The following is a 57,671-nucleotide window of genomic DNA, read 5'->3' as shown; positions in this document are numbered from 1 at the left end:
ATACATTGACAGACATGGTGACGATAATAACAAAAAGAAATAGCATCCCCTCGCCAAAGTAGATGCTATTTCTTTTCTAGTATTTTACTGAGGGCAAATCGGAATTTTCACTTCCGACCACCTTTCTAAGTAGATTATACACCAAGAGGGATTGAGAAATCAATCCCTCTTACTTTTTTATTTCTCAAATCTCCTCTTTCTCCGCATCCGGCGCAATCACCGCCCCAATAGCGGTAGCATAATCGGAGTACTCCGGAATAGTGACCTTCACATCCCACAGGCTCTTGAAGTCTTCGATGATCTGGCGGCACTCGAAGAATTTGGTCAGGCCACCGATGAGGATATAATCCTTGATGCCGGTGTTCCGGGAGGCCAGGATTCCGGCCTGGCAGATGTTCTCGATGACCATATGGACGATACCAGCCGCGATGTCCTCGGGCTTGGACTGGGCATCCGCTTTGCCGAAGTTGGACGCAGTCACGTCCAGGTTCAGGCCGGGGAGCTTTTCCTTGGCCAGATCGCCGATCCTCAGGTCGATCTTTGCCACATCACCTTTCCGGGACAGAGGGACGATCTCATGGATATCCCCGGTATTCAGTATGATCGAGGACAGTCCGCAGATGGTTCCGCCACCGAGGCCGACACCACCTAAATGCTTCATCTCATTCTCCGTCACCTTGACGAAAAAGCTTCCGGTTCCCATACTGATAACGATAACTTCCTTTTTATCCGTCAGATAATAGCCTCCGGTTCCTGTGGCAACGAATTCATCTACCTTATAGGTCGGACGATCGTATACCGCTTTCTCCACATATTTGCTTCCCACGCCGGTGATATAGACACCTTCCACATCTAAAAGCTGCAGATTATTCTCATACAGATATCTTCCGAAAGCACCGTAGAGGGATGCCACCTGGCTGTCTGCCTTGACTGCCATGGGCGGAAGCATATGTTCTCCTTCAAAAGCTACGATCTTGGTGGTACTGCTGCCGATATCAATTCCTATTCTTACGGCCATATCTTTGTCCTCCTCATAATGAAATGCTAAAAAGCTTCTTTAGAACAATCGGTCCATGGCATCCTGCACGGAGCTGACGCCGATGACACGGATTTTGCTTCCTTTTTTGCACTCTTCCAGTGACACGTAGGGCACCACGCATTCCTCGAAGCCCAGTTTCTCCGCCTCCGCCACACGCTGTTTTGCCATGCTGACCGCGCGGACTTCGCCACTTAATCCCACTTCTCCGAAAGCTACCATTTTCGGATTCAATGCCTTATTCCGGAAGCTGGACAGAATCGCCAGCACGATTCCCAGATCAATGGCCGGCTCCTGGATCTTGATACCTCCCGTAATATTCACGTAGGCATCGCAGGAGGACAGCTGCACTCCCGATCTCTTCTCCAATACCGCCATCAGCAGGTTCACACGGTTGAAATCCGTACCGGTGGTCTGTCTTCTGGGGATGCCGAAATTACTGTGGCACACCAGTGCCTGCAATTCGATCAGAAGCGGTCTGGTGCCCTCCATGGTACACGCCACCACAGAGCCGCTGGCATTCTCCGGCCGTCCGTTCAGCATATATTCCGAAGGATTCTTGACCTCTGCCAGTCCCGTTTCCCGCATCTCGAAAACACCGATCTCGTTCGTAGATCCAAAACGGTTCTTCACCCCCCGCAGAATACGGTAGGACGCATGTCTGTCCCCTTCAAAATAAAGAACAGTATCCACCATATGTTCCAGCACTCTGGGACCTGCCACCGTACCTTCCTTGGTCACATGGCCTACAATGAAGATTGAGATTCCCAGTCCCTTTGCTAGCTGCAGCAAAATACCGGTGGATTCCCGCACCTGAGACACGCTTCCCGGCGCCGCCGACACGTTCTCGTTGTACATGGTCTGTATGGAGTCGATGATCACGACCTCCGGCTTGCTCTTGCGGATCACTTCACTGATGATATCCAGATTCGTCTCACACAGTAGCAGCATATGCTCCGAAAAAGCCCCCAGACGGTCCGCCCGCATCTTGATCTGTACCTTGGATTCCTCACCGGAAATATACAATACTTTATGTCCCGCCGTGGATAAGTTATGGCAGACCTGCAATAACAGTGTGGATTTACCGATACCGGGGTCTCCGCCTACCAGCGTCAGAGATCCCTGCACAATGCCGCCCCCCAGCACCCGGTCCAGTTCCTTAATTCCGGTGAGAGTCTTATTTTCCTCCCGGATAGCGATCTCCGACAGCACACAGGGCTCCGAAGCCTCTCTCCTGTCTCTCTTTGCACCGTTTCCGGTATTTTTCAATTCCGTTTTATCTATCGTCTCTTCCACGAAAGTATTCCACTCTCTGCAGCCGGGACATTGTCCCAGCCATTTCGTGGATTCATAGCCACAGTTCTGACAGAAAAATACAGTGGCCATCTTTCCTTTTGCCATGCTCTCTCCTCAATCATTGTAATACCTATTCAGCCCCCGCAAAACCGCCTCCGGAAACTCTGAATATTTAAAAAAAGCCCAGTCACGAAGTACTACAATATCCTCCGTGCCTGGACTCCTTTGCAGTGCGTCCTTACGCCTCTACGATCTTAACAGATACTTCACCTGCTGCTTCCAGTTCTACGCTCAGGCTCAGTTTGCCGCCAAGTCCGGTTTTCATGGTTCCTACGTTCTTACCGTCGATAAATACTTCGTACTCGGTATCGTCCTTCAGTCCTACAGTGATCTGGGAATCCTCGTCACCTTCTACGATAAACTCCACACTGTTGTCAGCTTCCTTGAACTCCAGTACACTGGTTCCGGGAACAGATTCATATAAAAACATGCCGTTCTTTTCCAGCTTTGTCATCTCATTGTAGGTCTTAACCTTCAGCAGATCTCCTGCATGCTCATAATCTTCCACTTTTGCCTTCTTGGCCAGCTTGTGATTACCAAAACTGATAGATCCGTCTGCTTCACTGCGAAGTATTTCTTCCACTACTGCCATCTGTCTGTCCTCCTGAAAGTAACTGCATCCGCAATACATCTTTCTCTTTCGTTCTTTGCGAATGGGGTTTGAATAGTTACAGTATAATATATCTCACCCTGTTTTTCTACAAAAAGTTTTATTTATTTTGTAACTATTCAGAGTCATGTAAATTGTGTCATAGGTACGTCGAATGCTTGCATTCGTAAGAACCTTTGACGTAATTTATAGGACGAAGTAACCTCAATGAGCAAAAGGAACGCTCTGCAAGAGCGATTTTGCAAATTGAGTGACTGAATAGTTACAAATACTTAATTTTTCACGGTAAATACAACTTTTCCATCCTTGAATCCGGCAGATACCTTATCTCCCGGTACCACCTTTTTCTGCAGGATCTCCTCTGCCAGAGCATCCTCTACCACGGACTGGATCGCACGCTTCAAGGGTCTTGCTCCCATCTTGTTATCCGCATATTTGGATACCAGATGCTCCTTCAGCGCTGCTGTGATGGTCAGATGGATCCCCAGCTGATCCTCACATCTCTTGTACAGATTGGATGCCAGAAGATTCACGATCTCCTTCATGTTCTCATTGTTCAGCTGGTGGAACACGATAATATCATCAATACGGTTGATAAATTCCGGCTTGAAGCTGCGCTTTACTTCTTCCATGACATTGGATTTCATCTTCTCGTAATCCTTTGTCTCGCTCTTCTCTGTGGCAAAGCCCAGATTCTTGGGATCCACGATACGCTGTGCACCCGCATTGGAAGTCATGATCAGCACAGTGTTCTTGAAGCTGACCTTGCGTCCCTTGGAGTCCGTGATATGACCGTCATCCAGTACCTGCAAAAGTACATTAAATACATCCGGATGCGCTTTCTCGATCTCGTCAAACAGAACAACAGAGTAGGGATTACGGCGAACCTTCTCGCTCAGCTGTCCGCCTTCTTCAAAGCCTACATATCCGGGCGGTGATCCGATCATCTTGGAGACCGAATGGCCTTCCATGTATTCGGACATATCAACACGGATCATGGCATCTTCAGAGCCGAACATGGCTTCTGCCAATGCCTTGGACAGTTCCGTCTTACCAACACCGGTAGGACCTAAGAACAGGAAGGAGCCGATGGGACGGTTGGGATCCTTCAGACCCACACGGCCTCTGCGCATGGCCCTGGCCACTGCAGTCACTGCTTCCTCCTGGCCGATGACACGCTTATGCAGCGTCTTCTCCAGTTTTAACAGTCGTTCGCTCTCTTTTTCCGCCAGCTTCTGTACGGGGATCTTGGTCCACTGGGCAACGACCTCGGCGATTTCATTCTCACCGATACTGATAACATTGCCCGCTTCCTGTTTCTCCCGCTTTTTCATCAGGCGGTCATATTTTTTCACCAGCGCATCCTGCTGCTTCTTGATCTCTGCCATCTGGTCAAATGCTTCCATGCGGATAGCTCTCTCCATCTCCTGATCCATCTCGTGGATACGGTCAGCGATCTCCTTCGCTTTATCCGGGGCATCCAATGCACTCAGTCTTGCGCTTGCCGAAGCTTCATCGATCAGATCGATGGCCTTATCCGGCAGATTTCTGTCATTGATATAACGGCTGGACAATCTGACAGCAGCCTCAATGGCCTCCGGGGTGATCTGCACATGGTGATGATCCTCATATTTTCCTTTGATGCCCTCCAGAATACGGACCGCCTCTTCCTCTGTAGGTTCTTCCACAGTCACCGGCTGGAATCTGCGCTCCAGAGCCGCATCCTTCTCAATATACTTGCGGTATTCCGCAATGGTGGTGGCACCAATCAGCTGGATCTCTCCACGGGCCAGGGAAGGCTTCATGATATTGGAAGCGTCAATGGCGCCTTCCGCACCTCCGGCACCAATGATCGTATGAAGTTCATCCAGGAATAAAATAATATTCCCGTCCTCCGTCACTTCCTTCAATACCTTCTTGATACGTTCCTCGAACTCGCCACGGTACTTACTTCCTGCCACCATTCCCGACAAATCTAGTGTCAGTACTCTCTTATTCTGCACGGTAAAAGGTACGTCTCCTGCCACAATGCGGGCTGCCAGACCTTCTACCACGGCGGTCTTACCTACACCGGGTTCTCCGACGAGACAGGGATTGTTCTTCGTGCGGCGACTTAAGATCTGCACTACTCTGCGGATCTCTTCTTCTCTGCCTACCACAGGATCCAATTTTCCTTCTCTGGCCAGAGCCGTCAGGTCTCTGCTGTATTGTTCCAGTGTAGACTGCTTCGCCTTGCGGTCTCCCTTTTTCCCCAGACCTTCCTTGTACAGATTGCCGTCCTGTCCGATGGCGATCAGGGTATCTACATAGATCTTCTGCACATTGGCTCCCAACGTGTTCAGCAGACGCACGGCAACATTCTCGCCCTCTTTGATCAGTGCAAGAAGCAGATGCTCCGTGCCGGTCTGCTTCTGTCCGAAACGGGCAGCCTGGCGGTGTGCCTCTTCCAGAATCCGGGCAGCTCTGGGAGAATATCCCTCTTTGTCCTTCACGGCCACACCGTTTTCAAAGGCGATCAGATCCCGGATCATTTCCATGACCTGATCCACTTCTACTCCGTTATCCGCCAACACTTTTGCGGCTACACCGGTATCTTCCTTTAGGAGTCCCACCAGAATGTGTTCGGTCCCGATATAGCCCTGTTTCAGGCCTCTGGCACATCTGCCGGCCTGGGCAAGCGCATTCTGCGCTTTATCCGTAAACTGTGACTGCATCAATTCAGTCCTCCATATTCTTCATAAATTTCATCAATCAATTCATGTACTTCCTGCCTGGAAATATTTTTGCAGCTGCTCTTAGCAAGTATTACCTGCAGTTCCTTCCGCAATTCATCCACCGCACGCATACGGTCCACATCCAGAGCGATCACGGCTCCCTTTCGCCTGTCGACCTTGACATAGCCCTCCTGCTTCAGAACCGTATAGGCCTTATTTACAGTATGCATATTGATCCCGATGGTATCCGCCAGCTGCCGTACACTCGGCAGGGAATCTCCCTCATGAAACTGTGACGTGGCAATTCCCATGATGATCTGATTGCGCAGTTGCATATAGAGCGCTTCATTACTGTTGAAATCTATCTCTATTATCATCAAAATCACTCCCTTCCCACTGTCACCGATTGTTATACGTCTATTATAACAGTGAGGGCGGTGCTGTCAACTGCAGACCGGGAAAGTTTATCAAAATTTTAAAAAGAAAGCGGCATCCCACTCTCGTAAGATGCCGTTTCCGGTCTTTTTATTCCTATTGTTCTTCGTCGCCGTCCCAGTTCAGGAATTCGAATTCGAACTCGTCATCATCGGACATGAAGTTCTTGGACTTCCAGCCGGGATCCTGCGGATTACCGTTATTCTGTGCCGGTTTTACCGGTCTGTCTACTTGCGGTGCGGATCTTCCGGTCTGGGGTGCTGCAGGTCTGGTTCCCTGCGGTGCGGGTCTTCCGGTCTGGGGTGCTGCAGGTCTGGTTCCCTGCGGTGCGGGTCTTCCGGTCTGGGGTGCTGCAGGTCTGGTTCCCTGCGGTGCCGGTCTTCCGGCCTGGGGTGCCGTAGGTCTGGCTCCCTGTGTTGCGGGTCTTGCCTGCTGGCCTGCCGGTCTCTGTCCCTGCACCGGTCTGCCGCCCTGTCCGGCGGGCTTTCCTGCGGGACGTCTCTCTGCTCCCACTTCATGCATCACTTTCTGGCCACCCTGGGTTCTGCCGCCCTGAGGTGCCGGTCTTCCACCCTGACCTCTGCCGGTCTGGGGTCTGTCCACTCTTCTTCTGCGAAGTGCTGCTTCCTCCGCATCAGAGAAATCAGCCGCATCCGTCATATCCTTGATCTTGAAGATCAGCAGAGTGACTGCTGCCGCCGCTGCCACCAGAAGAATGACAAGAATAATGATCACGACCTTCTGACTGGTGATCTTCTTCTGATTGGTCTCAAACTGCGCATTGATCTCAGTAATCTGGTCAATAGAGCTGAACAGATCATCGATCTTGTATTGTTTCTGTCCTACCATATCTAACAGATACCATGCATCTCCCTGCAACTGGGTATCCCAGTCCTTGGAAGTGGTCTGTGTATCTTCGGCGGGCTGTTCTTCCGAAGGCTGTTCTTCCGCAGGCTGCTCTGTGGAAGGTGCCTGCAGTTCTCCGGATAACGCCACATAATCGGAACGGATAAATCCGGTCACTTCGGTATTGTTGGCGATGAAATTCACCTGATACCAGGTATTGCCGTCCGTACCGGTAGCCTGTCCGGTGACGGTCAGAGCCATTCCGTTCTCTGCTGTGGTTACGATCTGGCTCGTGGTAGATGCATTGCTGCGCACACGCACCGACTGTCCGCCCGTCACGGTAGCACTTACAGGCTCCACCGCTGTGACATCCACCGGTGTTTCATTCACTGCCGGAGCCGGTGTTGCTGCGGTAGTCGTCGTTGTAGTTGTCATGGTGGTCGTAGTTGAAGAAGACGGCGGGGTAGATCCGTCGGTAATGCTTACCAGATCGGAACGAATATATCCCAGCGTATTCGCATCCACATATACCTCATACCAGGTATAGCCATCCGCTCCCTTGGTCTGGCTCTTGATGGAAATGGTCTTATCCTTTGCCGCACTGCCGATGACTTCACTGGAAGAATCCGCGCTCTTACGGATCTTTGCACTGGATGCTGTTACCTTGGCTGCGCTTTCCGCATGGCTGACAAACGCCAGATTCTCGGCAAAAAGTCCTGCTCCCAGCACAAGCACCAATGCAAACATTCCCCAGAAAGCCTTGAATTTACTTGTTCTCTGTACTGTCTTTTTCATCTGCAACTCCTTCTGTATCCTGACATGTCTTACGCTTCATCGATTGCCTTGCCAATGTCATGACGCATGTATTTGTTCTCGAAGGTGATCCATTCCGTTGCCGCATAGGCATTGGCACGGGCCTCCTTCAGGGTAGCTCCCTTGGCTGTCACTCCCAGAACACGTCCGCCGTTTGTCACGATTCCCTTGTCTGTGAGCTTCGTTCCCGCATGGAAACAATAATAGCCGTCTTTTCCGTTGAACTTCTCCAGTCCGTTTATCACATAACCCTTCTCATAGGATACCGGATAGCCATCACTGGCCAGAACCACACAGACTGCAGCATTGTCTTCAAACTGCAGATCGATCTGATCCAGAGTACCGTCCACACAAGCCTCCATGACCTCGATAATATCGTTCTTCATGCGGGGCAGTACCACCTGTGCCTCCGGGTCACCGAATCTTGCATTGTACTCCAGTACTTTGGGGCCGTTCGGTGTCAGCATCAGTCCGAAGAAAATAACGCCTTTGAAAGGTCTGCCTTCCGCTGCCATGGCATCCACCGTAGCCTGGTAAATATATTTCTTGCAGAATGCATCCACTTCTTCGGTATAGAACGGGCTGGGAGAAAAGGTTCCCATACCGCCGGTATTCAGTCCCTGATCGCCGTCCTTCGCTCTCTTGTGATCCTGTGCAGAAGTCATGATCCGGATGGTCTTGCCATCTACAAAGGAAAGTACACTGACTTCTCTTCCGGTCATAAACTCTTCGATGACCATACGATTACCAGCCGCACCGAATTTCTTGTCCAGCATGATCTCATCCACGCCTGCCAGAGCTTCCTCCAACGTATTGCAGATCAGTACGCCTTTTCCCAGTGCCAGGCCATCTGCCTTCAGCACGGTAGGGAAATTTGCCTGCTCCTTCAGATATTTGATGGCATCCTCCGCATTATCGAAATTCTCATAGGCTGCGGTAGGAATATTATATTTTTTCATAAGATCCTTGGAAAAAGCCTTGCTGCCCTCCAGGATTGCTGCATTTTTACGGGGTCCGAAAGCACGCAGGCCCTCTGCCTCCAGTGCATCTACCAGTCCGCCTACCAGAGGATCGTCCATACCTACGATGGTCAGGTCAACGGCCTGTTCCTTCGCAAAAGCAACGATCTTGTCAAATTCCATGGCTCCGATGGGAACACATTCTGCGATCTGACCGATTCCGGCATTGCCCGGAGCACAATAGATCTTCTCTACCTTAGGACTCTTTGCAACACAGGTTGCAATGGCATGCTCTCTGCCACCGCCACCTACGATCAATACTTTCATACCCATATTATGTTTCTCCTTATTCCGTAACTATTCACCCCCCATTCGCAAAACCGCCTCTGCGAGGCTTTCCTGAATAACATGTTTGTATGCTATTTGCTCATGGTGATTACTTCGCCCATTGGCTCTGAATAGTTACTCATTTGTTATGCTTTACTTTGCCGTCTACGACGCAGATCCGTCCGTTGGCAATGTCATCCACCGCCTGAGGCAGAAGCAGCCACTCAGCCTGTTCCATGACACGTCTCTGTAAGCTTTCCGGGGTATCATCATCTTCCACTGCCACTGCTTTCTGTGCAATGATAGGGCCTTCATCCATGCCTTCATTCACAAAATGCACGGTGGCTCCGGTGACCTTCACACCGCGCTCCAGTGCCTTTTCATGCACATGAAGTCCATAGTATCCCACACCACAGAAAGAGGGGATCAGAGACGGATGAATATTGATGATACGATTACTGTATTCATGCACCATAGCCTCCGGGATCTTCACCAGGAAGCCTGCCAGCACGATCAGATCCGGGGTAAATTCCTTCACCTTTGCAAGCAACGCATCGTTAAATACTTCTCTGCTCTCATAATCCTTCGGAGACACACATACCGCAGGAATTCCTGCATTACGTGCTCTCTCCAGGCTCTTCACCGTCTTGTTGTTGCTGATGACACCGACGATCTGTGCATTGGTGACCTTGCCCGCTGCGATAGCATCAATGATCGCCTGCAGATTCGTTCCGCCGCCGGATACCAGTACGACTACTCTTAACATATGGTCACACCCTTTTCACCGGCTTCGCAGGTACCTACCACGTAAGCGGTCTCCCCTGCTGCTTTCAGCGCTTCCAGAGTCTTGTCCACATCTGCGGGATCCAGTGCCAGCACCATGCCAAGACCCATGTTGTAGGTGTTGTACATCATCTCGTCAGCAATGTTGCCCTTTTTCTGCATCAGACGGAAAATAGCGGGTACTTCGTAGCTGTCCTTCTTCACAACTGCGCGGATGCCGTCAGGAAGCATTCTGGGAATATTCTCATAGAAACCGCCGCCGGTAATATGGCTGCAGCCCTTTACCTTAACGCCTGCGTTCTTCACAGACTTCATAGCCTTCACATAGATTCTGGTGGGAGCAAGCAGTGCTTCACCCAGAGTCTTGCCCAGTTCGTCATAATAGGTATCCAGGCTCTCTTTGGTCATATCGAATACCTTTCTCACCAGGGAGAAACCGTTGGAATGTACACCGGAGGAAGCGATTCCCACCAGTACATCACCGGGCTTGATGTTCTCGCCGGTGATCAGATCCTTACGCTCTACCACACCTACTGCAAATCCGGCCAGATCGTACTCATCCTCAGGCATCAGTCCGGGATGCTCTGCGGTCTCACCGCCTACCAGTGCTGCGTCAGACTGCTTACAGCCCTCTGCCACGCCCTTTACGATGGTAGCGATCTTCTCGGGAATATTGCGTCCGCATGCGATATAATCCAGGAAAAATAAAGGTTCACCGCCTGCACATGCCACATCGTTCACACACATGGCTACACAGTCGATTCCGATGGTATCATGCTTGTCCATTAAAAATGCCAGCTTCAGCTTGGTGCCTACACCATCGGTTCCGGACAGGAGCACGGGATCCTCCATATCTTTAATGGCACTTAAGGAAAATGCTCCGGAGAAACCACCGATGCCGCCCATTACTTCGGGACGCATGGTCTCCTTCACGTACTTCTTCATCAGTTCTACAGACTTGTAGCCTGCTTCGATGTCTACTCCAGCTTTCTTGTAATCCATTTTCTCCTCATTTCCGCCGCAGGGGCTCTTTCGTTATATTCCGAATAAATAATACTTTTATAAACCTTACTTCTTCATGCCTTCCAGGTAAGCTTTGTAGCCGATTTCCTGCAATTTTGCATCCTTGGCTTCTACCTGTTCTTTTAATTTGGTGCTGTATGCTTTTAACTTTCCGAGAAGCTCTGCGTCGGAAGTAGCCAGGATCTTGGCTGCCAGAAGTCCTGCATTGGCGCCGCCGTTAATGGCTACTGTGGCAACCGGGATGCCAGAGGGCATCTGAACGATGGAATACAGAGAATCTCTGCCTCCCAGGGAAGTGGTGTGCATCGGGATTCCGATGACGGGCATAGGGAAAATAGCGGCACACATGCCGGGCAGATGCGCTGCCATACCGGCTCCGGCGATGATCACCTTGAAGCCTTTTTCCTCCGCACTTTTTGCATACTCAAAAAACACATCCGGCTCTCTGTGAGCACTGATCACGGTCATCTCATAAGGGATGCCCAGTTCTTCCAGAATGTCTGCGGCTTTCGCCATCACAGGCATATCGGAATCACTACCCATTACAATGCCAACCTTAGGGCAATTCTCTGTATTTGCCATAATGTCCTCCTCATGTATCGGTTGCACCGATTTTATCCATATATATTTTATCTTACTAAAATCTTTTCAATGATGCAATGGTTTTATGAAATCTTATGATAACTATTCAGAGCCATGCAAAATTGCTTTCTGCAAATGCTTGCTGAATAGTCTTAATCCAACTCCCGCAGCGGCTCATTCAGTTCTTCCGTTCCGTGAAGGACAAATCTGCCGTTCGCAATAATGGGGATCCGCCCGCCGTCCTTTTTCACTGCGGTCAGCTCTGCCAGTTCATCGTAAGGAATGGTAATGTCCGTATGGCAGTTAAAATAAGCCTTGGAAGGGTTCACACTGCGAAGGGCAGCCACCTCATTGTCTCTGGCCACGATCTCTTTACCGTCGGGATTGTATACCTTCACCTCTTCCGCATGGGAATAGCAGGTATCGCCCACTGCAAAATGCGGTCCCATCTTCTCCGCGATCAGGATCGGCATCCTGGCTTCCACGCCCAGACGCTTTGCCGCCACATAAGCCGTAGTGTTTGTGCCGATGGCAAATTCTCCCAGCGGCAGTGTCTTATGGCGGAACAGGATATTTTCCTTAATGAATGCCTTGTTCTCTTCCTCCGTGGCAAAATTAGCACAGTTGTAGTTTTTAATCCTGCCGTTTTCGAAGGTGATCTCCAGATTCTTATATTCCAAACCGTTCAGGAACACTTTTGTCACATGCAGCACACCGTTTGTGCCTTCCAGCACTGGAGAGGTAAATACTTCTCCCACGGGAATATTCACGTCTGCCACGCAGTTTTCAAAAATAGTTTCTTTGGCAGGATCTTTGAGCTTCCACAGATTCACTGTGATATCCGTGTGATTACCGTTACAGCCCTTCACCTCACAGTGGTCTGCCTGATCCAGCGCATCGATGATGGTCTGCTGGATCCTCTGATATTTTTTATAATCCAGGGTGTTGATCCGAATAGTCTCCCGGAAAAGTTCTTCAAAGCAGTCCCCTACCTCCGGGATGGGGAACGCAATAATCGTAAAGCTGCGCTCTTCCTCAATAATATACTGTCTCTGCAGCTGTCCCATCTGGGTGCGGTGCTCCACCATAAGAGTGCTCTGCTCATCCGTCATTTTCACCGCTTCCGGCTTGTTCACCGGTGCGAAATCTTTCTCACCGAAGGTCTCCACCACGGCCGGGCCCGCATAGCCTCTGGCCTCTGTCTTATATTTTTCAAAAGCGGTATGCATGACTTCCAGTTTCCGGCTACAATACATTTTATCCAGGAACAGTGCCTTGTCATCCTTGTGATCGAACTCATACTGTCTGTTGGGGCTGACACTGTAGAAGCCGTTTTTATAAATGGAGGGATTATATAAAATACTGGCAGCTGCACGGTAGATCACAGGCTGCAATCCCATTTTGTCAAAATTCTCCAGAGCTCTCCGCATCATGCGTTCGAAGCCCAACTGATAACGGACATCCACCGCAGCTTTTTTCGACAGATCCTTGCCGGTCACTTCAAAACCGATGCGGTACCCCTCGGTATAAGTGTCTGCCATGGTATTTATAGTCTCTTCCGGCAGGGAATTCAGGAATTTCGCCATTGACAGTTCATTTTCCCCCACGTATTCTCCATAGGCATAGAGATAACGCAGATCGGTCAGTTCCGCCCTTCGGATAATGTCTGCCGCAAAATTATTCCCCGGGCATACCAGTTCCCGTACCCGTGCTTCCGCCGCCACATCCGCGTAATCGCTGACGAACCAGTAAAGGATCTCACGGATGGACGCATAAGACGGAAGTCTGTGATTCTCCTGCTCCTCATATACAAATGCCGCATATACCTCAGAAAACAGTTCCATACGGATCACCAGTTCGTCCAGTCTTCCCTCATAGGTAAAACCGATCAGGCTCCGCATTTCCGTATAAAGGAAGGCGGCCAGTGCGCCGAATTCTTCTCCCAGACACTTTACAGCTACCGCAGGATTAGCAAAGCTGTTCTCATAATTTTCCGGTAAAATATCTTCATACAGGGCATGGTTACGCTGTTTCAGCTCTTCCAAAGTGGCAGTGTTCTGTTTTCCCTGCTCCAGGAACTGTCTGGTATCCTCGATCAGCAGTAAAAATTTTGCTACCGCTGTAAAATATTCTTTCCAGTGCTGCAGGCTTTCTTCCTGCCAGTCCTCCCCGGGGATCTCCCGGATCCGGTCTAAGGCCAGTTCCAGACGTTCCAGTAATAATTCTCTTTCTTCCATAGATCTGATTGCTCCTTCTATCTAAATAACTGCTGTGTGATCCAATGCTTCTGTTCCAGAATATCCGTTACAGACGGCTTCCCAGATACAGCAAAAAGCTGACACCTCCAAGGGCAACAACATTTAATATTGTTCCCAGCACGGGAAAGATACGATAGATATCTTTTTCCCGAAGGGTCAGTATTCCCAGGATCAGTCCGATCAGGGAATAGATGGTGGCCAACACACCGGTAACACCGTATCCACCGTGCATCACGCCGCCCTGACTGTAGGACAGATACGTCACGATCCCCAGGGACACCAGACTGATGCCCCCCAGGATGGTCGACATGATCGCCCTGTTGGAATGTTTTTTATTCGTAAAAATGTAGTTCTTTTTCCGCATACTATTTTCAAGCCTTTCAGTAACCTGCAATCCCCCATGGAACCCGAAAAGGGCACTTCCGGTATGGAAATGCCCAATTTTCACGCCCTGACGACGTTTTCCTTCTCATTTGTGATCAGAACAGAATACGTGATTTGCCGGAGACCAGCTTGCCGCCACTGATGATCAGCAACACACCTGCCGCGATTCCGACTACCAGGGAAATGACTCCCAGTACAATATTCAGAGCACCTGCTCCACGCATGATCTTATAGATTTTCTCTTCCATGGAATCCTCCTGTCTTCTATCCAAAACTTTCGAAGCCGTCTGCTTAAGCACCGTATACAGCATAATATTCGTCGATTGCCTTCTTCAGAGTATCATCAATGTATACCTGTCCCTTGTAAGGCTTGTTGTACAGATGATCGATGACATCCTGCATGGTTACGATGGCATGTGCATCAAATCCGTACTTTTCCCTGATCTCTTCCAGTGCGCTGACCTTGCCGCCCAGACCCTTTTCCATACGGTTCAGGGATACCATCAGACCAACGATTTCTACATTGGCTGCTCCTCTTACCTTGGGAACGGTCTCTTCCATAGATTTGCCGGAAGTGGTAACATCCTCGATCATGATGACTCTGTCGCCATCTTTTAAGGAGCTTCCCAGGAAGCTTCCCTTATCTGCGCCGTGATCCTTCTCTTCCTTACGGTCAGAACAGTAACGAACCTCTTTGCCATATAATTTGCTGTAAGCCACTGCGGTTACCACACTGATGGGAATTCCCTTATATGCCGGTCCGAACAATACATCGAAATCATCGCCGTAAGTATCATGAATTGCTTTGGCATAGCTCTCACCCAGCTTCATCAGCTGAGAACCGGTGACATACGCACCCGCATTCATAAAGAAAGGAGACTTTCTACCGCTCTTTAAGGTAAACTCTCCGAATTTCAATGCCTTACAATCCACCATGAACTCAATAAATTCCTGCTTGTACTGTTCCATTGTATCTAAAAACCTCCGTGATTCTCGTATCTTTGTCAGTTCTGTCCTTTATCATACCATACTTTTTTTTAACATTCAATGAGTTTCCTTGAGAAGAAAAAAGGCAGTCCATCGACTGCCTAATAGGTATCTCCCTGTAAAGGTCGGATATTCACTTCCTCCAGTACTGCCTGTGGGGACAGACGGAAGGTCAGGGTGATGACTTTTCCGAGGTCGGAGGTCTCTAAAAGTGACCTGTCCTCTTCGGAGGATTTCTTTCTGGTCTCGGTAAAGGTGCCGCCGGGATTGATGAGGGATACACCGATCCCCATAGGCTTGCATTCCTCCCGGAGGGCATAGGCATAGGAACGGAGCGCCCATTTGGAAATGCCGTAGATGCCGCCCCTGTCTCTGCGGATTCCCGAAGTGGAACCGATGAGTACGATGCGGCTGCCCGGTGCCAGCAGCGGAAGAAATTCCTTCACCAGACGGTAATATGCCGTCACGTTGCTGTCAAGCATTGCCTGCAGTTCCTCCGGCTCCGGCTGTACTACGGATGTCTTCGTGGCCGGATTGGGAAATACCGCCGCACACAGGATCAGTCCATCCACATTATCTCCGAATCCCGCTATTTTACCGTTCTTCACTGCATCCACCAGTCCAGTGGTTTCCTCTGCCTTCCCGGCATCACAGGAATACGTTGCCGCTCCGGCCAGTTCTTTCCCTGTCTCTTCCAGTGTCTTCGGATTTCTGCCGACGATCAGCACGTTATTTCCATCCTGTAACAATTCTCTGGCGGCCGCCTTGCCGATGCCGCGGCTGCCGCCGATGATCACAATATTCATGCGCCGTTCTCCTTCTTCCTAGTATCTTCCGAGAATCGTATCCTTTACGTCCCATCTCTGAGGAGGGTAAGGGGTCTGGTCACCGTATCCTACATCCACATAGGTCACCAGGCGGATATAATCCGGCAGATTGAAGCGTTTCCGCAGTCTGTCACAAAATTCTTCTCCGGGGAAAGTCAGCCAGACACCTTCCAGTCCTACGGCGTGGGCTGCCAGAACGATATTCTGTCCGGCGGCTCCGGCATCCAGCAGCTGGTTTCTCACCGGGGTAAAGGAGTTGGCTCTGTAGCATCTCATATCCTGTAAGATCACCAGATGCACCGGACCTCCCGGCACGTCACTGCCGCGGAACAGTCCCGGCTCGTTTTTCTCCCGTACCACCACATAGCGGATGGACTGTACATTACAGCCGTGAGCAGCCCAAAGCCCCGCTTCCAGGATCTTATCGATCAGTTCATCCGGTACTTCCTTGTCCTTGAATTCCCGGACGCTTCTGCGTTCCTTTACAATCGTGAAAAAGTCTTTCTCCATCTGTTCCGTCACCGGCGTAGGTTTGTAAGGTGTCAGATCCACGTCTTCCCCCTTTACCAGTTTCTCCGCCGCATCGATCAGGAAAGAGGCATACCGATATTCCGGCAGATCTTTTCCCAATCCTCTTTTCTCCCACAGTTCCAGCAGATGCTTCGTATAATCTGCCTGGTTGGGTTTTAATTTCTGGTGGCGATATGCGGTGGCATATACCTGGATCTCCAGGGTATGATGGGAACGTTCTCTCACTCTTGCCCGGAATTCTGTCTCATCCATGGCTAAAAGCTGCTCGTCTGTCAGACGCATATTGTTATTCCAGATCTCAAGTACTTCATCTCTGGAAAGGTAATCCATACTGGTGTCACGAAACATACTGCTGCCTCCTTATTCTCTGTATTCTCCGCCTATAAGTTGCCCCAATAGTTGTTGGGAATATCCTGTCCACCGCTGTTGATGTCTTTTGCGATTTCTGCTGCAATTTTTAAAAGCAGAGGATCATTACGCCCCCTCTTCTGCTCCAGAGGAATCTCGTAGATTTTCTGAATGGTACTGGGTCTTGGACTTAACAATACCACTCTGTCTGCCAGGAACACCGCCTCATTTATATCGTGTGTGACGAATAATACGGTCTTGTTCTCTGCCTGTCTGATATTGATCAGTTCCTCCTGCAGAGTGCATTTGGTCAGATGATCCACGGCACTGAAGGGCTCATCCATGAGGATGACCTTGGGATTCATGGCAAGGGTTCTGGCGATGCCGGCTCTCTGCCGCATACCTCCGGACAGCTGTGCCGGATATTTGTTCTCAAAACCGTTCAGGCTGACCATGGAGATATAACGCCTTAACCGTTCTTCTCTCTCTTCCCTGGGTACTCCGGCGATCTCCAGTCCGAATGCCACATTTTTCCGTACGGTTCTCCAGGGAAACAGGGAGGCATCCTGGAATACCACGCCAATATCTCTGCTGGTACCGTGTACCGGCTGTCCATCCAGCAATACTTCGCCGCTTGTAGCATCCAGCAGGCCCGCCACGATCTCTAACAGGGTACTCTTACCGCATCCGCTGGGACCTACGATGCAGACGAATTCACCTTCTGCCACATCAAGATTGATGTCATGCAGTGCCTGTACTTCGTTTCCATCCTGATCGATATAGGTTTTGTTGATATTTTTAATGGATATTGCGGGCATTTCCATTACCTCCGTTTCCTGTGTCTCTTATTTTCAGAGCATTCTCAATTATTTTGCTTCCGGGTCGGTCATTCCCAGGGTATCTGCAGCTACCTGCGCGAATTCGTTGGTGTAGGTTCCTTCGTAGCTGACATTTTCATCTACCCAGCCGTACTCCTTCAGATATTCAAAGGTGGTAGCCAGACGATCTTCGGGGATTACCGGATAATCCAGCCATACATCGATTTCCGACTCGATGGCCTTTCTCATAACCTCTTCGGATGTATTCATCTCTTTTGCTGCCCATGCAACAAATTCGTCGAAATAGTCATTCTTAACTTCTTCATGTACCTGATAATAAGCGGTCAGGAAGCGCTGCAGCTTCTCCGGCTCATTTTCAATAAAGCTGTTGCTTGCGATGATCGTTCCGGTATAGTAGTCGGGGATGTAGTCCCAGGCTCTTCCCAGGATATGTCCGGTGCCGTCTGCCTCAGCCAGTGCCGCATACGGGTTGTGAATGATCGTAGCGTCCACTTCGCCGGAAGTCAGGGATGCATAAGCGGTCTGGTATACGCCGTTGGCGATCAGATCCACGTTATCCGTGCTGACACCGTTCTTCTCCAACATCTTCAATACGGAAAGTCTCATTCCGCCGGAAGCTCCTGCGGTACCGACTTTTTTGCCTTCCAGATCGGAGAAGTCCTGTATATCATTGTTTGCCACCAGCCAGTAGCATCCGGAATATCTCCACATATTTCCTACCAGCTTGGCAGGCACACCGTTGTAGATACCGGGGATATAAGAACTGGGATCTCCGTCTGCCACATCGATCTCTCCTCTGGTGATCAGGGACATTACTGTGGAGTTGGTATCGGCGCTGGCCTCTACGTTTTCGAACTCAATACCAAGTTCTTTATACAGACCCTTTTCAATGGCAAAACGGTTCACCGCACCGGTCATTCCGGTAGCGAAGCAGGAACGGATCACGATGGTGTCTCCGGATTCCTCTCCTGCGGTAGTTGCACTTGCTGTCTGGCTTCCCTCATTCTGTGCGGCTCCGGTTGCTGCATTGTTGCCGGTTGCTGCACTGCTGCCGCAGCCTGCCAGTACTCCGGTTGCCAGTGCCACAGTCAGTAATACGCTGAATACTTTCTTTTTCATAACATTTTCCTCCTCGTCTATTGAAAAAATTTATTTGCTTATACATGTCTCCATCGATAGCTGATGGCATATTCGATGGCATCGATCAGTTTTACCGCACCTACGGATAATAAGGTGATCAGGATGATCAGGAAGAACATCCTCGGGGTGTTCAACAGGTTCTGGGACTCTGTCAACAGATAGCCAAGTCCTGCTCTTGCCGACTGCATTTCCGAGAACAGGACACCGGTCAGTGCCGTTGCCGCTGCCAGCTTCAATCCATTAAAGATGGAAGGGAGTGCCGCCGGAATGATGACCAGAAATACGGTCTGGGAACGATTGGCTTTGAATACTTTTGCGACCTTCAGATACTCCTTTTTACACTCCTTGGCTCCGGTCACGGTATTGTACAGGATCGTAAATACCGAGAACAGAAATACCAGAAATGCCTTGGACTGGAAGCCGATGCCGAACCACAGGATCAACAGCGGCAGGATTGCTACTTTCGGAACTGCCATGATTGCCGAACAGAATACATTCATGTACTTCTCCGATACCGGAAACAAGGTCCAGATCAGTCCCACTGCAATACCTACCACCACAGCAGACAGATAACCTGCCAGTGCCTCTTGGATCGTCAGCAATAAGTGGGGCCATAAGGTTCCGTCTGTAATGATCTTAATGCCCTCTTCCACGATGGAAGTCGGGGACGCCACGAAGATCGTAAGCACTCTGCCGGAATCTACTGCCCATTGCATCCACAGAAGCAGTGCCGCCATGGTGAGCAGCTGTGCCAGATTCACCCAGGTAAAACGTTTCTTATTCTTAGTTTTCTTCTTTTTTTCCATAAGTGTATTCTCCTCGCTTCACCTTATCGCTTTCAAAGTACTCTCTCTTACAACAGGTACCTTCCAGGATGACATTCTGTGTGATCCTGTGGGAGAGACATTTGGAAAAGTTCTCAATGGTAGTAGTGTCGATCACGTCACAGTAAAACGGTGCGATCTCTCGGAACCAGGGATATTTGTCAAAATAAGTTCTCCACACTTCCGCATAGGGACAGTGATCTTCTCCCCATTCCGGGATCCATCCGGTGAAGGGAAGGTCGATAACACTCATAAAGTCTTCTACGGAATCTGCCTTCAGGCCTTGCGCCAGTGCCTTTTCCCGCAGCTGATCCGACCGGTCCACTGCCAGTTCGAATACGGTCTGTCTCACGATATCTTTGGTCTTCTCCAGTCCGAACTGGTCATATAATACTTTACTGAAATGGAAGAACTGCATGGCGAACTGTCTTGCGGCCTTTCTCACTTCACTTACCAACAGTTCTCTGGGAACCGTTCCTTCTATTTTATAATCTGCTTTACTCAATGTCCGCTTCCTCCACCTTATTAAAGCTGTCCATAAAAGCTATGTATTCCTGTTTATCAGCGAATCTCGGATGATATTCCTGTTTGGTCCGCTTCGTCACTTCCGCGCCGTCCTTCAACATTCGGTAAGCACTCAGGGCAAATATCTTGGCTGTCAGCACATAGGCTTCTTCCTCATCCACGACATCGAAATCCACCTGGTGCAGACCACCTACAGTACCGCCGGTATTGAAGGTGATCACAGGAAGCAGATGCTGTACATCTCCCACATCTGTGGATCCTCCGCTGTGTTCCTCCGGTCTGACCTCGTATACCGTTTTTTCTCCTGCCAGTGCTTTCACCGCATCGGCCATCTCTTCTGGTGCCGGCTGCCAGAGAGAAGGAAGATAGCCCGGCATAGTCTCGATACGATACCCTGCTCCCACGGCAAGTGCTCCTGCCTTGAAGGAACGATCTGTCTTGACGGATGCATCTGCGAAAGCTTCCAGGGTCTTGCCTCTTACCAGTGTCTCCAGCACCGCTTCGTTGGGAACTACATTGACCAGATCTCCGCCCTTGGTCAGGATCGGATGAACCCTCACGCAATCCTCATCCCTGAAGGTCTCACGGTTCAGTGCCAGTGCCTGTAACCCCAGGCTTGCTGCCGATAAGGCGTTGACACCTTTTTCCGGACATCCCGCCGCATGGGCTGCTTTTCCTTTGATACGGATCACCTTGGATACAAAACCATTGCCGCTGTTGCTTCCCAGCCGGATTCCCTCTAAGGAAATATGATGCGCCAGTGCCACATCCACATCATCGAAAGCACCGATGCGGATCAGTTCACATTTTCCACCACCGTAAGCGATCTTGCCATCAGCGATCAGCTGATTCTTGAATTCGATCTCACCGTACTCTTCCGCCGGTGTGGCGAAGAAGATCACCTGTCCATCCAGCTTCTGTGCCACCTCTGCATCCGTAAGTGCCAGCGCCGCTCCGATGACTCCTGCCAGCTGTGCGTGATGTCCACAGCAGTGAGCTGCCTGTGTCTCCTGATTTGCATGTGCATGCTGCGGAATCCTCAGGGCATCCAGTTCTCCGATCAATGCCAGGGATGCATTTCCGGCCTTTTCTTTATTTAAATAGGCTTTTGCTCCGGTGATGGCCAGATCTGTCTGTACCGGCAGCTGTAAGCTCTTCATAAAATCCACGAACTTTTTCGAAGTGCGGAATTCCTTGTAGCCCAGCTCTGCATGGTCGTAAATATCTCTTGCGAACTCTACGATGGTCTCCCGGTTGTCATCTATGATCTTAAGGATTCTCTGTTCTGTCGTATCAAAGGTTGCTGCCACGGTGTCATCCTCCTCGTCTTTTATATCCTAGTAAATCTATATGTTTTCTATGTTTTAGATGATATTACCTTATATTTCCTAGTTTGTCAATAGGGTTAGTATGTATTTATATAAAAAAGTTAGGTAACAGTTCAGCCATGAACATATTTGCCCGCAAAATCATGCAAGCATGATCTCTGTGCCCAGATATGTTCATGGCTGAACTGTTACCTATATTTACTTACTTATTTACTCTCTATTCTTCAATACTTCCGCAGGCACCAGCTTGTTCAGTCTGCCCACCAGCAGAAAGTTGATCACCAGATAGCAGATCAGGATGCCTCCGTAGATCATGCCGTACAACTGCGGCGGGAACTGTAAATCCATTCCGATGGCCACATTGGAAATAAAATACGGGAAGATCAGATCCATGGACCATTTTGCCAACGGTACTCCCAACAATGCTCCCAACATTATAATATAGAAGTTCCCGTCCAGATACAGTCTGCGGATCTCTCCCTTTCGGTAGCCGAATACTTTCATCAGGGAAATGGAGAATGCAGAACGGTCGATCATGACCTTCATCATCAGATACATGACGATCATGAAGATCAGTGCGGAGATGGCCGCCAGCATGCTGACCATAGGTCCCATCATATCCGTAAATATCTGAGAGCTTTCCTCCACGTTTTCTCTGGATACCGTAGAATACAGTCTGCCGTTGTCGATGTCCAGTGCATGATCGGCGAATACTACATTATAATAGTCGTCTTCCTGATCGAACAGTTCCTGCATGGCATCCCGGTCTAAAAATACATAAACACCGGAGGCAAAATGAACGATATCTTTGACAGTAAACGCATAATCTCTCTCGTTCACTTCATCGGAAAGCACCAGTTTGTCACCGACCTTCACGCCAAATTTCTGTGCTGCGGCGCTGGAGATCACGATCTCATTTTTCTTATTGCTGGTCTCCACCGGAAAATATGGATTATCCTTATCGATTCCCAGTACCGTCACATCCAGATTATAACCGTAAGCCTCTTTTTTCAGACTCTCCACATAAGCCGGAGTACCATCCTCCGGCACATCCTCCGTGGGATATTTGTAAGTATACATATAAGCATAGGTCGTCTCATCCAGGCAGGCGTCTCCAAAGTTCTTACACAGAACATAGCAGTCTGCAGAGATCAAAAGTACCAGCAGGCAGATAAACATACCGATCACCACCGCCACGGCAGAACGCATCTCCCGAAGGAGCTGACGGAACTGGAATCTGTGAAGGAACTTCATATTTCCCAGATTTACATCTTGTATCTTCCCGGCCCTGCCTGCGGTCTGTTCATTTCGAAGCAGAGACAGTGCCGTGCGCTTCAACTTCTTGCTGATCACCAGACAATTTACCAATGCGGCCGTCACCGGCGGCATGACCAGGCTGTAGACCAGCAGATAGGCCGGAGTCACGATTTCCATGGGTGGCAGGGAAAAATACACGATACTGTCCTGCATCTGCCAGCCGGTACCATACTTCGAAAAGCCCAGGACACAGCCGACCGCACCTCCTAAGAAGGAGATCATCATGGGATTGAGCAGATAATGGAACAAAAGCTGCCCTCGCGTCACACCCAAAGCGTACAGCGCACCGATGACGCTGCTCTCTTTTTCAATATTATGTACCACAAATACGGAGATCACGTAAGTGAACATGACCATCAGGATAATACCGGATACCATACCGGCATATTTATTGATGATCACATCCCCGCTGGCGGCATCGATTCTGGGATTATCCCCTGCCACCAGAAACTGTGTCAGATTGTCGATATCGAAAGTAAAATACTCATCGATCATATCATTGGCTTCATCCTGCAGTTCCTGCACACCGTCCCGCAGTTCCCTGCTGCCATCCGCAATCTCATCCACGGCATCCGTATAATCGATGATTCCTTCCCGGAAATCCTCCAGATCCGCCAAAGTATCCTTCGCGTCCTTCAAGGAATCCCGCAGCCTGGCATCCACACTGCTGCCCTCTGCCATCAGCTGGTCCAGCTCTTCCTTATAATTGTCGGCAGTCAGTTCTACCTGAATATCACTTTCTTCCAGCTGTGCCTCCACCATATCCATCAGTGCATCCACCACGGCATCTGTGCCGTCTACCAGAGGCTCACTGGCGGTATAAAGCACGCTCAGTCCCTGGAACAGCTCCTGGGATCCTCCGGCTGCTTCTCCGACACCGGCGGTATAGGCTTTCACCCCATCCCGAAACTGTGCCACGGTGTCCAGCTGACTTTTCACTGCAGACAGCTGCCCCGCTGCCTGGGATGCCCCCATCTGTGTAAAGACAGTTGCCAGCTGATCCAGCTGCTCTCCGTAACCGCCAGCCGTCAGTCCCGGAAAGCTGATCCCGTATGCCGCATAAGATTCCAACTCTGCCTGGAGCTGTTCATTCACCATGCCCAAAATGGCATTAAAAATAGCATCAGCTCCCTGATTCAACGCAGCACTGTTTTCCGTGATCTGACTCATACCGCCCACCAGTGCTCCGCTACCGGCAGAAGCTGCATTAACTCCGTCCGTGTAGGATTTCACACCATCCCGGAACTCCTGCAGATCTTCCAGAGACTTTTTCGCGTCCTGCAGGTTCTGCCGCAGGGATGCGGTGTAGGCATGAGGATTAGCGATCATGGCATTCAGCTGTTGTTCATAATTTCCTGAAGTCAGTGTCACTTCCACTCCGGCATCCTTCAGGCTGTCATTCACCTGTTCCAGCATGGCATCAAACAACTCATCCGCCGCATCCGTCAGTTCTGTATTATGATCCGCCAGTTCATCCACACCGTCCACCAGCTCATCCACGCCATCCAGAAGTTCCTGGATACCATCCTGAATATCGTTCTTCGTCTCTTCCGCATCTGCCAGCATTTCCAGGAAATAAGTATCTGTCACCTTACTGCGGTCCAGTTCGAAGGATTGTAACAGTTCCTTCAGTTCCTGATCCGTCATGGTATCATTCAGCAGATAGGTGTAAGTATAATCCTCCGTCCGGAAATTCTGTCCGCCTGCTTTCAGAGCTTCATAATCCTCTGCCGTGACAAATCCGAAGCCAAACAGATTGCTGTCTACAGTGGTATCTGACGTTTTCTCAAAAGCAGCATCGTAATCCGGCGTGCTGCCGATTCCGGCAACGGTGAACTCTTTTCCCCCAACGATAAAGATATCTCCTAATTGCAGCTCATGTTTTTCCGCATAATGCTGTTCCAACAGGATCTCTCCCTGTGCCGGAATTTCCTCCCCTTCTGCTGGAACGAACAGATCTACCGATTCTCTTGCCTGATAGACACGAAACGTGGACTGTCCCAGATGAAAATCCAGGGAAAAATCCATCTACAGTGTCACATCTTTTTCCGTGATCTGTGCGGTCTCTTTTTCGGTCAGCGGAACAAAAACGCCAAACTGTCCGTCCTCTCTGTGATGGACACGTCCGCTCTCCTTCGTCCCCTGCATAATAGTCTCGGCAGCTCCCACAATAGCCACCACCATATACATGACCAGTGCCACCAGGAAAAACAGTGCCAGATACCGAAGCAGGTTTTCCCGGATATCCCGAAGTACTCGTTTGCTTAATATCCTCTGCATCCTACAAATCCTCCAGTTCTGCCGCAGGAACACGTTTCTCGTTCCGGTAGTTCTTGCTGATCTGTCCGTCCTTGATCATAATGACCTGATGTACCATGTTTTTAATGGAATTATTATGCGTAACAATAAGCATCGTAGTGCCATACTGTCTGTTGATATCCTCCAGCAGTATCAGGATGTCCCGGGAAGTCCTGGAATCCAGCGCACCCGTAGGCTCATCGCATAACAGAAGGCTCGGATTCTTGATCAAGGCTCTTGCGATGGCACAGCGTTGCTGTTGTCCGCCGGAAAGTTGTGCAGGGAACTTGTTCTGATGTTCCGTCAGTCCCAGTACCTGCAGCAGTTCCTCCATATTCAAAGGATTCTTCGTCAGATACTGGCAGACCTGGATATTTTCCTTCACCGTCAGATTCGGCACCAGATTATAAAACTGGAAAATAAAACCCAGCTTCTCCCGACGGTAATTGGAAAGTGCTTTACTGTTAAGCCCCGCCACCTCCTGTCCATCCACTACGATGGAACCGGAATCCACGGTATCCAGTCCTCCGATGCAGTTGAGCAGCGTGGATTTGCCGGAACCGCTGGTGCCCTGGATGACACACATTTCACCTTGTTCCACTCCTGCGGTGATTCCCTTTAATACCTGTACATAACCGCCGCCTTCTCCATAGCTCTTCTTCAGATCCTTCACTTCCAGATACATATCCTGCCTCCTCATCACTAATGATAATGATTTTCATTAACATAACACTGTTATGTTAATGCTCTGAAACAGCACCCCTGCAAAGTCCAACCTTCCTTGGGGTGCATTGTATTTTAGCTTTCTGTCATTATGCCCATCCATCCGCGCACCAGATACATCGTCAAGGCATCCACATGCTTCAATGCCACTCTCTCTTCTGTCTCATGCAGAAACAGGTGTACAAAAGTATCTACCATAATGTGGGCCATCCAGTGTGTCATGTAATCATCGACCCGCGGTCTTCCGGTGGCATTCGTCACCATATCGCATAATCTGCGGTACTGCTGCTCCGAGATATCCACGACCTCATCCAGACAATTTTCAAATCGGGACCCCTGAGATTTCGTTAGGAGCAGCAGAAAGGCCTCCCGGTTCGCATACATCTGCCGGATGATCTGTCTGGATGCTTCCAGATCCCCGTCATCCGCAATATCCAGCTGTGCCACCTGATCCTCGTTGTGCATCTCTGTGGCATAATGTTCTTCCATTATTGCATACAGCTGCCGCAACGGCTCTTCCACCAGTGCTGCCAACAGATCTTCCTTATCCTTGAAGAAAAAATACAGCGCCCCTGTGGTCACTCCGGCCTCTTTACAGATATTCCGCAGGGAAGCTTTCATATATCCTTTTTCCAGGAACTCCCTTTTGGCACATTCCAGAAGGTGCTGCCTGGTTTCTTTATTCTCATTTTGCGTTTCCTGTTTTAAGGGCATTGCGATCTCCTTCGGGAATAATACTCCTCTCATAGAAAGCATCCCCTGCCTGCAAGCAGTCAGGTATGTTTTCTATGGAAGAGTTTATTCTATCATGTGTTCACTCGTTCACATAACATTGTTATGTCTGCATTATAAATAAAAACAGGATTGCTGTCAACCCTGTTTTTATTTTCGTCATTTCGTTTTATTTTGTTTTCAGCTGTTCGATCTTTTCCTGTAAATCTGCAATGGCTCTCTGGCTGTTCTTAATGGTCTCGCACTGCTTCTCAAAAGGAGGCTCCGGCATATCGCTGTACTGTTCAAAATAGATCTTGCCGATCTCCAGATAGTTCTTCTTCATGACTTCCTCGCAGGTAGAGATCTGGCTCTTCAGATTAGCAATGGCTGCCAGTTCTTTTGCTTTGTCTGCCGCTACTTTTCCCTTTTCGGTGATGGTATCACCGATCTTCTCTATAATATCCATCGTATGATCTCCTTTCTCTTCCTACCGCCCGCACTTTGGATCTGTCTGTCCTTCCCGTCCGGGCTGTTTCGGTTTCCATATTCCGTGTGTATTATTGTACCTTCTTCCGGATACCGCGTCAAGTATAAGCGCTACTTGCGCATTTCAAAGAATCTGTGCTATAATCGTCTTGTAATACTATTGGAGGTGACATCATGCAGCCGCTATATACCACTCTGAAAGTTAATAATGAGATTGAATTGTGCGAAGTATCCGATCCCGATTGCAAGCAGCTCATCGAGAGAGCATTGCTGAAAAACCGGATTTCTTATTATATCCGCTGGCCGAAGGCTTCCTTCTTCAGCCGCAAAAAAGATGCCTGCATCATCTGCATCAACGACAATGTCAAGGATGCTGCGGAAGAGATCGTCCGCGGGATCTGTGACGAATCCGGATACAATGTGCGCTTTATTTTAAAACGTTCCTCTAATAACTATTTATAGACCCTTAAAGCACATAATTTTATGTTTTTTTCGTTTATTGATTGATTTTTTCTCACTAACGGATCATAATGATGATATCATTTAATACAAAGGAGGGGCTTTCTAATGGAAAATCGTGTTAACAAGCATGTATTTGCCTGGGTTTTCTGCTTTTTACTTGGTGAGTTGGGTGTTGATAGATTCGTCAGAGGTCAGGTTGGTCTCGGAATTTTGAAGCTTCTCACTGCCGGTGGCTGCGGAGTATGGAGCCTGGTCGACTGGATCATTGCTCTTACCAAGGCATACGGTGCTGCTTATGCCGGTTCCGAAGAAGTTGTATTCGTAGACGGTAAATATACAGCATAATCACAGGATAAAAAAAGCTTTTGCCGGAGACGACAAAAGCTTTTTTCTTTTTATAGGTTGCTGATCATGAATAAAAACATAAAACAAACTATATTTCTTATTTCTATTATTGCACTACTCCTGCTTTTCCTGTGGTTCTCAGGATATCAATGCCCTTTACTATTTTTTTTTGGCATTCCATGCCCTTTCTGTGGAATGACCAGAGCATTTTTATGCCTATTAAGCGGTGATCTTACAACAGCCTTTTATTATCATCCTCTCTGGCCTGTAGTATTGGGAATTTTTATTATTTTTCCTCTTTGGAAATTCCGGCTTCTTCACTTATCGGACAAATGGATCGATCATGGGGCGTTTGCGATTGGAATTCTGTTCTTGCTCTGCTTTATCATAAGGCATGTAACACATTCTCCCATTGTACAGATTGATTTTACAAAAGGTATTTTTCATTTCTTTTCATATATGAATACATGAAAAAGGAGCTGTAATACAGCCCCTTTTTTCAATGCTCTTATGCAATCGCTTTATCCGTTTTCTCAATCAAAATCGAATTTGGTGTAACGCTCATACATAGCGCCATAACGGAATCTTGCCATTTCATTTTTCTTGAGGACATCTTCCTCGGATCCCCTGTACTGACAACGCAGGCAGTAGTATTCCTTCTTATCCTTATCGTAGAACATATCCATATCGATATCTCTCATGAAGCAAGAGGGACATCTGTAGTTTAATTTGCCTTTTCCAGCTTGAGCCATGTTGCAACGACCTCCTTATCCTTGATTTTGGAATTGTAACCCAGTGTAAACATCGGGGAGAATGCATATCCTTCCTTCACATATCCGACAGCGCCTTCTGCATTGGTGCTCATGGATACTGCGGTCTCGATCTGAGGAATGACAGCTCTTACTTCGTCAGCCTCTGCCTTCTCCATCTCACGGCACTTGTACTCGTAATCCAGAGTCTCTACCTCGTCACCCTTTTTGGTGCTCAGGGTGATACCCAGCATGTCCTCAGAGTACTCAGTGGTACCATAGCATGCTACGATGTACTCGTTCAGTTCTACTTCTGCGTTCGGATCGCTCATCTCCAGGATCTTACGCTCGATCTTGATTGCTGAGCTGCCTTCCTCGAAGGAAACGATGGTCTGTAATTTTACGGTCAGATCATAGAACTCGATATCTACGGGATCCAATGTCAGGATTCTGGTGCTGCCTTCCTGAGAGAAATGAGCCTTGGTACGGCACAGGCACAGATCCACTTCTTCACCTTTGTGTTTTAACTTGGCACTTCTAACGGTACCTTCTCCTGCATAATGTGTGAAGTAACCTGCACGGTACTTCTCCTGGATCAGGAAAGGATAGGAAGCATCGGTCACATGCTTGGTGCCGATACCTACCGGCCACTCCAGCTTTGCAGCGTAAGGGCGCAGGTCTACGATAGCACCGCCCTGATCCATATTTACGCAGGCACGCATGAAGGGATCACAGTACCAGAACAACTGCTTGTCGGAACCGTACAAAATATCTCTCCACAGAGCACACTCAGGCTCGGTGTAGGTCTTCTTCTGACGATAGTAATCAGCGAACTCCGCCATGGTCATATCGGTAAGCTTGCCTTCCTTCTTCAGGTCGCCGTAATACTTCATACCGTCTTCATAACTCTTCTTCAACAGTTCGTAAGGCTGCTCCCAACGGCCCATTTTGTTCAGCCAGCCGGGTCCTACGAACATCATGTTGTATGCGTATCCGTTGTTGTACTTCTCCAGGGAACGATACTGATCGATCAGGTTGTACAGATAAGGATACTCCCAGGTCTTGGTGTCATAGATCATACCACGCAATACGTTCTGAGGATGGGTTCCGAAGTTGGAGCCATTGCCGTCATAGCATGCCAGCAGGTCTCTGGACAGGTGAGGGATTGCTACTACACCGCTGTCCTCAGCTTCGTTGGCTGCAGGTGCATGGGTATTCTGCTTGGAAGGGATCCAAGGTGCCCAGGGGCCGCCATCCATGAAGGTATACCAGGAGTTGTTGCAGGTATGATATGCCTTGGGGCCTTCCTCCCAACAGGTTGCTACCGCACATTTTACGGTAGGATAGGTTGCTTTGATATAATTGGTCAGATCTGCATCCATGTAGTAAGATCCGGTGGATTCGGGATAGAATCCGAACTTCTCATGGAACTTGCAGAACACATCATCCACGATAGACTTTTTGTCTTCCATGGAGAACATCCAGATACAGAAATCCTTGGTCTTGTACTTCTCACGGAACTCTGTGCAGGGCAGACCTAACAGAGACAGTGCGATCTCATCACCGTACTTCTCGTGATCTGCCTTAGCCAGTGCTACCGCTTCGTCATTGAACAGGGAAGCATAGGTCATCTGAATGGTAGTCTTCAAACCATTCTTATGCGCAGTTTCCTGCTGAAACTTGAAAATATCCAGAGACTCTGTTAACAGTGCTTTTCTGCCCAGATCCTCTTCTTTGCCGTGTCCGGTTACTTTTTCCGCATACTCGGGAACCATCTCCGGACGGTGAATGATATTCACGATAAACTTATCCATCTTTTCCTCCATCTCGCCATTTGGCATCTTATATCGTGAGCATAGCTCACTCAATACATTTCGCAAAATCACACTTGCAAGCAAGTGATTTTGCTTCAGTATATCATGATTCGCACCTACGGTGCTTACCGTTGCTTCGCAACGATCATGATCAAATTCGCCGTTCGCCAATTATGCAAGCATATTGGCTCACTTGCACTCATTATATCATCCTCCCCGCATTGCGGGAACGAATATCACATTACTTCTGAAAGTCTCTGATCACTTTCAACGCGGGCAGTGCATTTCCATCATAATCGAACAGTGCCTGATTGGCCCACTCGTTTCCGCCCGGACCGGGATCCTGAATATAGTTCAGGGATTCCTCGTTGGCCCAGCCACAACCGGGCATTGGGATCCATGCCGGCTCCCAATAGTAGAAGCCCTTTCCTCTGCCCTCCGGAACCTGTGTGATCCTCTCCATGACCTTCTGCATAAATGCAGACTGTCCTTCCGGTGTCATAGGATACTCCACCGCCTCTGCAAGGTGGGGCTTGGTCGCCATGCCCTTGCGCTGTTCCGGTGACAGTTTTTCCCTGTCTGCATAGTCCTCCATGGTGAAGCCCATGGATACCTCTGCCACAATGACATCCTTCTGATATCTCTGAGAGAGATCGTTCATATTATTTGTCAGATCCTCAATGGTTCCATGCCAGAAAGGATAATAGGACAATCCGATGACATCGAAGTCCTCTCCTCTCTGTACATAGGCATCAAACCATTCTCTGCAGCGGGCATTGTTGCCGCCACAGTCCAGATGAAGCATCACGCGGCTATCCGGGGATACTTCTCTCACCGCACGGATGCCCGCACTGATAAACCGGGCGATATTGTCAACATTGTCCCATTTTCCATGAGGCCACATCAGGCCATTGGTGATCTCATTACCTACCTGTACCATCTCCGGAAGCAGATCCAGACGCTTTAATTTCAGCAGCACATCCTTCGTGTAATCATACACATACTTCTCCAGTGCATTGGCATCTGCATATGCCCACTCCTTGGGAGGGAACTGTTTGCCGGGATCTGCCCAGAAATCACTGTAATGCAGATCCAGCAGATAGCTGTAACCCAGCTTTTTGCCTGCGGAAGCCAGTGCCACCAGTTTTGTAAAGTCACTGGTACCGGCTCCGTAAGGCTTGCCGTCCTCACTGTAAGGATCGTTCCAGAGACGGATGCGCAGAGAGTTGGCACCGTATTTTTTCAAGATCTCCAGTGCGTCCCCCTCTTTGCCTTCGTCATAATACTTTGCACCGAGAGCTGTCTCTTCCGGCAAAGTCGATACATCCATACCTTTGATAAATTTATCCATAAATTAACTCTTTATCTCCATGTCATACATTTATCCGGAGAATCCATTCCATGGATTCTCCTAGGTTAAACTGCCTAAGCAGTTTAACCTTTCACTGCGCCACCGGTGATACCTTCCACATAGAACTTCTGCATGATCACAAATAATACAGAGATAGGAATAGATACCAGTACACCGCCTGCACAGAACTGACCAAAGTAAGTGTTGATCAGGCTCTTATCCAGCATATTGTACAGACCGATAGCAACAGTCCACTGGGAAGATATGCCGGCATTTAACATCAGCTTTGCATATACGAAATCCATCCAGGGGGACAGGAAGGAGCTGATAACGGTATATACAATGATGGGACGGCTCATGGGGATAACAACCTTCCAGAAGATCGTAGCCTCACTGGCTCCATCCAGATAAGCAGCCTCGCGCAGGGAATTCGGAATCGTATCGAAGAAGCCCTTTGCGATCAGGTAACCCAGTCCGGCGCCGGCAGAATATACCAGGATCAGTCCGAGGTGAGTGTTGGTCAGGTTCAATGTCTTCAGGATAAAATATACTGCGATCATGGACAATACACCGGGAAACAGATTCACGATAACTGCGGCGTTCATCAGCGGCTTACGTGCCGGGAAACGCATGCAGGAGGTCGCATAGGCCACCATCAGTACAAAAGCGGTGGAGATCACACATACCACACATGCAATGATGAAGGTGTTCTTGAACCAGTTCGGGAACTGTGCCACACTGTCCGCAGAGAAAAGCAGATTCTTATACTGCGCCAGACTCCATTCCTTCGGGAAAAAGGTGCTGGTATTCATGCCGGTGTATGCGCTGAAGGAGGTGACCACCAGCCATACGATAGGCACCAGCCAGACAAATGCCAAAAACGCCAGTAACAGGTTATGTAATAAAGTCTTAATAAATCTCTTCATTAACGGAACGCCTCCTCTCTGTCACCCTTCAGGAATCTGCTGAAGGCAATGAGGGTAAATACCGCACATAGGATAAACACAATAATACCGATGGTGGATGCCATCTTGTAGTTGTAATAGCTCTGTGTCAGATTGAACAGCCAGGTGATCAGCAGATCCACTTCCTTCGCCTGGGAGTTCGCCATTGCCTGATTTGTGGTGGTATATACACCCTGGGTCAACAGATAGATTACGTTAAAGTTATTAATATTCTTCACAAAATCCGTTACCAGAGAAGGGCCGGTGACGAACAGCATATACGGCATAGTGATATGAATAAAGCTCTGCATCGGAGTAGCGCCGTCGATCTTCGCACTCTCCAGCTGGTCAGAAGGAATATTCATCAGCACACCGGTAGCGATCAGCATCTGGTAAGGAACACCGATCCAGATATTGATCAGGATGATCATGACATGTGCCCATCCGGGAGCGGACAAAAACGGAATATAACTGGTACTGATCGCGCCGATATCTCTCAGCCACTGGGTAATTCCCGCATTGGCACAGATTGTGTTCATGATGCCGTTGTTCGCGAAAAAGTTACGTACCAGAAGTAAGGAGACGAACTGGGGAACTGCGATCGTTACAATGAACAGCGTTCTCCACAGCTTGGGCAATTTGGTTCTCTTATTATTGATCAGCAGGGACAACAGAATACCGCCGATGTAAGTGGTAGCGGTTGCAAACAATGCCCATACCAGCGTCCAGATCAAGATCCTACGGAAGGCATAACCGAAGGTAATGGTCATTCCACCGCTGGAGAACAGATTCTTGAAGTTGGTAAATCCCACCCATGTAAACAATGCGGAGGGAGGCATATGTCCCTGATCATAGTTCGTAAACGCAACAGCGATCAGGATCAGCAGAGGAACGATCGTGAAAATAACAACACCCATGACAGGAAGTGCCAGCAGTGTGATATAGAATTTGTCATTCTTGAACTGCTGCAAGTCTTCTACAAACGTATTGATATGTTCTCCTGCCTGTGCTTTTTTCTGAAGCCGGTAAACGGTCACTTCATTCTTAAGCCAAATCACCAGGAATGTGAACCAGACCACAAATGAGATTACGGAGAACAATAGGATCATAAATGAGTTGTCATAATCATTGAACTCATTCTGCATGGTTACAATATTGAAAACCGTCTCCTGCTGAACCGTTCCCAAAGTTCCAAAATCACGTACATACTCTGTGGCAAAGCCAAAGGTGAATACAATGACTGCCACTTCGAGCAGAGTCATTAAAATACCTTTGATAATTTGTTTTCTGCGGATATATCCTGCTCCCATCCAGACCAGGGATAATTTTACGAACAGATCTCCTTTTACGACTGCTTCACCGAACTCCTTGAAGAATCCGCCGATTCCGCTCTTTTTCTTCTTCATTCTCTGCCCTCTCCTTTCTTCATATTAATATAAATTTTTAGTAACTGTTCCGAACATCTTCCCACGTTCATCTGACCAGTTACATAACCCGGCAGGCAGGAGTCGAACCCGCTTACCGGAAACGTTTCCTGTAAAAAAGGCATCCCTCCACTACGTATTATTGTTCATAGCTTCAGGACGCCTTTCTATTCTCTGTATTCGTTCTGCACCAGAACGTTTTCATCATTCATTTGTCACAGAACCGGAACAGATCATCTTCCCAAACTTATTCAGCGGGTACGGAAACACCTTCTACCAGCTCATCCAGGGCTGCCTGGATACCTGCTTCATCATCAGCCTTCAGCTGACCCTGAGCTACCTTCTCACCAAAAGTCTTGGAAGGATCCCAGTACTTGCCGCCAACGATCTGAACTACACCATAAGCGGACTGCTCAGACAGAGCTGCAATAGCGGTATTGGAAGAAACCTCCTCGGAACCAGCTACATTGATATTGGAAGGTCCGATCTCTCTCTCTGCGAAACGGATTGCCTGGTTGTCTTCGTTGGTAATCCAGTCAGCCAGCAGAGTTGCCCAGCCTGCATTTGCAGAATACTTGTTAACACCTACCAACTTGAAGCCTGCTACGGAACCCTGCTGGATCTGCTTGTCACCACAGGTATAGGTAGGAAGCTTGGTAGCTGCGTAGCCTTCACCGAAAGCGGTCTGAGCTGCAGCTGCATCCCAGGTACCGGAAACTACTGCACACAGTTCGCCGGAAGCGATCTGGTTAGAAACATCACCATCAGCGATCGGAAGGAATGCGCTGTTGCCGGCGATACCCAGCATAGCCTGTACAACCTGTACACCGGTAACACCATCAGCGCTGGTGCCGTTCCAATCCATAGCAGTACTGCCGTCATCGTTCAGTGCAGTAGTAAATCCTGCGCCATAGAAGAAGGAAGCATTGTACCAACCGGAAGCAAAAGTCATACCAACCTTCTTGCCAGCCTTCTCAGCTGCTGCAAGTAAGGTATCCCAGCTCTGTGCATCTTCGGGAGTTACTAACTCGGAATTGTAATATAAGAAGTAACCGTTATCAGCACTCATAGGGAATGCATACAGTGTGCCGTCCTTGGTTGCTGCGTCTACAGAACCGGGAGCGTTTGCACTCTTGACATCAGCTACGCTCTTGCCAGCGTAAGCTTCCAGAGCTGCGTCCATATCATCAACAGACTGCAGAGCACCTGCATTTACCAGATCGATCAGCTGATCAGATGCGAAAGAATACACATCAGCAGCAGCCTCAATATCGGTTAAAACAGTATCCTTAGCTGTGGACTCGGATTCGGTACCAAGCTGGATATCGAAGTTTGCATAATCTGCGTAATGCTCCTTGAAGGAATCGATCATGCCCTGTAACATGGGCTGATCTTCCTCAGCACCCCACATTCTCAAGGTAACGTCCTGCTTCTCAGCGGGAGCGGTCTGCTGTGCAGCCTCGGTGGTGGTTGCTGCTGCAGAAGTTGCTGTGGTATCTGTTCCGGCATTTGCAGAAGCATCAGAGTTTCCACAAGCTACCAGAGAGAATGCCATAGTCAGTGACATTGCTAAAGCGACTAACTTTTTCATTTTGTTATCCTCCTGTTTTGTTTTGCAAGTTTGTGCGTATTGCGCAACCGCTTGTCTACGATAATAGTTTAGCAACATTTCCTTATGTTGTCAATTTATAATAATGACTGATATTGAGATTTAAAATTGTGCATTTTGCACAATCATGCTTTGAAAGTCTTGATTTTACTTGGTTTTCAGCACATCCTTTTTTTGAAAAAAAATGCTTTTTTTATAATTTTTTTGAGCAAAATTAAGGAAAACGTTTTTCCTGATCATGATTTTCACACTCTTGTCAGCCTTTTGTAGACTCCTTCAGGATGATCTCATAGTCCAAAAGTGTTTTGTCAGGTACTGTTTTGCCATGGATCATATCCAACAGCACCTGACAGGATCTCCGTCCCAGCTCTGTGATATTGAACTTCAGCGAGGTTATGGTAACCGGATAATTTTCCAGAATGCGGCTGTAATGACAGGATGCCACCTTCATCTGGTCCGGGATGCGTACACCCATGCGGGCAAGCTTTCTGACTACCTCATCGCAGATGTAGTCATCCTGACACAGAATGCACTCCACACCGCTCTTTTTCAGCTCTTCCACTGCCTTTTCCACCATGGCTTTATTGCTTAAATCCGTGTACACCAGATCCTGGTTCAGCTTGCGCTTTCCCTTGCGGTAGGCTTCCTCATATCCCTGATACCTGCAGCGGTTTACCATCTGATCCATATTGCTTCCCAGGTAGGCAATATTCTGGATCCCTTTGGCGAACAGAACCGTCACCAGTTCCTTACAGGCTCCCACATTATCATGGTCTACCTGTACAACATCATCATCCGGGAATTTCCCCACAGCCACAAAGGGAATCTGCTTCTGTTTCAGGAATTTAACGTATTTGTCGTTCTCATAAGTTCTGGTAAGAATCATTCCGTCCACTTTCCGGTTCTGGATCAGCCGCTCCAATGGTTTGGTATCGTTTCCGTTCGTCGTGACCACGATAATATCATAATCATTGGCCTGTGCCACTTCTTCCACGCCATACATACAGGTATGGAAAAAAGGCATATCCACAAGGGTATTGACCTCCGGCAGGATAATGGCGATATTATTGGTCTTGGATTGTGCCAGGCTCTGTGCTGCCGCATTGGGATAAAAGCCATGTTCTTCTATGTAGTCGAGAATCCGGTCTCTGGTAGCGGCTCCAATACGGCCTTTTCCGGAGATCGCCCTGGAAACTGTGCTGGCAGACACCCCCAGTTCCCTCGCCACATCATGGATCGTCATTGTCTTATCATTCCCAGAATTATTGTTCATACCTTCATCACGCCTTTCCGTGACCTGCAACCTACAGATTGCAGGCACACTTTCCTCCCCATCCTTGCGCAATCCGTTATTTTCATACCTCTTTATTGTCACAATATGCGCAAACGATTGTTCTTGTTTATAGTATCATCTTGTGATGTAGCTTTCAATGCATCTTTTTACACAAATTGCCTCCTCATTTCTATACAATAGTTACAAAACAATCAAGTTTCTTGAAGTTATTTAACCTGTTTTGCCGCATTTTGTTCCGGAACTGTTTCCAATCTCATTCTTTATGATACTAATTTTCCAGGAGACTCTCCGCCACGCACAGTTTCCCATACCCCACCCGGTCATTGGGATATTCAGTCTCCCCCCTCAGTGGTCTGGCTCCTTTCCTGAAATATGCTTTTACTTTTTCGCCGTAGAGGAAGGGATCATTCCCCCGTACAATGCCCCATTCCATCAAAAGGGCTGCTGCCCCGCTGACAATGGGTGTCGCAAAAGAGGTCCCGGTCACGGGAGTAAAGCTTCCGTACACATCCGGAGCCTGGATATTCACACCCGGGGCCACAAGATCCGGCTTGGTCAGTCCCGCAGCTGCCACGCCGATGGTACGGGTACTGTCTGCATAGCCTCTGCCGGAAAAATCTGCATAGGTATCATAGACCTGGTCATAGGCTCCCACGGTGATCACCTTGGCTGCGGTAGACGGAATGGTCAGTGTCACCTGGGGTGTGGCACGGTAGAATCCGGTACTCTCCCCGATTCCGCTTCCCGCTGGGAGATACAGATAATATTGTCCTGTCACGGTCACTACCGGTTCCAGCCGGATTGTCCAGATCCCTGCATTGATGTAGCTTCCCTCTGCCGGGATCATGTCCAGATAGATTTCCTGTGCCACCGCATAGGGCAGAGGCTCTCCCAGATAAACCAGTATTCTAGTCTGTTCCAATTCCAGCGTGTATTTTCCTCCCTGGATATTTGTGGACAATTCTGCTTCCTCACCTCCCGGGGCCTGCAGTCTTATCCGGAACACATCGCTGTAATTTTTCCATAGCTGTATGTTCAGGTTTCTCTCATAATTGCCCACAGCCAGTTCCACGCGGCCGTCCCTTGTTATATTGCCGGCAAAATGTCCTCTGGCGGCTCCTTCGTTGCCGCTGCCCACGCATATCACCGTCCTGCCGATCTCCGAAGCATTGTCCAGGAACCTCTCCAGCAGAGAACTTCCATCGTGGGAACCGTAGCTGTTGCCGAAGCTCAAATTGATGACAAGAGGCATATTTAACTGTCTGGCTTTCCGCAGCGCATAAGTAACGCCTCTCATAATCTCCGTGGTCCGGGGAAAACCTTCCTCCCTGGGAAGTCCCAGTTTCACGATGATCAGTTCCGCCTCCGGGGCTGCCCCGGTATAGAGACCGTCCGCACTTCTCCCGGCGGCAATCCCTGCCACTGCCGTTCCGTGGCCGGTCAGATCCCTGCTGGGGATCAGGCCGTACCGTTCCAGTACACTGCTGTTCAGTGCCCGGTTGATTTCCTCCTCCGTATATTCAGTCCCGATGGGAAATCCATCCGGTGTCCTCCCATATCCCGTATCGCCCGTTTCCTCCGGCATTATCTGATTCTGTGGCAATGTCGGATTCCGCAGCGTCTCCTGCTCCCGTGATGCGGCCTGCTTTCCCGGAATCGTCTGATCCCATGGTATCGTCTGATCCCATAGATACCGTATCCTCGTACTGCCATCTGCCTTGCGGAACACCTCCAGATCCCAGGTGATTCCGGAATCCAATACAGCCAAAAGAACGCCCCTTCCATTCAGAAAAGGCGTTCTTCTTGTCACCGGTGGAAAGCAGGATGCGCCGTCCGGATCTGTCTGCTGATAGTAAAACCGCTTAGGCTTCTCCACATACTCGATCTCCGGAGTCTCCGATACGATATCTACCAGTGTCTCCGGTACCGTAAGGATCGCATATCCGGCAATCAGCTCTTCCACCACAATATTCTGTTCCCGCAGTCCGTCCAGACTGCCATGATATTTTACGATCAGCTCCCAGCTGCGGCTCTCCGCACTGTAACCGACATTCAGACTTTCCGTCTGTTCCCGTTCTTCCTCCGGGGTCTCCAATGCAAGATTCAGGATGTTTTCCAGTTTCTGGTCCATGGGCACTCCCCATTACTTCCGCTTCTTACATCTTATGTCCCATGTGGGAAATCATTCCGGAAAAGTCAGGTCTTACGCCTCCTTCGGAATCTGTCCATCCACATGAAGGATATGGTTGATCAGCCAGTCTGTCAGGTAATTCAGAATATCCATGATCTGCTCATCCTGATTTTCTTCATCTTTCTCATGCTGATCAATAAATTCATCCAGTTTGTTGATAAATTCCTGATGCTGAATCTTCTGGGTAAAAATCTTTTTGTACTGGATGGATTCCATATACGCTTCTTCATCTGAAAAATGTTTTACGGTATAATCACGCAGTTTTTCCAGAATTGCATCAATCTTGTCATACTTGTCCGGTGTAAACTCTTCCTGCAGCAGTTCGTATGCTTCACTGGCATAGTCAAACAACTGTTTATGCTCCTGATCGATCATGTCAATTCCAATATAGTATTCCGGTTTCATTTCAAACATAACTTCAGCCTTCTTTCGTATCTTTTTTGTATCTTTTCCTGTATCCTAAATATGCACTTTTCGTGCAGAACTTTCAAGTGCTTCCACGCTTTTTATACTTTTTTAAGAATTCCCGCTGCCAAAATCATTCGCCCCAGAATTCCTTCAGCGCCCGGACCGCATATTCCGTATCCTTCATGCCTGCTGTCTCCACAGCGGAATGCATGGCCAGCTGAGGCAGTCCGATATCCACGCTGGACACTGATACATGTGCGGTGGAAATATTGCCGAGAGTGGAACCTCCCGCAATGTCGGAACGGTTGGCATAGGTCTGGTAAGGTACCTTCGCCCGTTCGCAGTAATCCTTCATCCTTGCCGCGGAAATACCATCGGTGGTGTATTTCTGGCTGCCATGATATTTGATGACGATTCCGCCGTTTAGATACGGGCGGTTGGCAGGGTCTGCTTTTTCCGGATGGTTGGGATGTACCGCATGGGCATTGTCCGCAGAGATCAGGAAGCTGTCTGCCACCCAGCGCAGATAGGTGCTGTGCCCCTCCTGCAGTCCCTCTGTGATCCGCTGTAAAGTATCTTCCAGAAAAGTGGAATCGGCGCCCTGTCTGGTACCGCTTCCTACTTCTTCATTATCAAATACTGCGCAGAGATTGATATATTCTGCAGGCGTACTCTCCGTAAAAGCTTTTGTCAGGGCAAAAGCGCTCTGCAGATCATCCAGTCTGGGAGACAACACGAATTCTCCCTTTGCTCCTATCATTTTTCCTTCCTGTCTGGTGTACAAGAACAGGTCTTCTCCGAGAATCGTCTCAGCGTCCACGCCTGCCGTTTCTGCTGCCAGCGCTGCCAGCGTTGGCTTCTCTACTGTTTCCGGCTGTTCTTCAGCATTCTCCGATGCAGTCTGTGCATCGTGTGCGTCAAATGTTACATCCGCCAGCAAAGGAAGCAGATCCACCTGGGGATTGTACTCCACACCCTTGTTCATTTCCCGGTTCATATGAATGGCCACATTGGGGATCACGCAGAGATCTCTGTCGATATTCACCAGTCTGCCCTCTATACCGTTCCCGTTCTTCACAGCCAGTCTGCCAGCGACGGAGAGTGGTCTGTCCAACCAGGTGGACAAGATCATGCCGCCGTATTTTTCGGTGTTCAGACGCAGATAATGCTCCTCCACGGTCAATTCCGGCTTCTCTTTGATCTTAAAGCAGGGGGAATCACTGTGGGCTGCTGCCATATGAAAGCCCCTGATGCCGACCTCCTTTTCCGGAATCACAAACGCAATAACGGAAGAATCATTGCGCTCCGTATAATACCGTCCGCCCTTTTCCAGTTTCCATTCTTCCTTTTCCTGTAACTGCTGAAAGCCTGCTGCCTCCAGCATCCTTCCGATATTGGCCACTGCATGAAAACAGGTAGGACTTATTCTTATAAATTCCAGCATCTCCTGTGCTGTCTTCCGAAAATCATTCATTCTGTTCACTTCATCCTTTCCCGGGCCGTCTGTCTGCCTGCGCTGTTCGTGCCCGGAACCATTAGCGTTCCGCACGCATGGGATTATTGAGGAAATCCTCATAAGTCAGACGGATACCTTCTTCCAGCTCCGTCGTATAATGGTAGCCCAGGCTTTCCAGTTTGCTGACATCCAGAAGCTTTCTGGGAGTTCCATCCGGCTTGCTGGGATCCCATTTGATCTCCCCAGTATAACCTACTACCTTCGCTACCAGTTCCGTCAGTTCCCGGATGGTCAGTTCCTTGCCGGTTCCCAGATTCACTGTCTCATCGCCGCTGTAGGTATTCATCAGATACACGCAGGCATCTGCCAGATCATCCACATAGAGAAATTCCCGCAGTGGGGTTCCTGTTCCCCAGCAGACTACTTCCTTCGCGCCGGATACTTTTGCCTCATGGAAGCGGCGGATCAGCGCCGGAAGCACATGGCTGTGGGTGGGATGATAATTGTCGTTGGGCCCGTACAGATTCGTGGGCATGACACTGATATAATCGGTTCCGTACTGTCTGTTCAGGAACTCGCAGTATTTCAGTCCGGAGATCTTCGCCAGTGCATACGCCTCATTGGTTTTCTCCAGCTCAGAAGTCAACAGGCAGCTCTCCTTCATAGGCTGCGGTGCCATACGGGGATAGATACAGCTGCTGCCCAAAAACATCAGCTTCTTGCAGTTGTTCTGCCATGCCGCATGGATCACATTCATCTCCAGGATCATATTTTCATACATGAAATCCGCCAGTGCCTCACTGTTGGCCATGATGCCGCCCACCTTGGCTGCGGCCAGGAACACATAGTCCGGCTTCTCCCTGGAAAAGAATTCCTCCACGGCATCCTGTCTGCACAGATCCAGTTCCTTATGGCTGCGGGTGATGATATTGGTATATCCGTTTCTCTGGAGTGCTCTACAAATAGCACTTCCTACCATACCCTTGTGGCCGGCTACATATATTTTTGCGTCTTTTTCCATGATATTACAGTACTTCCTCTCTTTATTTCTCCTGTTATTCCGCGGTTTCCTTCAACACTACCGCTTCAGCCTTTGCCAGCTTCAGATCGTGCTCTGCCATCAGACGGCACAGTTCCTCGTAGCTGGTTCTCTGGGGATTCCATCCCAGCACCGTGCGGGCCTTCGTCGGATCTCCCCACAGATTGACCACATCCGTGGGACGGTAAAAGGCCTCGCTGACCTCCACCACCACCTTGCCGTTGGCCTTGTTGATTCCTTTTTCATGGATACCGCTGCCCTGCCATTCCAGTTCGATTCCCACATAATGGAATGCCAGTGTGGTAAATTCTCTTACGGTATGCTGTACACCGGTGGCAATAACGAAGTCCTCCGGCTTGTCATACTGCAGCATCAGCCACATGCATTCCACATAGTCCTTCGCATAGCCCCAGTCTCTCTTGGAATCCAGATTGCCCAGATAGAGTTTATCCTGGATACCGCAGGCGATTCTGCCGGCTGCCAGTGTGATCTTACGGGTAACGAAAGTCTCTCCCCGGCGCTCGGATTCATGGTTGAACAGAATGCCGTTGACTGCGAACATATTATACGCTTCTCTGTATTCCTTCACGATCCAGAAGCCGTACTGTTTTGCCACCGCATAGGGGCTGTAGGGATGGAACGGGGTGTTCTCATTCTGAGGCACTTCTTCCACTCGGCCATAGAGTTCGGATGTGGATGCCTGATAAATACGGCAGGTCTCGGCCAGTCCCACCATACGCACAGCCTCCAGAATCCGCAGCACGCCCAGTGCATCTACATCTCCGGCATATTCCGGTGCCTCAAAGCTTACCTGTACATGGCTCTGGGCGCCCAGATTGTAGATTTCATCCGGTCTGACTTCTCCGATGATGCGCACCAGGCTGGTGGAATCTGTCATGTCTCCGCCATGGAGAACGATCTTGTCCTCCCGGATCAGATGGTCGATACGACCGGTATTGCTGATGGAAGATCTGCGGATCAGTCCATGCACTTCATATCCTTTTTCCAGCAGGAACTCTGCCAGATAAGAGCCGTCCTGTCCGGTAATTCCTGTAATTAATGCTTTTTTCATTCTTTGTCCTCGTCTTTCTCTTCAGCTGCTTACGGCTGAAATACAATAGCGTGGGCACAGGCATCTGCCTTATCCTGTCCACAGAATACACCGGCGATCGCCAGACCAAAGGGAATGGACGTTCCCATTCCACGGGAAGTGATCACGTTACCGTCCACTTCCACGGGGCCTGCAGTCACAGCCGCACCTTCCAGATGATCCTCGAAGCAGGGATAGGCGCATGCTCTCTTCCCCTTCAAAATTCCTCTGTGTCCGAAAATACTGGGTGCCGCACAGATGGCCGCAATGTATTTTCCTGCTGCATAAAAAGCATCGATCTGCTGCATCAGGGGCTCACAGGCCTCCAGATTCTTCGTTCCCTGTCCGCCACCGGGCAATACCAGACAATCATATTCCTCAAAATTCACCTGGGACAATGTCATATCCGCAGTCACCGGAATCTTATGTGATCCCATCACCTGTTTTTCTTCCGTAATGGACACCATATCAATGGTCAGTCCACATCTGCGGCAGATATCCACTACCGTCAGACCTTCTATTTCCTCAAACCCATTTGCCAGAAAAATCGCTATCTTACTCATGGTTTTCCCTCGCTTTCCGTTTTGTTTTCTGTCTCATTTGCAAGTCATATACTCTGACTTTGCACAGTTATGATTAGTATACACAATTTGGAAGCGTAATTCAATTCCCATGGGCAGATATTTGCAGATTTCACTGTATTTTCAAGGAAAATCATGTTATACTAAAGAAGTGTTTTTAAGTCTTAATTACAGAAGCGAGGCATTAATACTATGGAAATCGAGCGAAAGTTTACCCTGAAATCCTTACCCGACAATCTGGAAAGCTATCCTTCTCATCATATCGAGCAGGTATATCTGAATTATAATCCTGTGGTCAGAGCCAGAAAACAGGATGATGAATATTATCTCACTTACAAAGGCAGCGGCATGATGGCCAGAGATGAGAGCAATCTTCCGCTGAACGAGGCATCTTATTATCATTTACGGGAAAAAGCCGATGGCAGCGTAATCTCCAAAAGACGCTATCTGATCCCTCTGGAGCATCCCGGATTCAAAGAAGGCTTTCCTACTCCTCCGGCAGATTATTCCCTGACCATCGAGCTGGATGTTTTTGATGCCCCCTTCGCCCCTCTGATCATGGCAGAAGTGGAGTTTGGAAGTAAAGAAGCAGCAGAGGCTTTCGTCCCTCCCGCATGGTTTGACAAAGATGTCACCTACTGCAAGGAATACCACAATTCCTATCTGGCTCTGGAGCTGCATCACGCTCCGGAAAATTCCTAAAATGTAACTGCAGTCATTCAAAATGCACGGTAATTCCCCATCGGGAATCCCGTGCATTTTATTTTTTCTGTCTATACCACTGTAAAACAGCGGATACTTTCTTTCAACTGTCCCACTGCACCGGTCAGATCATCCACCGCATAGGAAATATCCTTCATCTCCTGCTGTAATCCCCGGTTGTTGTTCTTTACCACCGCCAGCTTTTCCGTACTGTCCTCCACGGTTGCTTCCATCTGTGAGTTAGCACTATTGACATTCTGCAGTACCGACAACAGTTCATCGATCTTCTGTCGGAATTCATTCATCATCTCATCCACATGATCCGCAGCCTCATGATAATTTGTGCCCGTATCCTCCAGAGCATCGTAATCTCTCATGACTCTGGTATTCACAAAATCCAAAAGTTTTGTAGCATTTTCGGAAAGTTCTTCCACGCTTTCCACTACCCGGTTACTTATCTCCTGGATATTATTGGCTGACTCTCTGGAGCTGTCTGCGAGCTTGCGGATCTCCTCCGCCACGACTGCGAATCCCCGGCCTGCTTCTCCTGCTCTGGCAGCCTCGATAGACGCATTCAGTGCCAGCAGATTCGTTGTTCCAGCAATTCCCAGGATTTCTTCCGTCAGTTCCGTGATCTTGTGGATCTGCCTGCTGTTGGCGATGGACTCCGTCATTGCCGTGTCGATCTCCTTCATCACCTGGGTTGCCTCCTGCTTACTCGCCACCGCCGTTGCCTTCATTTTTCCGGCCCTATCCTTGATATCCGCCGCATAATTGCGTCCATCCTGTGCCACCTCCAGCATGTTCTCCACCGTGGTATCCAGCACCCCGGTATCCTGTTGCACCCCTCCGATAGCCTCCGTGACAGACTGCATGCCACCAGCCATCACTCCCAGCTTCTGGGTGGTGTCCTCCGCAGTGGCATTTACCTTTTCCACATTGGAGATAATACCGGTCTGTTTTTCCTCCATATGTCCGCAGCTCTCGGTAATCGCCCTTATGATGGTCTGCATCTGCGCTACCAGATCATTGATGGCCATGGATAATCTGCCGACTTCATCCCCCGATTTCACCCGGATCCGTCTGGTGATGTCACCTCTGTTATTGCGAATGCCTTCCACCAGTTCATCCACCTGCCTCGTAGCATATTTCACCGGACCGATGACCCAGATCCGCAATCCCAGCATGATCACCACGACTACTGCAAGCAGTACCAGACTTGCCACCGCCACGATCATGGGCACTCTGGCCGCACTCTGCTCCATCTGTCCCTGTGCCTGTGCCATCTGCTCTCCGGTGATCTCCAGCATCTGATTCATATAGCTTTCAATATGTTCATTGAACATCGGCAGATTCGATGTGGCAGACACATAAGCCTGCGTCTTATTCTCTGCACTGGTGACCAGCAGACTCTCCACGGTCTTTTTGTATTTTGCCAGTTCCGCAGAAGCACTGTCAAACGCCTCTCTCCGGGCATCCCCCTCAGACAGCAGTCCTTCGAACTCCGTCATCTGTTGTTCCATATCAGTGATCTCCTGCAGGATCTTATCCGACAAATTTTCCATTGTCACACTGTTGGTGGTCATGACATGGGTCAACACCTGCCCGTTAATGTAAGTAAACTGTCTGGAAAGCTCCGAGATTTTCTCCTGTTCAGCCACCTGACCGGCCACGATTTCATCGTTGGTTACAATGACCGATTGCAGCGTCTGCACCAGCACTCCCATACAGCTGAGTGCAGTAACTGCCAGCAGCAGCAAAAGTGCCACGATCTTGACTCCGATCCCGACTCCTTTTTTCTGCTTTCCTTCCCGCTTCTTCCGTTCTTTTCCCTTATTCATGCTCTTCTCCTCCCAATACCATCAAAAGGGCCTGCAGCGCATATGCACCGGGCCCTTTTGATTAGATATGTAGAAATTAATTCTTGGCAATTAATTTTCCACCACGTTTGGATACAACATCGAAGATAACTGCTGCCAGAAGTACCAGACCCTTGACTACCTTCTGCATATTCTGATCGACGCCCATCAGAGACATACCCAGGTTAATAACACCCATCAGTACAGCACCTACGATAACTCCGGGTACAGTTCCGGTTCCGCCGTATGCGGAAGCACCGCCGATGAAGCAGGAACCGATGGCATCCATTTCATAGTTCTGTCCGTATGTCGGCTGTGCGGAAGTCATACGTGCAATGGTTACCATACCAGCTAACGCTGCCAGGAATCCCATGTTCATATAAGCCAGGAAATAAACCTTGTTGGTATTGATACCGGATAATTTGGTGGCCTTCTCATTACCGCCCACTGCGTAGAAATAACGTCCTACAGTAGTGTTGGAAGTGATGTAACCGTATACCATGATAACAATCAGTACCCAGATCAATACACTGGGAATACCTTTGTGCTGTGCCAGACGATAGCTGAATGCCAGAATCACTGCAGCGATCACTACGATTTTGCCGATCGTGGAACCCATGCTGGGAGCTTCGTATCCTTTTTTCACCTTGTCGGCTCTATTCTTCAGCTGTAACACTGCAAAGATCACTGCAGCGATCACACCGGCAAATACACAGGTCAGATTGATGGGACCATTACCGAAGAAATCGGGAATATAACAGTCAGCACCGCCACCGAACAGATTTACGAATGTAGTGCAGTCCTTAATGGATACGGTCATACCCTGCAGGACTACGTTGCTTAATCCTCGAAAAGCCAGCATGCCGGCCAATGTCACGATGAAAGGCGGGATTCTCACATAAGCGATCCAGAAACCCTGGAAAGCACCGATCAGTGTACCGATAACAAACATGATCAGAATAGCCAGCCACATGTTCATTTTCATGTTGACCATGAGTACCGCTCCGATGGCACCGACGAAACATACAACAGATCCAACGGACAGATCGATGTTACCGCCGGTCAGGATACATAACAGCATACCGGTTGCCAGAATAAACACATATGCGTTCTGCGAGATCAGACTGCTGACATTCATGGGAAGCAGGATTGCTCCTCCGGTTCTCCATGCAAAAAATGCCGTAACCACGATCAGTACGAGGATCATGGTATATCTTTTTATAAAATCGAGGCCCTTTGTTTTATTCATGCCAATGCTCCTTTCTTACCGGCTGATAATATCTTGGACATGATAAGCTCCTGTGTTGCCTCACTGCCCGCCAGTTCTCCTACTATTTTTCCTTCGTTCATTACATAGATCCGGTCGCACATGCCAAGAATCTCAGGCAGCTCCGAGGAGATCATGATAACCGATTTTCCTTCTGCCACCAGTTGGTTAATGATGCAGTAGATTTCGTATTTTGCACCAACATCAATACCTCTCGTCGGCTCATCCAGGATCAGGATATCCGGATCTGTGAACATCCATTTTGCCAAAAGTACCTTCTGTTGATTACCGCCGCTTAAGTTTCCTACATTCTGCTCCACAGTTGGACATTTCGTATTCAGTTTGTTCTTATAGTCTACCGCCACATTGTACTCTTTGTCTTTATCAATAACAGTATGTCTGCTGATGGCATCCAGATTTGCCAGAGTTGTATTAATCTTGATCGGGTTGCTCAGAATCAGTCCGTTGCCCTTTCGATCCTCCGTCACATATGCCAGATGATTTTTGATGGCTTCCTGTACAGTATTCAGCTGTACTTTTTTGCCGTTGATATACAGTTCGCCGCTGATGTTGGAACCATAACTTTTGCCGAACAGGCTCATGGCCAGTTCCGTTCGTCCCGCACCCATCAGGCCGGAAATTCCCACTACTTCACCTTTTTTCACATTAAGATTGACATTATCCACCACCTTACGGTCAGAATACAGTGGATGATGCACGGTCCAGTTTTTGACCTCCATCAGGACCTCTCCGATCTTCGGCTCTCTCTTCGGGAATCGGTCGGCGATCTCTCTTCCTACCATTCCTTTGATGATCCGGCTCTCGGTAATATCATCTTTTCCCTTCACAAGTGTTTCGATGGTAGATCCGTCACGAATGACGGTGATCTTATCTGCCACATAAGAAATCTCATTCAGCTTATGAGAGATGATGATGGATGTCATTCCCTTTTTCTTGAGTTCCAGCATCAGATCCAACAGTGCCTTGGAATCCGTCTCATTCAGAGAGGCAGTAGGCTCATCCAGGATCAGAAGTTTTGCGTTCTTGGCCAGTGCCTTCGCAATCTCTACCAGCTGCTGTTTTCCTACGCCAATATCCTTTATCAATGTCTGGGGGCCTTCCTTCAGGCCTACGGTCTTCAAAAGTTCTGCCGCCCTGGCATTGGTTTCATTCCAGTTGATTTTGTACTTATGTCCCCGTTCATTGCCCAGAAACATATTTTCCCCGATCGTCATATAGGGAATCAGTGCAAGCTCCTGATGAATGATTACGATACCCTTTTCCTCACTGTCCTTGATCTTATCAAATTTGCAGACCTCACCGTCATAGATGATGTCCCCTTCGTAAGACCCATACGGATATATACCGCTCAATACATTCATCAATGTGGACTTTCCTGCGCCGTTTTCGCCTACAAGTGCGTGGATCTCTCCCTCTTCCACCTGCAGGTTTACATTGTCAAGTGCTTTTACACCGGGGAATGTTTTGGTTATATTTTTCATTTCCAATAAGATTTTTGCCAATGGTATTCCTCCCAAGTCTTATTTCCACATTATCTAATCAAACCGTTCTATTTTGCTTTCCCATGAATACGGCAGGCGGGAAACGCCCGCCTGCCGTAAGGATCCCGCAGGATCCATATTATTTTATAAAATTACTGTAAATCTGCTTCTGTGTAGTAACCGGAATCGATGAGCAGCTCTTTGTAGTTGCTTGCATCAGCGAATACGGGCTCGCACAGGTAAGAAGGAATGACACCGGTACCATTGTCATAGGTTGTGGTATCGTTGACAGGTGCTTCGCCGCCCTTCATGACTGCGTCTACCATCTCTACTACCTTGGATGCCAGAGTACGGGTATCCTTGAAGATGGACATGGACTGTTTGCCGGAGATCATATTCTTAACGTTGGGCTTATCGCAGTCCTGACCGGTAATGATAGGCCACTCGCCGGTGTAGTTAGCTTCCAGAGAGTTAGTTACACCCAGTGCAGTGGAGTCGTTGGAGCACAGAACGGCATCCAGCTTGGTTCCGTCTGCATAGTTAGCGGAAATGATAGCGTCCATTCTGGACTGTGCGGTCTCAGTAGACCAGTTAGCGGTTGCAACGGTTTCGAAATCGGTCTGTCCGGATTTTACTACCAGCTTACCTGCGTCAATGTAGGGCTGCAGCACATCCATGGCACCGCCGAAGAAGAATCTTGCGTTGTTGTCACCGGGATCACCGGTTACCAGCTCGATATTGAAAGGTCCTGCTGCATTGTCCAGATCCAACTGATCTCTGATGTATTCACCCTGTTTCGTACCTACCATGTAGTTATCGAAGGTTGCGTAATAAGTAACTGCATCGGAGTTCATGATCAAACGGTCATATGCGATAACCGGAATGTCTTTTTCCTTTGCCTGCTCCAGAACGGTTCCAAGAGAGTCACCGTCGATGGATGCGATGACCAGAAGTTCGCAGCCGGAATTGATCATATTCTCGATCTGGGATACCTGTGTGGGAATATCGTTAGATGCGTACTGCAGATCTACATCATAGCCTGCTGCCTCCAGCTGAGCCTGCATGTTGCTACCATCCTGATTCCATCTCTGCAGATCCTTGGTGGGCATTGCTACACCGACCTTACCGCCGCCTGTTGCACCAGAAGTCTCTGTCTTTGCTTCTGCGGAAGTCTCCGTCTTATTGTCCGTTGCCGGTGTGGTTGCCTGCTGTCCCCCATTGGATCCACATCCTGCAAGCATTGTAACAGCCATGGCTGTTGCCAGAAGTGTGCTTAATAATTTCTTCCTCATAAAAAGTAACCTCCCTTGTTTGGTTTGTTTTTGTTGACAAGTAGAGAATACCATAGATCAAATAGCATGATTTTATGACCTTCTGCACTTTTCTGTGCTGTCCGGAAGGCAAAAATAAGCTGTGCTAGCAATATTTTGTCTGCAAGCACAGCTATCTTACCAATTTTTTCCTGTTCCTAGTTTTCTGCATTCACGATCCCGTCAGGGCATTTCGGCAGGGACATTCAGATAGACATCTTCCTTCAGATGGAATCCACTGCCTATGATCACATCATTGATATTGGTCTTATCCACGCTGATGGGTTCCAGTCCGATATAGGGCACCTGATAGTTTCCGCTTTCTATCGTCACAGTCTCTTCTGGAAGCTCCTTTCCTTCTGCCAGAAGCACGGCACATTCCGCAGCCTTCTGGGCCAGCTTCTCCACTGGCTTATAAACCGTCATGACCTGTGTTCCTTCTACGATCCGCTGACAGGCTTCCAGATCGGCATCCTGCCCAACGACCATGATGTCTCCCGCCATCCTCTTTTCCTTCAGGGCATGCACCACCTTACTGGCCAGATCATCGTTGCCACACATGATGGCATCCGCTTCCGAGACAACATCCATATGGTCATAGACATAGGCCGCTGCGAGCTCCGCTTTCCATCCGTCCGCATGCATGGAATCCAGGATTGTCACCTGATGATCCTCCATCACCTTCCGGAATCCTTTCTCTACCATAGCCACGTTGCTGTCCACCGCAGAACCTCCCAGCATCAGCACTTTTCCACCAGACAGCCCGTTATCCACCAGTGCTTCTCCCATCATGGTGCCGACGCGCTCGTTGTCGAAAGTGATATACAGATCAATATCCGAATCCATGATCATTCGGTCGTAGGCGATGACTTTAATCCCTGCTTCCTTCGCCTTTTGCACCTGCTCTGCCAGCCCCTCGGAATCAATGCAGATGATGACAATAACGTCCATTCCCTTATCAATGAAATAATTGATCTGTTTCTTCTGCTGTTCCAGATCCCCGTTGGCATTCTGTACATTGACCTCCGCCCCCAGTTCCTTGGCTGTAGATACGAAGATATCCCGGTCTGTCTGCCACCTCTCGATGACAAAAGAATCGAAGCTCATGCCGATCTGGATCTTCCGGTCCTGTGCGGCATCCCCGGACGTTTTACTGCTGTCCAGATTACCGCAGGCGCCGAGTGTCAGCACACAGACAAGCACAACCGCTGCATATTTCCACATTTTTTTCATTTTACACACTGCCCTGTTCATATATTTTTCCCCGATTCTCCTTATAGACCGTCGGAGTGACCCCCACGTTCTTTTTAAAGCTGCGGCTGAAATAATTCGGATCTGAATATCCCGTTCTGACGCAGATCTCCTTCATGGAGCACTCCGTGGTCTCCAACAGTTCCTTTGCCTTATCCATTCGCAGATTCGTCAGATATTCGATGAAATTCTCTCCCGTGGTTTCCTTGAAAAGCTTGCTGAAATAATACGGGCTGATATTGACCTCTCTGGATACATCATCCAGGGAAATGTCTTTGTGGTAATTATTCTTAATGTAATTTTTGGCCATTTCAATGATACTGCCGGACTTCTCTTCTCTCTTGTTCAAAACATTGCGGCAAGACTCTTTTACCTTTTCCAGGAACCAGGTCTTCATGGCCGATGGCTCTGCCATCTCCATGACCTGCGGCAGATAATCCGCCCGGGAGTTCAATTGATAAGTCATACCGCCTTTCTCATAGGCAATGTGTTCCGACCACAGCACAAATTCCAGGATCTTCAGGCGCATGTTCATCAAATCCGATCCGATGTCCGTCATCCAGTCAAAAAATGCCGCTGCCGTTGCCGAAGCATTATCGATGTCTCCGTCCTCAATCTCCGCAAACAGCTTCTTCTCCAGTTTCACCGGATAGTTTCCGGCAAATTCGCAGCGGATCGGCAGATCATCCACATGAGCCACACTGCCCGTGGATGCCACCAGTGCATTCAGCGCCTCGGTATAGGACTCTGATGCCATGAGAAAATCCTTCGGTCCTCCGATGCCGATACGGAAGCTGATATCCGTACGCTTGCGCATGTAGCGCACCAGTTCCCTAGCTTTCTCGATCAGTTCAATACGTTCGTTGTAATCCATTATTTCTTTTTCGTAAGGAACCAGCACCGCCAGCTTATTGGCCATCACCGTTCCCACGATACAGTCAAAGTGTTCCTTCAGACAATCCCTTACCTCCTGATAATGCTTCTGCATCCGGACACTGCTGCCCACTGCGTTCGTCATATGATTGCCCTGCTGCTCGTCACCGCTGACCACCGCGATCATATAAGCATACTGCCGCGTAATCCCCAGAATGGAACGGTAATTCTCGATATCCTCCCTGAAATGCTCCTGCAAGAGAATATTGTGGATCAGTCCACTTTCAATAATGGGAACCACTGTCTCCAGCTTTTCCTTGATCAACAGCTCATTTTTCCGCTTCAGACGCTCGGCATCGATATTTTCCATGGCCTTGCGAAGAGCGTTCACGATCCTGGTCTTCTCCATGGGTTTGGTGATATACTCCATAACTCCCAGCTTGATTGCTTCCTTGGCATAGTCGAATTTATCATAGGCCGACATCACAATAAACACCGTGTGATTATTGGTCCTGCGGATCTCTTTCATGGCATCGATGCCGTTGATCCCCGGCATCTGGATATCCATGACTGCAATGTCCGGTCGAAAGCTCTCCGCCAGTTCGATGACACTCCTTCCGGTTTTGGCATACTGCACTTCACAGATATCCTTAAATTCTTTCTCAATAATGAACTTCAGGGAATCGATCACGATTCCTTCATCATCTGCCAACATGATCTTATACATCTGCTTTTTCTCTCTCCTTTACCGGAAGATACAGGATCACTTCCGTGCCCTGGTTCCTGCCATCACTGCGGATCGTCATGACATCTTCGTTCTGGGTGAACAGCTTCAGTCTTGCTATGACATTTCCCATGGCGATACCGTTGGAACCGGAGCTCTGCCGCTTTTCATGGTAGGTTCCGTTCTTCAGCTTCTCTATGATCTCCGCATCCATACCGATGCCGTTGTCCCGGATACTGATGACCAGCGTATCTTCTTCCCCGTGATACACCTTCAGCCAGATCCGTCCTTCTCCACTCATCTCCCGGATACCGTGATTTACACAATTTTCCACAATGGGCTGCAGGATCATGCTGGGCACGGCACAATCCAACAGATCCTCCGAAATCTCCTTTTCATAATGAATATCTCCGGAAAAGCGGACATTCAGGATATAAATATAATGATCGATCAACTCCAGTTCCTCCCGGAGCGTGACGATATCATTGCCCTTTTTCACATTATAGCGGAAGAAATCCGCCACATTCTGTATATAATCATAGGTTCGGTCCGCCCCCTCCATCATCGCCAGCTGAGCTCCGGCATTGAGGGTGTTGAACAGAAAATGGGGATTGATCTGCGCCTGCAGATATTTCAGCTGCGCATCCTTCAGATGGGATTCCATCAGAAGTTCCTTCTCCATCAGTGAACGCTGGATCTCCATACTCTGCCGCAGTCTCTCCAGATATTGTCTGATACTGATAACCATCTGGTTGAACGCTCCGGTTACCACGCCGATCTCATCCTCCGACTGCACCGGCAGAAGTTCCGTATCAAAATTTTCACCCGCCACTTCATTGGCCATTACCGTGAGCCTCTTCAACGGACTGATGATTTCTCCCGTCAGTTTTACCACAATGGCCACGCTGATCACTGCCACGATCGTCAGGGTAATGACACTGAACAGTTCAAAGCTGCGGAATGCCACTGACAGGCGGCTGTAGTTCTCGGAATTACTGCGGAACTGTTCGTTATTCAGACTATATATATAAGTATTTATGTACTCATACATCTGGGTGGCATTTTCATAGCGCACCCTGTATTTTTCCACGTTTCGTCCTCTCTTGGCTTCGATGGTCTGCCCCACCAGATCCAGATACTCCTCAGACATATGCCGGATGCTACGCTCCATCCGTCGAAAGGTGGCTTCCGTCACGTCATCACTCAACCCCTGTACCATCTGGGCATAAATCTGTTCACTGCGATAGAATTCCTCCAGGGAATCACTGGTCTTGGAATCCAGATACTCTGTCATGCTGTCCTGTACTGCCGTCAGGGCATCCGACAGTTCATTCAGCCGCAGATTCCCCTGATAGACCATATCGATTTCAGAGGACATGCTGTTGATGCCAAGGATCAGAATTACCGTCACCGCAAACACCACCAGATTTACCAGAATAAAAATGCTGCTCATCTTCGCCTGAAGAGACAGCTGCCGAAATTTCTTTGTCATACCCCGCCTCACTCTGCCTCTTCCTGTTTGCCTAAATACTCTTCCACGTTGCTCTGATCGATCACGGTAACATCTGCCGTAAAATACTGGCTCGTATAACCGTAATTGTAATATTCCTGCAACGCATCCACACAAAATGCCCCCATCTGTTCCGTGTCAATGGAGATCGTTGCTGTGATGACATTGCGTTCGATGGCCTTTAATATAGTATCCGTGTCATAATATCCGAGAATGGCGATCTCTCCCACACAGTTGTAATCCACCACAGCCTGGTAGACACAGGTCGTACTCAGTTCGTTCAGACAGATGATAATATCCGGAAGAGTCTGATCCATAAAAATATCCCGGATGGACTCCTCAACGGAGAAGGTATTGGTGTCATCCACCGTGATCAGAGACATCTGGATCTCCGATCCCTGAAGCTTCTCCTGTTCCAGAGCATCCTGAATTCCGGAACACACGATATTCTGGGTAGAATTCAGTGCGTGAGCATTCATCAGTACCGCTACCTTTAACGGATCTTCTGTATCCTCTGCCGCTGCCAGTTTCAGCACCTGTCTTCCATACTCTCTTCCCAGATTATAACTTCCCACACCCACAAAGCTGCATCTGGCACTGTGGGTATTGTCTCCATACAGGGTAACTACCGGAATTCCACGGTCTACCGCCTCATCAATCAGCTCCGACATCTCGTCACTTTCATCGGATTCCACCAGAATACCGTCCACACCGGATGTCATGGCGATCCGCATAAGGTCGGATCTGGAATATTCCTGAGACAAGTGCTCCCCCAGCAGGTCCACATATACATTTTCCGCCTGCCCCCGCTCATAGGCTCCGCGGTATACCGACTGCCAGAAGTCCGGCTTCCGATCCTCCGTGATCATCACATAATACTGGTCATATTTTTCCTTTTCTGTTACTTTATGAAACTCCCGCACATAGGAACGAAAAATAATTGTGCATATCGAAATGACTGCAATGACAAACACCAGAAACCCTATAATGATCCCCTGGCCTCTGTTTCTGCCCATTTTTTCAGCCTTATGACGCATATGTATCTCTCCCAAACCGGAATCCCTGACAGAATTCCGCCCAATCTACTGTTAAAGATACCATATAAAAATGCTATTTTCCACATTCATGCAAAAAAGTCCAAAAATATACAGATAGTCCACTAAAAAATGCTAGTCCCCGGAACTAAAATACGGAAGGCTTATCGCCTTCCGTATTTTTATACTCTTGCATATAATTTTGCCATTTTATAAATCTTCTTCGCCAGCTTTGGATCCAGTGCATTCTTATCCATACGCCATTTCCAGTTGCATCCCAGAGTGGAGGGAGTGTTGATCCTGGCGCTGCTGTCCAGCTCCAGATAATCCTGCATGGGAATGATTGCGGTATCCGCACAGCTGGACAATGCTGCCCGGATGATCTCAAAGCAAAGCTTCTTGTCATTCTTATGTCCCAGATATTTCTTTGCAAATTTCTTGTCCTTCTCCGGCATATTCTGTAAGAACCCCACCGTAGTATCGTTATCGTGGGTTCCGGTATAGACCACACAGTTCTTGTCATAATTGTGCGGCAGATATTCACTGTCATTTCCGGCATCAAAAGCAAACTGAAGAATCTTCATTCCGGGATACCCGGTCTTCTTCACCAACCGGATCACGCTGGGAGTCAGAAATCCCAGATCTTCCGCGATCACTTTCTTCCTGCCCAGTTTCTTCTTCATGACATCGAATAATTCGTAACCGGGGCCTTTTTCCCAATGGCCGTTCTCCGCCGTCGGATCTCCGTAAGGAACGAACCAGTATTCATCAAAGCCGCGGAAATGATCAATACGAAGCACATCATACAGCTGATAGCAATAGGCGATCCGCTGCATCCACCACGCATAACCGGTCTTCTTATGATAACTCCAGTCGTAGAGCGGATTACCCCATAACTGTCCGGTCTCGGAGAAACAATCGGGTGGACATCCCGCCACTCCGATGGGCCGGCCTTCCTTATCCAGCTGGAACAGCTTCGGGTTTGCCCAGGTATCGGCACTGTCAAATGCCACATAGATGGGAATATCCCCTACGATCCCAATGCCTTTCTTATTGGCATAGGCTTTCAGTTCTTTCCACTGTTTTGCAAACAGGTACTGTTGGAAGCAATAAAATGCGATTTCTTCCGCCAGCTTCTTACGGTATTTGCGAAGTGCCGCTGCTTTTCTTAGACGGATGTCCTCGTCCCATTCCATAAAGCAGACACCGCCAAAAGCATTTTTCACCGCCATATACAGAGCGTAGTCATCCAGCCAGTACGCATTTTCCGTAAGGAATTTCTGATAGTCTCCGGTCTCTGTAAGGCCCTGTTCCCTGGCATTGTCAAACGCAATTTTCAGGACTTTAAAACGGGACAGATAAATCTTCTCATAGTCCACATAATGCTCATTGTCTCCGAAATCATAGCTGTCACAGATCTCTTTTGTCAGATAGCCGTCTTCGATCAGAAGCTCCAGGTCAATATAGTAGGGGTTCCCCGCAAAGGTGGAAAAGGACTGGTACGGAGAATCGCCGTAGCCGGTAGGGCCTAACGGCAGGATCTGCCAGAGATGGTTGCCTGATTTTTCCAGGAAGTCCACAAAACGGTAACTTTCCTTACCGAAAGTTCCGATACCATATGCCGAGGGAATACTGGATATCGGCAGCAGAATTCCCTGTTTTCTTACATTTTTCTTCATAGCTTTTGTATTCCTTTATATTTCTGTGCTTTCGTACATTACTTATCCGATGCTCTCTGATTAAAAAAATAACTATTCAGTCCTTGTCATGAGCTCTGAATAGTTATTTCGAGTGGAAGCAAGGGGGCTCGAACCCCTGACCTTTCGCGTGTGAGGCGAACGCTCATCCCGGCTGAGCTATGCTTCCATA

52 protein-coding genes and 1 tRNA gene are annotated in these 57,671 nt (G+C 48.8%); 4 read left to right on the top strand and 49 right to left on the bottom strand.

Annotation, left to right across the window (positions count from 1 at the left end):
• Window positions 1-184: 184 nt before the first annotated feature.
• The 26 genes from coaW to ACLTOH_RS11340 form a co-directional block, all read right to left on the bottom strand.
• Window positions 185-1,018 (bottom strand): type II pantothenate kinase, encoded by an 834-nt coding sequence (gene coaW / locus ACLTOH_RS11465; RefSeq protein WP_022313427.1) that lies wholly within the window; start codon window positions 1,016-1,018, stop codon window positions 185-187.
• A gap of 39 nt (window positions 1,019-1,057) precedes the next feature.
• On the bottom strand, window positions 1,058-2,437 hold the full coding sequence (gene radA, locus ACLTOH_RS11460) for a DNA repair protein RadA (protein ID WP_412224139.1): 1,380 nt from the start codon (window positions 2,435-2,437) through the stop codon (window positions 1,058-1,060).
• 133 nt (window positions 2,438-2,570) lie between these two features.
• Window positions 2,571-2,984, bottom strand: a complete 414-nt coding sequence (locus ACLTOH_RS11455) for an endosialidase (RefSeq protein WP_227062253.1) — start codon at window positions 2,982-2,984, stop codon at window positions 2,571-2,573.
• Window positions 2,985-3,274: 290 nt separating this feature from the next.
• Window positions 3,275-5,716 (bottom strand): ATP-dependent Clp protease ATP-binding subunit, encoded by a 2,442-nt coding sequence (locus ACLTOH_RS11450; RefSeq protein WP_412224137.1) that lies wholly within the window; start codon window positions 5,714-5,716, stop codon window positions 3,275-3,277.
• Window positions 5,716-6,093 (bottom strand): GntR family transcriptional regulator, encoded by a 378-nt coding sequence (locus tag ACLTOH_RS11445; protein WP_022312745.1) that lies wholly within the window; start codon window positions 6,091-6,093, stop codon window positions 5,716-5,718. The genes ACLTOH_RS11450 and ACLTOH_RS11445 overlap by 1 nt, the downstream gene beginning before the upstream one ends.
• A 154-nt stretch (window positions 6,094-6,247) precedes the next feature.
• Window positions 6,248-7,792: an SH3 domain-containing protein gene (locus ACLTOH_RS11440; RefSeq protein WP_412224136.1), complete on the bottom strand. Its 1,545-nt coding sequence runs from the start codon at window positions 7,790-7,792 to the stop codon at window positions 6,248-6,250.
• Window positions 7,793-7,821: 29 nt separating this feature from the next.
• Window positions 7,822-9,096: a phosphoribosylamine--glycine ligase gene (gene purD / locus ACLTOH_RS11435; protein WP_337536996.1), complete on the bottom strand. Its 1,275-nt coding sequence runs from the start codon at window positions 9,094-9,096 to the stop codon at window positions 7,822-7,824.
• Window positions 9,097-9,235: 139 nt separating this feature from the next.
• Complete coding sequence (gene purN, locus ACLTOH_RS11430; RefSeq protein WP_337536992.1) at window positions 9,236-9,862, bottom strand: phosphoribosylglycinamide formyltransferase; 627 nt, start codon at window positions 9,860-9,862, stop codon at window positions 9,236-9,238.
• Window positions 9,856-10,881 (bottom strand): phosphoribosylformylglycinamidine cyclo-ligase, encoded by a 1,026-nt coding sequence (gene purM / locus ACLTOH_RS11425; RefSeq protein ID WP_117465890.1) that lies wholly within the window; start codon window positions 10,879-10,881, stop codon window positions 9,856-9,858. The genes purN and purM overlap by 7 nt, the downstream gene beginning before the upstream one ends.
• Before the next feature lie 66 nt (window positions 10,882-10,947).
• Window positions 10,948-11,484, bottom strand: a complete 537-nt coding sequence (purE, locus tag ACLTOH_RS11420; RefSeq protein WP_022153778.1) for a 5-(carboxyamino)imidazole ribonucleotide mutase — start codon at window positions 11,482-11,484, stop codon at window positions 10,948-10,950.
• A gap of 152 nt (window positions 11,485-11,636) precedes the next feature.
• The gene (locus tag ACLTOH_RS11415; protein ID WP_412222208.1) at window positions 11,637-13,721 is read right to left on the bottom strand and encodes an aminopeptidase; all 2,085 of its coding nucleotides are present in this window, start codon (window positions 13,719-13,721) and stop codon (window positions 11,637-11,639) included.
• A gap of 67 nt (window positions 13,722-13,788) precedes the next feature.
• The gene (locus ACLTOH_RS11410) at window positions 13,789-14,106 is read right to left on the bottom strand and encodes a DUF6142 family protein (RefSeq protein WP_117465892.1); all 318 of its coding nucleotides are present in this window, start codon (window positions 14,104-14,106) and stop codon (window positions 13,789-13,791) included.
• Window positions 14,107-14,221: 115 nt separating this feature from the next.
• Entirely contained in the window at window positions 14,222-14,374 is a 153-nt protein-coding gene (locus ACLTOH_RS11405) for a hypothetical protein (protein WP_172594711.1), read from the bottom strand.
• A gap of 43 nt (window positions 14,375-14,417) precedes the next feature.
• Window positions 14,418-15,095 carry an orotate phosphoribosyltransferase gene (gene pyrE, locus ACLTOH_RS11400; RefSeq protein WP_412123945.1) on the bottom strand — a complete coding sequence of 226 codons (678 nt, stop codon included), beginning with the start codon at window positions 15,093-15,095 and terminating at the stop codon, window positions 14,418-14,420.
• Between the two features lie 119 nt (window positions 15,096-15,214).
• Window positions 15,215-15,919, bottom strand: a complete 705-nt coding sequence (locus tag ACLTOH_RS11395; protein WP_262594701.1) for an SDR family oxidoreductase — start codon at window positions 15,917-15,919, stop codon at window positions 15,215-15,217.
• Window positions 15,920-15,937: 18 nt separating this feature from the next.
• Complete coding sequence (locus ACLTOH_RS11390) at window positions 15,938-16,819, bottom strand: nitroreductase family protein (RefSeq protein WP_022312058.1); 882 nt, start codon at window positions 16,817-16,819, stop codon at window positions 15,938-15,940.
• Between the two features lie 32 nt (window positions 16,820-16,851).
• Window positions 16,852-17,637 (bottom strand): ABC transporter ATP-binding protein, encoded by a 786-nt coding sequence (locus tag ACLTOH_RS11385; protein WP_118537984.1) that lies wholly within the window; start codon window positions 17,635-17,637, stop codon window positions 16,852-16,854.
• A 48-nt stretch (window positions 17,638-17,685) separates the two neighbouring features.
• Entirely contained in the window at window positions 17,686-18,777 is a 1,092-nt protein-coding gene (locus ACLTOH_RS11380) for an ABC transporter substrate-binding protein (protein WP_022312060.1), read from the bottom strand.
• Window positions 18,778-18,815: 38 nt separating this feature from the next.
• A complete protein-coding gene (locus ACLTOH_RS11375) occupies window positions 18,816-19,604 on the bottom strand; it encodes an ABC transporter permease (RefSeq protein WP_412222209.1) in 789 nt (262 codons plus the stop codon).
• On the bottom strand, window positions 19,582-20,127 hold the full coding sequence (locus ACLTOH_RS11370; protein ID WP_117465899.1) for a hypothetical protein: 546 nt from the start codon (window positions 20,125-20,127) through the stop codon (window positions 19,582-19,584). The genes ACLTOH_RS11375 and ACLTOH_RS11370 overlap by 23 nt, the downstream gene beginning before the upstream one ends.
• Window positions 20,120-21,457 carry an amidohydrolase gene (locus tag ACLTOH_RS11365; RefSeq protein WP_412222210.1) on the bottom strand — a complete coding sequence of 446 codons (1,338 nt, stop codon included), beginning with the start codon at window positions 21,455-21,457 and terminating at the stop codon, window positions 20,120-20,122. The genes ACLTOH_RS11370 and ACLTOH_RS11365 overlap by 8 nt, the downstream gene beginning before the upstream one ends.
• Before the next feature lie 228 nt (window positions 21,458-21,685).
• Window positions 21,686-24,820, bottom strand: coding sequence for an FtsX-like permease family protein (locus ACLTOH_RS11360; protein WP_412222211.1), 3,135 nt, complete (start codon window positions 24,818-24,820; stop codon window positions 21,686-21,688).
• On the bottom strand, window positions 24,821-25,072 hold the full coding sequence (locus ACLTOH_RS11355) for a hypothetical protein (RefSeq protein ID WP_412222212.1): 252 nt from the start codon (window positions 25,070-25,072) through the stop codon (window positions 24,821-24,823).
• 1 nt (window position 25,073) lies between these two features.
• Window positions 25,074-25,775 (bottom strand): ABC transporter ATP-binding protein, encoded by a 702-nt coding sequence (locus ACLTOH_RS11350; RefSeq protein ID WP_022312065.1) that lies wholly within the window; start codon window positions 25,773-25,775, stop codon window positions 25,074-25,076.
• A gap of 113 nt (window positions 25,776-25,888) precedes the next feature.
• Window positions 25,889-26,560: a TetR/AcrR family transcriptional regulator gene (locus ACLTOH_RS11345; protein WP_172594710.1), complete on the bottom strand. Its 672-nt coding sequence runs from the start codon at window positions 26,558-26,560 to the stop codon at window positions 25,889-25,891.
• A 154-nt stretch (window positions 26,561-26,714) separates the two neighbouring features.
• The gene (locus ACLTOH_RS11340) at window positions 26,715-26,993 is read right to left on the bottom strand and encodes a hypothetical protein (protein ID WP_022312067.1); all 279 of its coding nucleotides are present in this window, start codon (window positions 26,991-26,993) and stop codon (window positions 26,715-26,717) included.
• 194 nt (window positions 26,994-27,187) lie between these two features.
• On the opposite strand from ACLTOH_RS11340, the gene ACLTOH_RS11335 reads away from it, so the two are divergent.
• The 3 genes from ACLTOH_RS11335 to ACLTOH_RS11325 all read left to right on the top strand — a co-directional run bounded on the left by ACLTOH_RS11335 (window position 27,188) and on the right by ACLTOH_RS11325 (window position 28,291).
• Window positions 27,188-27,475: a hypothetical protein gene (locus ACLTOH_RS11335; protein WP_022312068.1), complete on the top strand. Its 288-nt coding sequence runs from the start codon at window positions 27,188-27,190 to the stop codon at window positions 27,473-27,475.
• Window positions 27,476-27,580: 105 nt separating this feature from the next.
• Entirely contained in the window at window positions 27,581-27,820 is a 240-nt protein-coding gene (locus ACLTOH_RS11330; RefSeq protein ID WP_022312069.1) for a TM2 domain-containing protein, read from the top strand.
• A 66-nt stretch (window positions 27,821-27,886) separates the two neighbouring features.
• Window positions 27,887-28,291 carry a DUF2752 domain-containing protein gene (locus ACLTOH_RS11325; protein ID WP_262594707.1) on the top strand — a complete coding sequence of 135 codons (405 nt, stop codon included), beginning with the start codon at window positions 27,887-27,889 and terminating at the stop codon, window positions 28,289-28,291.
• Window positions 28,292-28,353: 62 nt separating this feature from the next.
• Here ACLTOH_RS11325 and ACLTOH_RS11320 read toward each other — a convergent pair whose 3' ends face one another.
• The 13 genes from ACLTOH_RS11320 to ACLTOH_RS11260 form a co-directional block, all read right to left on the bottom strand.
• A complete protein-coding gene (locus ACLTOH_RS11320) occupies window positions 28,354-28,506 on the bottom strand; it encodes a hypothetical protein (protein ID WP_337413757.1) in 153 nt (50 codons plus the stop codon).
• A 38-nt stretch (window positions 28,507-28,544) separates the two neighbouring features.
• Window positions 28,545-30,383, bottom strand: a complete 1,839-nt coding sequence (locus ACLTOH_RS11315; RefSeq protein ID WP_412224135.1) for a hypothetical protein — start codon at window positions 30,381-30,383, stop codon at window positions 28,545-28,547.
• 241 nt (window positions 30,384-30,624) lie between these two features.
• Entirely contained in the window at window positions 30,625-31,734 is a 1,110-nt protein-coding gene (locus ACLTOH_RS11310) for an arabinogalactan endo-beta-1,4-galactanase (RefSeq protein ID WP_022312072.1), read from the bottom strand.
• Window positions 31,735-31,817: 83 nt separating this feature from the next.
• Window positions 31,818-32,660, bottom strand: coding sequence for a sugar ABC transporter permease (locus ACLTOH_RS11305; RefSeq protein ID WP_022312073.1), 843 nt, complete (start codon window positions 32,658-32,660; stop codon window positions 31,818-31,820).
• Window positions 32,660-34,084, bottom strand: a complete 1,425-nt coding sequence (locus tag ACLTOH_RS11300; protein WP_227063549.1) for a carbohydrate ABC transporter permease — start codon at window positions 34,082-34,084, stop codon at window positions 32,660-32,662. Before ACLTOH_RS11300 ends, ACLTOH_RS11305 begins: the two co-directional genes overlap by 1 nt.
• A 265-nt stretch (window positions 34,085-34,349) precedes the next feature.
• Entirely contained in the window at window positions 34,350-35,693 is a 1,344-nt protein-coding gene (locus ACLTOH_RS11295) for an extracellular solute-binding protein (RefSeq protein ID WP_227733148.1), read from the bottom strand.
• Window positions 35,694-35,967: 274 nt separating this feature from the next.
• Entirely contained in the window at window positions 35,968-36,984 is a 1,017-nt protein-coding gene (locus ACLTOH_RS11290; RefSeq protein ID WP_227063544.1) for a LacI family DNA-binding transcriptional regulator, read from the bottom strand.
• A gap of 289 nt (window positions 36,985-37,273) precedes the next feature.
• Window positions 37,274-39,136 carry a S8 family peptidase gene (locus tag ACLTOH_RS11285; protein WP_412224134.1) on the bottom strand — a complete coding sequence of 621 codons (1,863 nt, stop codon included), beginning with the start codon at window positions 39,134-39,136 and terminating at the stop codon, window positions 37,274-37,276.
• Between the two features lie 72 nt (window positions 39,137-39,208).
• A complete protein-coding gene (locus ACLTOH_RS11280; protein WP_022312079.1) occupies window positions 39,209-39,610 on the bottom strand; it encodes a bacteriohemerythrin in 402 nt (133 codons plus the stop codon).
• A gap of 124 nt (window positions 39,611-39,734) precedes the next feature.
• Window positions 39,735-41,078, bottom strand: a complete 1,344-nt coding sequence (locus tag ACLTOH_RS11275; RefSeq protein ID WP_412123949.1) for a M18 family aminopeptidase — start codon at window positions 41,076-41,078, stop codon at window positions 39,735-39,737.
• 61 nt (window positions 41,079-41,139) lie between these two features.
• Complete coding sequence (locus ACLTOH_RS11270) at window positions 41,140-42,081, bottom strand: GDP-L-fucose synthase family protein (RefSeq protein ID WP_022312081.1); 942 nt, start codon at window positions 42,079-42,081, stop codon at window positions 41,140-41,142.
• A 34-nt stretch (window positions 42,082-42,115) separates the two neighbouring features.
• Entirely contained in the window at window positions 42,116-43,171 is a 1,056-nt protein-coding gene (gene gmd, locus ACLTOH_RS11265; protein ID WP_022312082.1) for a GDP-mannose 4,6-dehydratase, read from the bottom strand.
• 29 nt (window positions 43,172-43,200) lie between these two features.
• Window positions 43,201-43,752, bottom strand: a complete 552-nt coding sequence (locus ACLTOH_RS11260) for a DJ-1/PfpI family protein (RefSeq protein ID WP_412123939.1) — start codon at window positions 43,750-43,752, stop codon at window positions 43,201-43,203.
• 210 nt (window positions 43,753-43,962) lie between these two features.
• Here ACLTOH_RS11260 and ACLTOH_RS11255 point away from each other — a divergent pair, with 210 nt between their 5' ends.
• Window positions 43,963-44,472 carry a CYTH domain-containing protein gene (locus tag ACLTOH_RS11255; protein ID WP_117465915.1) on the top strand — a complete coding sequence of 170 codons (510 nt, stop codon included), beginning with the start codon at window positions 43,963-43,965 and terminating at the stop codon, window positions 44,470-44,472.
• Window positions 44,473-44,543: 71 nt separating this feature from the next.
• On the opposite strand, the gene ACLTOH_RS11250 is transcribed toward ACLTOH_RS11255, so the two are convergent.
• The 10 genes from ACLTOH_RS11250 to ACLTOH_RS11205 all read right to left on the bottom strand — a co-directional run bounded on the left by ACLTOH_RS11250 (window position 44,544) and on the right by ACLTOH_RS11205 (window position 57,668).
• Entirely contained in the window at window positions 44,544-46,313 is a 1,770-nt protein-coding gene (locus ACLTOH_RS11250; protein ID WP_337630262.1) for a methyl-accepting chemotaxis protein, read from the bottom strand.
• A gap of 76 nt (window positions 46,314-46,389) precedes the next feature.
• Window positions 46,390-47,580 (bottom strand): multiple monosaccharide ABC transporter permease, encoded by a 1,191-nt coding sequence (gene mmsB / locus ACLTOH_RS11245; RefSeq protein WP_227063538.1) that lies wholly within the window; start codon window positions 47,578-47,580, stop codon window positions 46,390-46,392.
• Window positions 47,577-49,121: a multiple monosaccharide ABC transporter ATP-binding protein gene (gene mmsA / locus ACLTOH_RS11240; protein ID WP_022312086.1), complete on the bottom strand. Its 1,545-nt coding sequence runs from the start codon at window positions 49,119-49,121 to the stop codon at window positions 47,577-47,579. The genes mmsB and mmsA overlap by 4 nt, the downstream gene beginning before the upstream one ends.
• A gap of 131 nt (window positions 49,122-49,252) precedes the next feature.
• A complete protein-coding gene (gene chvE, locus ACLTOH_RS11235) occupies window positions 49,253-50,392 on the bottom strand; it encodes a multiple monosaccharide ABC transporter substrate-binding protein (protein ID WP_412224132.1) in 1,140 nt (379 codons plus the stop codon).
• A 201-nt stretch (window positions 50,393-50,593) separates the two neighbouring features.
• Complete coding sequence (locus ACLTOH_RS11230; protein ID WP_022312088.1) at window positions 50,594-51,643, bottom strand: sugar ABC transporter substrate-binding protein; 1,050 nt, start codon at window positions 51,641-51,643, stop codon at window positions 50,594-50,596.
• Between the two features lies 1 nt (window position 51,644).
• Window positions 51,645-53,261, bottom strand: coding sequence for a response regulator (locus ACLTOH_RS11225; RefSeq protein WP_227733152.1), 1,617 nt, complete (start codon window positions 53,259-53,261; stop codon window positions 51,645-51,647).
• Entirely contained in the window at window positions 53,254-54,750 is a 1,497-nt protein-coding gene (locus ACLTOH_RS11220) for a sensor histidine kinase (RefSeq protein ID WP_412224130.1), read from the bottom strand. The genes ACLTOH_RS11225 and ACLTOH_RS11220 overlap by 8 nt, the downstream gene beginning before the upstream one ends.
• An 8-nt stretch (window positions 54,751-54,758) precedes the next feature.
• The gene (locus ACLTOH_RS11215; RefSeq protein WP_182427029.1) at window positions 54,759-55,784 is read right to left on the bottom strand and encodes a substrate-binding domain-containing protein; all 1,026 of its coding nucleotides are present in this window, start codon (window positions 55,782-55,784) and stop codon (window positions 54,759-54,761) included.
• A gap of 200 nt (window positions 55,785-55,984) precedes the next feature.
• Window positions 55,985-57,481: a 4-alpha-glucanotransferase gene (gene malQ / locus ACLTOH_RS11210; RefSeq protein WP_227733154.1), complete on the bottom strand. Its 1,497-nt coding sequence runs from the start codon at window positions 57,479-57,481 to the stop codon at window positions 55,985-55,987.
• A gap of 113 nt (window positions 57,482-57,594) precedes the next feature.
• Window positions 57,595-57,668 (bottom strand) — tRNA-Val (locus ACLTOH_RS11205).
• Between the last annotated feature and the right edge of the window lie 3 nt (window positions 57,669-57,671).

It is taken from the genome of Waltera sp. (assembly GCF_046969025.1).
GTDB lineage: Bacteria > Bacillota > Clostridia > Lachnospirales > Lachnospiraceae > Acetatifactor > Acetatifactor acetigignens.
This window is presented reverse-complemented; position numbering and strand designations above follow the sequence as displayed.

Excerpts from the sequence above, each read along its gene's own strand:
- coaW (WP_022313427.1), bottom strand. The coding sequence starts at position 1,018 with ATGGCCGTAAGAATAGGAATTGATATCGGCAGCAGTACCACCAAGATC.
- radA (WP_412224139.1), bottom strand. The coding sequence starts at position 2,437 with ATGGCAAAAGGAAAGATGGCCACTGTATTTTTCTGTCAGAACTGTGGC.
- ACLTOH_RS11455 (WP_227062253.1), bottom strand. The coding sequence starts at position 2,984 with ATGGCAGTAGTGGAAGAAATACTTCGCAGTGAAGCAGACGGATCTATC.
- ACLTOH_RS11450 (WP_412224137.1), bottom strand. The coding sequence starts at position 5,716 with ATGCAGTCACAGTTTACGGATAAAGCGCAGAATGCGCTTGCCCAGGCC.
- ACLTOH_RS11445 (WP_022312745.1), bottom strand. The coding sequence starts at position 6,093 with ATGATAATAGAGATAGATTTCAACAGTAATGAAGCGCTCTATATGCAA.
- ACLTOH_RS11440 (WP_412224136.1), bottom strand. The coding sequence starts at position 7,792 with ATGAAAAAGACAGTACAGAGAACAAGTAAATTCAAGGCTTTCTGGGGA.
- purD (WP_337536996.1), bottom strand. The coding sequence starts at position 9,096 with ATGAAAGTATTGATCGTAGGTGGCGGTGGCAGAGAGCATGCCATTGCA.
- purN (WP_337536992.1), bottom strand. The coding sequence starts at position 9,862 with ATGTTAAGAGTAGTCGTACTGGTATCCGGCGGCGGAACGAATCTGCAG.
- purM (WP_117465890.1), bottom strand. The coding sequence starts at position 10,881 with ATGGATTACAAGAAAGCTGGAGTAGACATCGAAGCAGGCTACAAGTCT.
- purE (WP_022153778.1), bottom strand. The coding sequence starts at position 11,484 with ATGGCAAATACAGAGAATTGCCCTAAGGTTGGCATTGTAATGGGTAGT.
- ACLTOH_RS11415 (WP_412222208.1), bottom strand. The coding sequence starts at position 13,721 with ATGGAAGAAAGAGAATTATTACTGGAACGTCTGGAACTGGCCTTAGAC.
- ACLTOH_RS11410 (WP_117465892.1), bottom strand. The coding sequence starts at position 14,106 with ATGCGGAAAAAGAACTACATTTTTACGAATAAAAAACATTCCAACAGG.
- ACLTOH_RS11405 (WP_172594711.1), bottom strand. The coding sequence starts at position 14,374 with ATGGAAGAGAAAATCTATAAGATCATGCGTGGAGCAGGTGCTCTGAAT.
- pyrE (WP_412123945.1), bottom strand. The coding sequence starts at position 15,095 with ATGGAACAGTACAAGCAGGAATTTATTGAGTTCATGGTGGATTGTAAG.
- ACLTOH_RS11395 (WP_262594701.1), bottom strand. The coding sequence starts at position 15,919 with ATGAATATTGTGATCATCGGCGGCAGCCGCGGCATCGGCAAGGCGGCC.
- ACLTOH_RS11390 (WP_022312058.1), bottom strand. The coding sequence starts at position 16,819 with ATGTTTCGTGACACCAGTATGGATTACCTTTCCAGAGATGAAGTACTT.
- ACLTOH_RS11385 (WP_118537984.1), bottom strand. The coding sequence starts at position 17,637 with ATGCCCGCAATATCCATTAAAAATATCAACAAAACCTATATCGATCAG.
- ACLTOH_RS11380 (WP_022312060.1), bottom strand. The coding sequence starts at position 18,777 with ATGAAAAAGAAAGTATTCAGCGTATTACTGACTGTGGCACTGGCAACC.
- ACLTOH_RS11375 (WP_412222209.1), bottom strand. The coding sequence starts at position 19,604 with ATGGAAAAAAAGAAGAAAACTAAGAATAAGAAACGTTTTACCTGGGTG.
- ACLTOH_RS11360 (WP_412222211.1), bottom strand. The coding sequence starts at position 24,820 with ATGGATTTTTCCCTGGATTTTCATCTGGGACAGTCCACGTTTCGTGTC.
- ACLTOH_RS11355 (WP_412222212.1), bottom strand. The coding sequence starts at position 25,072 with ATGCAGAGGATATTAAGCAAACGAGTACTTCGGGATATCCGGGAAAAC.
- ACLTOH_RS11350 (WP_022312065.1), bottom strand. The coding sequence starts at position 25,775 with ATGTATCTGGAAGTGAAGGATCTGAAGAAGAGCTATGGAGAAGGCGGC.
- ACLTOH_RS11345 (WP_172594710.1), bottom strand. The coding sequence starts at position 26,560 with ATGAGAGGAGTATTATTCCCGAAGGAGATCGCAATGCCCTTAAAACAG.
- ACLTOH_RS11340 (WP_022312067.1), bottom strand. The coding sequence starts at position 26,993 with ATGGATATTATAGAGAAGATCGGTGATACCATCACCGAAAAGGGAAAA.
- ACLTOH_RS11335 (WP_022312068.1), top strand. The coding sequence starts at position 27,188 with ATGCAGCCGCTATATACCACTCTGAAAGTTAATAATGAGATTGAATTG.
- ACLTOH_RS11330 (WP_022312069.1), top strand. The coding sequence starts at position 27,581 with ATGGAAAATCGTGTTAACAAGCATGTATTTGCCTGGGTTTTCTGCTTT.
- ACLTOH_RS11325 (WP_262594707.1), top strand. The coding sequence starts at position 27,887 with ATGAATAAAAACATAAAACAAACTATATTTCTTATTTCTATTATTGCA.
- ACLTOH_RS11320 (WP_337413757.1), bottom strand. The coding sequence starts at position 28,506 with ATGGATATGTTCTACGATAAGGATAAGAAGGAATACTACTGCCTGCGT.
- ACLTOH_RS11315 (WP_412224135.1), bottom strand. The coding sequence starts at position 30,383 with ATGGATAAGTTTATCGTGAATATCATTCACCGTCCGGAGATGGTTCCC.
- ACLTOH_RS11310 (WP_022312072.1), bottom strand. The coding sequence starts at position 31,734 with ATGGATAAATTTATCAAAGGTATGGATGTATCGACTTTGCCGGAAGAG.
- ACLTOH_RS11305 (WP_022312073.1), bottom strand. The coding sequence starts at position 32,660 with ATGAAGAGATTTATTAAGACTTTATTACATAACCTGTTACTGGCGTTT.
- ACLTOH_RS11300 (WP_227063549.1), bottom strand. The coding sequence starts at position 34,084 with ATGAAGAAGAAAAAGAGCGGAATCGGCGGATTCTTCAAGGAGTTCGGT.
- ACLTOH_RS11295 (WP_227733148.1), bottom strand. The coding sequence starts at position 35,693 with ATGAAAAAGTTAGTCGCTTTAGCAATGTCACTGACTATGGCATTCTCT.
- ACLTOH_RS11290 (WP_227063544.1), bottom strand. The coding sequence starts at position 36,984 with ATGAACAATAATTCTGGGAATGATAAGACAATGACGATCCATGATGTG.
- ACLTOH_RS11285 (WP_412224134.1), bottom strand. The coding sequence starts at position 39,136 with ATGGACCAGAAACTGGAAAACATCCTGAATCTTGCATTGGAGACCCCG.
- ACLTOH_RS11280 (WP_022312079.1), bottom strand. The coding sequence starts at position 39,610 with ATGTTTGAAATGAAACCGGAATACTATATTGGAATTGACATGATCGAT.
- ACLTOH_RS11275 (WP_412123949.1), bottom strand. The coding sequence starts at position 41,078 with ATGAATGATTTTCGGAAGACAGCACAGGAGATGCTGGAATTTATAAGA.
- ACLTOH_RS11270 (WP_022312081.1), bottom strand. The coding sequence starts at position 42,081 with ATGGAAAAAGACGCAAAAATATATGTAGCCGGCCACAAGGGTATGGTA.
- gmd (WP_022312082.1), bottom strand. The coding sequence starts at position 43,171 with ATGAAAAAAGCATTAATTACAGGAATTACCGGACAGGACGGCTCTTAT.
- ACLTOH_RS11260 (WP_412123939.1), bottom strand. The coding sequence starts at position 43,752 with ATGAGTAAGATAGCGATTTTTCTGGCAAATGGGTTTGAGGAAATAGAA.
- ACLTOH_RS11255 (WP_117465915.1), top strand. The coding sequence starts at position 43,963 with ATGGAAATCGAGCGAAAGTTTACCCTGAAATCCTTACCCGACAATCTG.
- ACLTOH_RS11250 (WP_337630262.1), bottom strand. The coding sequence starts at position 46,313 with ATGAATAAGGGAAAAGAACGGAAGAAGCGGGAAGGAAAGCAGAAAAAA.
- mmsB (WP_227063538.1), bottom strand. The coding sequence starts at position 47,580 with ATGAATAAAACAAAGGGCCTCGATTTTATAAAAAGATATACCATGATC.
- chvE (WP_412224132.1), bottom strand. The coding sequence starts at position 50,392 with ATGAGGAAGAAATTATTAAGCACACTTCTGGCAACAGCCATGGCTGTT.
- ACLTOH_RS11230 (WP_022312088.1), bottom strand. The coding sequence starts at position 51,643 with ATGAAAAAAATGTGGAAATATGCAGCGGTTGTGCTTGTCTGTGTGCTG.
- ACLTOH_RS11225 (WP_227733152.1), bottom strand. The coding sequence starts at position 53,261 with ATGTATAAGATCATGTTGGCAGATGATGAAGGAATCGTGATCGATTCC.
- ACLTOH_RS11220 (WP_412224130.1), bottom strand. The coding sequence starts at position 54,750 with ATGACAAAGAAATTTCGGCAGCTGTCTCTTCAGGCGAAGATGAGCAGC.
- ACLTOH_RS11215 (WP_182427029.1), bottom strand. The coding sequence starts at position 55,784 with ATGGGCAGAAACAGAGGCCAGGGGATCATTATAGGGTTTCTGGTGTTT.
- malQ (WP_227733154.1), bottom strand. The coding sequence starts at position 57,481 with ATGAAGAAAAATGTAAGAAAACAGGGAATTCTGCTGCCGATATCCAGT.